The 56402-nt window shown below is 69.9% G+C and carries 53 protein-coding genes and 2 pseudogenes (2 of these 55 cut by a window edge); 22 read left to right on the forward strand and 33 right to left on the reverse strand.

Going from position 1 to position 56402, the window contains the following annotated elements; translation table 11 throughout:
• Positions 1-71, forward strand: partial view of a hypothetical protein gene (locus OG883_RS14545; protein ID WP_266540089.1) — the final stretch only. 112 nt of this gene lie to the left of the window's left edge; the window shows 71 of its 183 coding nt (coding positions 113-183); its start codon lies off the left edge, out of view; it ends in the stop codon at positions 69-71.
• Between the two features lie 495 nt (positions 72-566).
• Positions 567-3962: a hypothetical protein gene (locus tag OG883_RS14550; RefSeq protein WP_266540091.1), complete on the forward strand. Its 3396-nt coding sequence runs from the start codon at positions 567-569 to the stop codon at positions 3960-3962.
• Between the two features lie 6 nt (positions 3963-3968).
• Here the strand turns inward: OG883_RS14550 and OG883_RS14555 are convergent, their stop codons facing one another.
• The 3 genes from OG883_RS14555 to OG883_RS14565 form a co-directional block, all read right to left on the reverse strand.
• Entirely contained in the window at positions 3969-4772 is an 804-nt protein-coding gene (locus OG883_RS14555; RefSeq protein WP_266540093.1) for a hypothetical protein, read from the reverse strand.
• Positions 4773-4903: 131 nt separating this feature from the next.
• Positions 4904-5203 carry a hypothetical protein gene (locus tag OG883_RS14560; RefSeq protein WP_266540095.1) on the reverse strand — a complete coding sequence of 100 codons (300 nt, stop codon included), beginning with the start codon at positions 5201-5203 and terminating at the stop codon, positions 4904-4906.
• Between the two features lie 80 nt (positions 5204-5283).
• Positions 5284-5820: a PadR family transcriptional regulator gene (locus OG883_RS14565; protein WP_266540097.1), complete on the reverse strand. Its 537-nt coding sequence runs from the start codon at positions 5818-5820 to the stop codon at positions 5284-5286.
• Between the two features lie 136 nt (positions 5821-5956).
• Between OG883_RS14565 and OG883_RS14570 the strand changes: the two genes are divergently transcribed.
• Entirely contained in the window at positions 5957-6718 is a 762-nt protein-coding gene (locus OG883_RS14570) for an alpha/beta fold hydrolase (RefSeq protein ID WP_266540099.1), read from the forward strand.
• 72 nt (positions 6719-6790) lie between these two features.
• Here the strand turns inward: OG883_RS14570 and OG883_RS14575 are convergent, their stop codons facing one another.
• Positions 6791-7390: a class I SAM-dependent methyltransferase gene (locus OG883_RS14575; protein WP_266540105.1), complete on the reverse strand. Its 600-nt coding sequence runs from the start codon at positions 7388-7390 to the stop codon at positions 6791-6793.
• 151 nt (positions 7391-7541) lie between these two features.
• On the opposite strand from OG883_RS14575, the gene OG883_RS14580 reads away from it, so the two are divergent.
• From OG883_RS14580 to OG883_RS14600, 5 genes are read left to right on the forward strand one after another with little or no spacing between them, the layout of a single operon-like run.
• A complete protein-coding gene (locus OG883_RS14580) occupies positions 7542-8375 on the forward strand; it encodes an MHYT domain-containing protein (protein WP_266540107.1) in 834 nt (277 codons plus the stop codon).
• 47 nt (positions 8376-8422) lie between these two features.
• Complete coding sequence (locus OG883_RS14585; RefSeq protein WP_266540109.1) at positions 8423-11026, forward strand: nitrate- and nitrite sensing domain-containing protein; 2604 nt, start codon at positions 8423-8425, stop codon at positions 11024-11026.
• Entirely contained in the window at positions 11023-11448 is a 426-nt protein-coding gene (locus tag OG883_RS14590; protein WP_266540111.1) for a roadblock/LC7 domain-containing protein, read from the forward strand. Before OG883_RS14585 ends, OG883_RS14590 begins: the two co-directional genes overlap by 4 nt.
• A gap of 5 nt (positions 11449-11453) precedes the next feature.
• A complete protein-coding gene (locus OG883_RS14595) occupies positions 11454-11846 on the forward strand; it encodes a DUF742 domain-containing protein (protein ID WP_266540113.1) in 393 nt (130 codons plus the stop codon).
• Between the two features lie 35 nt (positions 11847-11881).
• On the forward strand, positions 11882-12148 hold the full coding sequence (locus OG883_RS14600) for a hypothetical protein (protein ID WP_266540115.1): 267 nt from the start codon (positions 11882-11884) through the stop codon (positions 12146-12148).
• A 42-nt stretch (positions 12149-12190) separates the two neighbouring features.
• On the opposite strand, the gene OG883_RS14605 is transcribed toward OG883_RS14600, so the two are convergent.
• Complete coding sequence (locus OG883_RS14605) at positions 12191-12775, reverse strand: GNAT family N-acetyltransferase (RefSeq protein ID WP_266540117.1); 585 nt, start codon at positions 12773-12775, stop codon at positions 12191-12193.
• Positions 12776-13054: 279 nt separating this feature from the next.
• On the opposite strand from OG883_RS14605, the gene OG883_RS14610 reads away from it, so the two are divergent.
• The 3 genes from OG883_RS14610 to OG883_RS14620 all read left to right on the forward strand — a co-directional run bounded on the left by OG883_RS14610 (position 13055) and on the right by OG883_RS14620 (position 15152).
• Positions 13055-13660: an ATP/GTP-binding protein gene (locus OG883_RS14610; RefSeq protein WP_266540119.1), complete on the forward strand. Its 606-nt coding sequence runs from the start codon at positions 13055-13057 to the stop codon at positions 13658-13660.
• Positions 13661-13743: 83 nt separating this feature from the next.
• A complete protein-coding gene (locus OG883_RS14615; RefSeq protein WP_266540121.1) occupies positions 13744-14151 on the forward strand; it encodes a roadblock/LC7 domain-containing protein in 408 nt (135 codons plus the stop codon).
• 119 nt (positions 14152-14270) lie between these two features.
• A complete protein-coding gene (locus OG883_RS14620; RefSeq protein WP_266540123.1) occupies positions 14271-15152 on the forward strand; it encodes a DUF6397 family protein in 882 nt (293 codons plus the stop codon).
• A gap of 7 nt (positions 15153-15159) precedes the next feature.
• Here the strand turns inward: OG883_RS14620 and OG883_RS14625 are convergent, their stop codons facing one another.
• Entirely contained in the window at positions 15160-15669 is a 510-nt protein-coding gene (locus OG883_RS14625; protein WP_266540125.1) for a hypothetical protein, read from the reverse strand.
• A 507-nt stretch (positions 15670-16176) separates the two neighbouring features.
• Between OG883_RS14625 and tdh the strand changes: the two genes are divergently transcribed.
• From tdh to OG883_RS14640, 3 genes are read left to right on the forward strand one after another with little or no spacing between them, the layout of a single operon-like run.
• Positions 16177-17205 (forward strand): L-threonine 3-dehydrogenase, encoded by a 1029-nt coding sequence (tdh, locus tag OG883_RS14630; protein ID WP_266540127.1) that lies wholly within the window; start codon positions 16177-16179, stop codon positions 17203-17205.
• Between the two features lie 30 nt (positions 17206-17235).
• On the forward strand, positions 17236-18423 hold the full coding sequence (locus OG883_RS14635) for a glycine C-acetyltransferase (protein WP_266540129.1): 1188 nt from the start codon (positions 17236-17238) through the stop codon (positions 18421-18423).
• Positions 18420-19334 carry a LysR family transcriptional regulator gene (locus tag OG883_RS14640; protein ID WP_266540131.1) on the forward strand — a complete coding sequence of 305 codons (915 nt, stop codon included), beginning with the start codon at positions 18420-18422 and terminating at the stop codon, positions 19332-19334. Before OG883_RS14635 ends, OG883_RS14640 begins: the two co-directional genes overlap by 4 nt.
• Before the next feature lie 54 nt (positions 19335-19388).
• On the opposite strand, the gene OG883_RS14645 is transcribed toward OG883_RS14640, so the two are convergent.
• The 4 genes from OG883_RS14645 to OG883_RS14660 all read right to left on the reverse strand — a co-directional run bounded on the left by OG883_RS14645 (position 19389) and on the right by OG883_RS14660 (position 23449).
• The gene (locus OG883_RS14645; RefSeq protein WP_266540133.1) at positions 19389-19904 is read right to left on the reverse strand and encodes an SRPBCC family protein; all 516 of its coding nucleotides are present in this window, start codon (positions 19902-19904) and stop codon (positions 19389-19391) included.
• 61 nt (positions 19905-19965) lie between these two features.
• Complete coding sequence (locus tag OG883_RS14650) at positions 19966-21582, reverse strand: cation acetate symporter (protein WP_266540135.1); 1617 nt, start codon at positions 21580-21582, stop codon at positions 19966-19968.
• Positions 21579-21974 (reverse strand): DUF485 domain-containing protein, encoded by a 396-nt coding sequence (locus OG883_RS14655; protein WP_266540137.1) that lies wholly within the window; start codon positions 21972-21974, stop codon positions 21579-21581. Before OG883_RS14655 ends, OG883_RS14650 begins: the two co-directional genes overlap by 4 nt.
• Positions 21975-22525: 551 nt before the next feature.
• Positions 22526-23449 carry a DMT family transporter gene (locus OG883_RS14660; protein WP_266540139.1) on the reverse strand — a complete coding sequence of 308 codons (924 nt, stop codon included), beginning with the start codon at positions 23447-23449 and terminating at the stop codon, positions 22526-22528.
• A gap of 129 nt (positions 23450-23578) precedes the next feature.
• Here OG883_RS14660 and OG883_RS14665 point away from each other — a divergent pair, with 129 nt between their 5' ends.
• Positions 23579-24475, forward strand: coding sequence for a LysR family transcriptional regulator (locus tag OG883_RS14665; protein WP_266540141.1), 897 nt, complete (start codon positions 23579-23581; stop codon positions 24473-24475).
• A gap of 130 nt (positions 24476-24605) precedes the next feature.
• Here the strand turns inward: OG883_RS14665 and OG883_RS14670 are convergent, their stop codons facing one another.
• The 3 genes from OG883_RS14670 to OG883_RS14680 all read right to left on the reverse strand — a co-directional run bounded on the left by OG883_RS14670 (position 24606) and on the right by OG883_RS14680 (position 29174).
• The gene (locus OG883_RS14670) at positions 24606-25886 is read right to left on the reverse strand and encodes a family 16 glycosylhydrolase (protein ID WP_266540143.1); all 1281 of its coding nucleotides are present in this window, start codon (positions 25884-25886) and stop codon (positions 24606-24608) included.
• A gap of 438 nt (positions 25887-26324) precedes the next feature.
• On the reverse strand, positions 26325-28619 hold the full coding sequence (secD, locus tag OG883_RS14675) for a protein translocase subunit SecD (RefSeq protein WP_266540145.1): 2295 nt from the start codon (positions 28617-28619) through the stop codon (positions 26325-26327).
• Between the two features lie 141 nt (positions 28620-28760).
• Positions 28761-29174 (reverse strand): hypothetical protein, encoded by a 414-nt coding sequence (locus OG883_RS14680; RefSeq protein ID WP_266540147.1) that lies wholly within the window; start codon positions 29172-29174, stop codon positions 28761-28763.
• A 402-nt stretch (positions 29175-29576) separates the two neighbouring features.
• On the opposite strand from OG883_RS14680, the gene OG883_RS14685 reads away from it, so the two are divergent.
• The 3 genes from OG883_RS14685 to OG883_RS14695 are packed head-to-tail and all read left to right on the forward strand — an operon-like array spanning position 29577 to position 31991.
• Complete coding sequence (locus OG883_RS14685; protein ID WP_266541542.1) at positions 29577-30344, forward strand: ABC transporter substrate-binding protein; 768 nt, start codon at positions 29577-29579, stop codon at positions 30342-30344.
• On the forward strand, positions 30341-31141 hold the full coding sequence (locus tag OG883_RS14690; RefSeq protein ID WP_266540149.1) for an amino acid ABC transporter permease: 801 nt from the start codon (positions 30341-30343) through the stop codon (positions 31139-31141). Before OG883_RS14685 ends, OG883_RS14690 begins: the two co-directional genes overlap by 4 nt.
• A gap of 7 nt (positions 31142-31148) precedes the next feature.
• Entirely contained in the window at positions 31149-31991 is an 843-nt protein-coding gene (locus OG883_RS14695) for an amino acid ABC transporter ATP-binding protein (RefSeq protein WP_323180902.1), read from the forward strand.
• Positions 31992-32414: 423 nt separating this feature from the next.
• Here OG883_RS14695 and OG883_RS14700 read toward each other — a convergent pair whose 3' ends face one another.
• The 10 genes and pseudogenes from OG883_RS14700 to OG883_RS14740 all read right to left on the reverse strand — a co-directional run bounded on the left by OG883_RS14700 (position 32415) and on the right by OG883_RS14740 (position 39783).
• Positions 32415-32807 carry a VOC family protein gene (locus tag OG883_RS14700; RefSeq protein ID WP_266540151.1) on the reverse strand — a complete coding sequence of 131 codons (393 nt, stop codon included), beginning with the start codon at positions 32805-32807 and terminating at the stop codon, positions 32415-32417.
• 220 nt (positions 32808-33027) lie between these two features.
• Positions 33028-33948 carry a S1 family peptidase gene (locus tag OG883_RS14705; RefSeq protein WP_266540153.1) on the reverse strand — a complete coding sequence of 307 codons (921 nt, stop codon included), beginning with the start codon at positions 33946-33948 and terminating at the stop codon, positions 33028-33030.
• Positions 33949-34681: 733 nt separating this feature from the next.
• A complete protein-coding gene (locus tag OG883_RS14710) occupies positions 34682-35134 on the reverse strand; it encodes a hypothetical protein (RefSeq protein WP_266540155.1) in 453 nt (150 codons plus the stop codon).
• Between the two features lie 2 nt (positions 35135-35136).
• Positions 35137-35604 carry a MarR family winged helix-turn-helix transcriptional regulator gene (locus OG883_RS14715; protein ID WP_266540157.1) on the reverse strand — a complete coding sequence of 156 codons (468 nt, stop codon included), beginning with the start codon at positions 35602-35604 and terminating at the stop codon, positions 35137-35139.
• A 98-nt stretch (positions 35605-35702) separates the two neighbouring features.
• On the reverse strand, positions 35703-36443 hold the full coding sequence (locus OG883_RS14720; RefSeq protein ID WP_266540159.1) for a carbonic anhydrase: 741 nt from the start codon (positions 36441-36443) through the stop codon (positions 35703-35705).
• A gap of 159 nt (positions 36444-36602) precedes the next feature.
• Positions 36603-36758 (reverse strand): annotated as a pseudogene (locus tag OG883_RS47010) (DUF6461 domain-containing protein); the annotation flags it as partial.
• Positions 36759-36804: 46 nt separating this feature from the next.
• Entirely contained in the window at positions 36805-36945 is a 141-nt protein-coding gene (locus tag OG883_RS14725) for a hypothetical protein (RefSeq protein ID WP_266540161.1), read from the reverse strand.
• Between the two features lie 196 nt (positions 36946-37141).
• A complete protein-coding gene (locus OG883_RS14730) occupies positions 37142-38050 on the reverse strand; it encodes a hypothetical protein (protein ID WP_266540163.1) in 909 nt (302 codons plus the stop codon).
• A complete protein-coding gene (locus OG883_RS14735; RefSeq protein WP_266540164.1) occupies positions 38047-39087 on the reverse strand; it encodes an SPFH domain-containing protein in 1041 nt (346 codons plus the stop codon). Before OG883_RS14735 ends, OG883_RS14730 begins: the two co-directional genes overlap by 4 nt.
• Before the next feature lie 279 nt (positions 39088-39366).
• Positions 39367-39783, reverse strand: coding sequence for a VOC family protein (locus tag OG883_RS14740; RefSeq protein ID WP_266540166.1), 417 nt, complete (start codon positions 39781-39783; stop codon positions 39367-39369).
• 78 nt (positions 39784-39861) lie between these two features.
• Here OG883_RS14740 and OG883_RS14745 point away from each other — a divergent pair, with 78 nt between their 5' ends.
• Complete coding sequence (locus OG883_RS14745; RefSeq protein WP_266541548.1) at positions 39862-40452, forward strand: TetR/AcrR family transcriptional regulator; 591 nt, start codon at positions 39862-39864, stop codon at positions 40450-40452.
• A gap of 25 nt (positions 40453-40477) precedes the next feature.
• On the opposite strand, the gene OG883_RS14750 is transcribed toward OG883_RS14745, so the two are convergent.
• The 5 genes and pseudogenes from OG883_RS14750 to OG883_RS14770 form a co-directional block, all read right to left on the reverse strand.
• Positions 40478-42418 carry a transglycosylase domain-containing protein gene (locus tag OG883_RS14750; protein WP_266540168.1) on the reverse strand — a complete coding sequence of 647 codons (1941 nt, stop codon included), beginning with the start codon at positions 42416-42418 and terminating at the stop codon, positions 40478-40480.
• Positions 42419-42487: 69 nt separating this feature from the next.
• Positions 42488-43786, reverse strand: a complete 1299-nt coding sequence (locus OG883_RS14755; protein WP_266540170.1) for a HAMP domain-containing sensor histidine kinase — start codon at positions 43784-43786, stop codon at positions 42488-42490.
• 2 nt (positions 43787-43788) lie between these two features.
• A pseudogene (cseB, locus tag OG883_RS14760) lies at positions 43789-44515 on the reverse strand (two-component system response regulator CseB).
• Positions 44512-45270 carry a hypothetical protein gene (locus tag OG883_RS14765; RefSeq protein ID WP_266540172.1) on the reverse strand — a complete coding sequence of 253 codons (759 nt, stop codon included), beginning with the start codon at positions 45268-45270 and terminating at the stop codon, positions 44512-44514. The pseudogene cseB and the gene OG883_RS14765 overlap by 4 nt, the downstream one beginning before the upstream one ends.
• Before the next feature lie 121 nt (positions 45271-45391).
• Positions 45392-46039 carry a hypothetical protein gene (locus tag OG883_RS14770; RefSeq protein ID WP_266540174.1) on the reverse strand — a complete coding sequence of 216 codons (648 nt, stop codon included), beginning with the start codon at positions 46037-46039 and terminating at the stop codon, positions 45392-45394.
• Positions 46040-46541: 502 nt separating this feature from the next.
• On the opposite strand from OG883_RS14770, the gene OG883_RS14775 reads away from it, so the two are divergent.
• Positions 46542-48170 carry a sigma-70 family RNA polymerase sigma factor gene (locus OG883_RS14775; protein WP_266540176.1) on the forward strand — a complete coding sequence of 543 codons (1629 nt, stop codon included), beginning with the start codon at positions 46542-46544 and terminating at the stop codon, positions 48168-48170.
• Positions 48171-48230: 60 nt separating this feature from the next.
• On the opposite strand, the gene OG883_RS14780 is transcribed toward OG883_RS14775, so the two are convergent.
• The gene (locus OG883_RS14780; RefSeq protein WP_266540178.1) at positions 48231-49043 is read right to left on the reverse strand and encodes an L-histidine N(alpha)-methyltransferase; all 813 of its coding nucleotides are present in this window, start codon (positions 49041-49043) and stop codon (positions 48231-48233) included.
• 97 nt (positions 49044-49140) lie between these two features.
• Between OG883_RS14780 and OG883_RS14785 the strand changes: the two genes are divergently transcribed.
• Positions 49141-50637: a PLP-dependent aminotransferase family protein gene (locus OG883_RS14785; protein ID WP_266540180.1), complete on the forward strand. Its 1497-nt coding sequence runs from the start codon at positions 49141-49143 to the stop codon at positions 50635-50637.
• A gap of 175 nt (positions 50638-50812) precedes the next feature.
• Here OG883_RS14785 and OG883_RS14790 read toward each other — a convergent pair whose 3' ends face one another.
• The 4 genes from OG883_RS14790 to OG883_RS14805 all read right to left on the reverse strand — a co-directional run bounded on the left by OG883_RS14790 (position 50813) and on the right by OG883_RS14805 (position 55644).
• Positions 50813-51832: a DUF2993 domain-containing protein gene (locus tag OG883_RS14790; protein WP_266540182.1), complete on the reverse strand. Its 1020-nt coding sequence runs from the start codon at positions 51830-51832 to the stop codon at positions 50813-50815.
• Positions 51833-52260: 428 nt separating this feature from the next.
• A complete protein-coding gene (locus OG883_RS14795; protein ID WP_266540184.1) occupies positions 52261-53361 on the reverse strand; it encodes a M20 family metallopeptidase in 1101 nt (366 codons plus the stop codon).
• A 306-nt stretch (positions 53362-53667) separates the two neighbouring features.
• Positions 53668-54393 (reverse strand): class E sortase, encoded by a 726-nt coding sequence (locus OG883_RS14800; protein WP_266540186.1) that lies wholly within the window; start codon positions 54391-54393, stop codon positions 53668-53670.
• A 306-nt stretch (positions 54394-54699) separates the two neighbouring features.
• On the reverse strand, positions 54700-55644 hold the full coding sequence (locus OG883_RS14805; protein ID WP_266540188.1) for a nucleoside hydrolase: 945 nt from the start codon (positions 55642-55644) through the stop codon (positions 54700-54702).
• Positions 55645-55902: 258 nt separating this feature from the next.
• Here OG883_RS14805 and OG883_RS14810 point away from each other — a divergent pair, with 258 nt between their 5' ends.
• Positions 55903-56402: the 5' portion of a maleylpyruvate isomerase family mycothiol-dependent enzyme gene (locus OG883_RS14810; RefSeq protein ID WP_266540190.1), read on the forward strand. The gene runs 295 nt beyond the window's last position; 500 of the gene's 795 nt are visible here — the first part of the coding sequence; the start codon lies at positions 55903-55905; the stop codon falls past the right edge of the window.

Below are 56402 nucleotides of genomic sequence, written 5' to 3' on the forward strand. Positions count from 1 at the left end.
CCTATCTGATGCTGGACCCCAGCCAGCGCCGCAGGCTGCGTCGCATCAACCGCAAGGAGATAGGCCGCTGACGGGCTCCGGCTCAGGGCCCTTCACCGTGCCGGCAGAGTCGAGGACGATCACCGGCACGGAGAGGAGCTGCGCGCGACGGGGCGTGCACAAGCCCGGGATCGTGAGCAGCGTCAGGGCGGGCGGAGTGGTACGGCCCGGCGGCACGATCGCCATAGAACTGCCGGACGGGCCGCACCGGCCGGACGGGCCGCACGAACCGCACCGGCCGCTCGAGCGCGTCTGGAGCAGACCTTCAGCGCGGCGCGAGAGAATCGGCCCCATGGCCGCCCGCGGATCTGCCGATCGCACGGTCCGCGGGCGCTGCGCAGGATCAGCTCTCCTCAGGAGTCGCGCGTCAGCTCCACCAGCCTTCCGTAAATCACTTGCCTTCATGATCGGTCCGCTGCGAGTGTGACGCGCATGATGACTGGAAAGGGGGCCTCGCGATCCTTCGGTGATCGCTGATGGCCGCACCCCGCACACCCCGAACCCCGCCCCGGACCCACCCCGAGCCGTTGACTCCGGCGTGGCTGGCGGCCCACTTCGACGCACTGCCCTTCCCCGCCCGCTCCGCTGCCCTCGCGCGGTACGCAAGGACGCTCGCCCCGAACGCCTATGCCGCCCTCAAGGGCGCACTCGACGCCGGTGACACCGACCAGCGTCACACCGCTCTCTTCCTCGCCGTCGCCCGCCGGGACCTCGACACCGTCGCCGCGGCGCTCGGCGATCCGCTGCTGCGCCGCCGTGCGCTCTCCGCCGCGATACGGCTGCCCGTCTCCGAACAGGCCCTGACCGAGCTGGCGTTGAACGACGCCAGCTCGGTACGTCACGCGGCGTACCGCGTGCTCCGGCTCAGCCGCCGCACCGCTCTCGCCGACACCCTGGTCCCGCACGTGCATGCACGCCACGGTGCGCAGGAGGCGGCGCGGCTGCTCATCGCCTGCTCCCCGGCGACTGTCGGGCAGTGGCTCCCCACCTGCGAGCCCCCGCCCGGAACCCTCGCCACGCTCGCCCGCACCGCCCCCCTGGCCGTCGCGGAACACCTCGCCACCGGGCACGAGAGCCGGAGCGCGGCAGAGCGCCGGAAGTATCTGCGTGCCCACAGGCTTCTCGCCGCCGTCGTCGCCGAACGCGACCCGGCCGCCGGGCTGCTCCTGCTGGCACGCACCCCCGGCCTGATCACTCCCCGCGCCGCAGTCGCACTGCTGCGCCGCCCCGCCGACGTACTCGACATCCTGCGCAGGTGCCCGGCCGGTCCGGACGGCACTCCGCGAGAGCTTCTCCGGCTCAGGTCCGGCTCGCTTCCCCGCTCCGTACTGCGCGCCGTCCGCGCCCTGCCGCCGGACGACCTCACCGCCCTGGTCACCCGCTGCCACACCGACCGCACACGCTTCCACCACCCGGGACGCCAGGAAACCGCCCCCGACCCCCTGCTCGTACTGCTGCCGCCCGGCGAACGCCGCCGTACAGCCGAGGCGCGCATCGCCGACCGGACCAGCCTGCGCATCATCCAGCCCGCCCTCGCCGCCCTCGCCGGCGAGGACCGGATCGAGCTGATCACCGCTGCGCTGGAGCGCAGCGGACGCAGCCCACTGAGGCTCAGCCGCTACCTGGCCGTCCTGCCGCTCGACCGGGCGGAACCCCTCCTGCGGGTACAGACCGAACAGCACCGTGCGCACCACCGCATGTTCGCCTGGCCCGCTCTGCTCGCCTGCGCCGAACTGCACGGCGATCCACAGGAGTTCGCCAGGATCGTCGCCTCCTGCGAGCGAGCCTGGCACGACCAGAACGATGTGCGGCGCTTCGCCCTGGAACAAGTGGCCGGTGCCCCGCTCCGGCTGCTCGCCGCCGTGGAGGAACGGGTGCTGCGCGACGCCTCGCTCACCGCAGTCCAGTCGCGCGACAGCACGGCGGACACGCTCGCCGCCCTGGAACGATGGCTGCGCCGCACCACCGAGCACGCGGCGGCGCGCGGCAACGGCGACCGGGCCGCGTACGCCGCCCGACTGCTGTGTGACGTACTCACCGACCCCAGGCGCACCGGCCCGAACAGCGCACTCCGTCTGGACGCCGAAGCCGCCCGGGTCATCTGGTCCGCCGCGGCGGACCAACTGCGGCCGCACGCCGGACACTTCGTGCCACTGGCCGAACTCCTTGCCCCTCATCTCGCCGAACTCCCCGAACTCGACTCCCTCGTACGGCGCACGCTGGAGGACCACGACGATCCGGAACTGGCAGCCCGGGCCGCCTCGGCCTGGACCGCCCCGGCCGGGCCGCGCGAAAGCCGCTGCGCCGAACTGCTGCGGCTCGACCCGTCGTTCGCGGTCGTCCCCACCGTCCTGCGCACCCTCGCGGAACGGCGCACCGATCTGCTCGACGACGTCCTCGCCGCTGCCCGCGACAACGGACTGCGCGGACGCGTCAGGCCGCGGTCCGCACCCTGGGCGCCCCGGGTGCGCCCTGCCGTGACGGGTCGCTGGCTGCCGTTCCAACGCCGTGCCTGGTACGAGCAGTCGGCCGCGGTCGCCGCCGACGAATGGGCGCCGGTACGGACCCGGACCGATGCCGCGGCCGCACTGCGTGACCCGGGGCAGCTCCTTGCCCTCGCCGAACAGGCGCCCCAGCCGGTCTCGGCCGCGGCGCTCGGCGCACTGGGTGGGATCGACGCCATGGAGGACGCCATGCGCGGGCACGTGACGGCGGTGCTGCTGCGGCACGCGGGCACGGGTGGCGCACGCGGCAGGGCGGCCATGGCTTCCGTCCGCCGAGGGCTCGACACCCTGCCGGACCGCGAGGCGATTGCCCTGCTGACATCCCTCCTGCACGACCCGGCCGCCCCCGTCGGCACCCGCAAGGAGGCGGCCCGCGGGCTGGGCATGCTCCCCGGCGACGACGCCTTCGCCGCGCTGGTTGCGGCCTGGGACCTGCCGGAACAGCACCGGGACGTACGGGCAGTGCTGGCCAGGTCCCTGCTGCGCGCGATCGACGCCGACGGCATTGCGCAGCGCCTGTGGGACCACGTCCGGGAACCGGCCGTCAGGGACGTGGTGATCACCACCAGGACCGACGCCGTCCCGAGCAAAGCGGCGCCCGCTTACACCCGGTTCCTCGCCCGTCTGCTGGACGCCTGCGGGGAGGGCGACGAGGAGTCCGCGTACGACGGGGAGACCGCGGTCGCCGTGTCCTACGCCCTGCACGCCTGGTCGGCCGCCGACCCGGAGGCCGGGTACGCCGCGCTCGCCGCGGCGGCCCTCAAACCCCTGCACACACCGCGGGTATGGGAGCCGGCCGTCGCGTATCTGGGATGCCACGGCGGCGACCCGAGGGCGAGGGGCCCGCTCCTCGAGCTCCTGCGCGCGCTGCTGCGGCGGAGGCACGACGAGAAACCGGACATCAGCGCCTGGGCCGTGCGCCGGCTCGACGTCTGTGCCGCCGGGCTCACCACCTACTCCGTCGCGTCGGGCCCCATGCCGCTCGCCGATCCCGTGGTCGGCATCCTGGAGGAGGCAGGGCTGTTCGCCCGCGCCGCCCGGCTCCGATGGGAAGCAGCGATAGCCGCCCTGCGGTGCGGAGATCCGGCACCCGCCCGCTGGGAACGACTGCTGTGCCTGATCGAGGGCGGACCGGATCGGCTGCGCCTGGACGACGACCGCACACTCGCGGACCTCGCGCCCGGCGAGCACGGCCGGACGATGCTGGCGGTGGTCCGCCGTCTGCGCGCACGCGGCACACCGGCCGCGGGCCGGTGTGCCCTCCATCTGGTGCGCCGGATCGGCGGTGCCACCTCGTGGGAGAGCCCTTGGCTCGGCGAAATCGAGGCGCTGCGCACCCATCCGGACCACGACACGGCACTCGCCGCGCTGCTGGCCGGCCCGGTGCCGGGGGCGGGCCGGGTGCAGGACGGCTGTTGAAGCAGGTCAGGCCGGGCGCACGGCTATCGTGTCGAGGGCCTCGAGGAGCTTGGGCAGTGCGAACGCGCGGCCCACCGGCAGCACCTCGCGCGGTTCCTCGTCGAGCAGGACGAAAGCGATGTCGTCGGTCCTGGCGACGAGGGACCAGCCGGGACCGTCGGCGCGCAGCATCCGCGCCCCGCCCGGCGCGAAGCTGGAGCGGACCCGCCCGGGCGGCGGGGGCGACTCCGCATAGGCGCCGGCCTCCTTCAGCGCCCGCCGGACCCCCTGGTGCAGCTCCTGCCGCTCGTCGGCGGGTGTGTCCGGCGTGGCGAACGCCTCGTCGTCGTCGATCTGGTGCCGCCACTCCGCCCACTGGAGCGCGATCTCGTCCGCACCCAGCCGGCGCTGGGCGGGTCCCCAGGCGTCGGTGTCGGGCGGCGCGAGCGGCGGCCGGTCACCCTCCTCGGGCGGCGGATCGTGGGGCGCGGGCACGCCGGGCGCCGCGACCGCGACGGCCACCGGCCAGCCGGGGAGCGCGGCGACCACCGTGCGTTCACCGGGCGACAGGTCGTACTCCATGCCGCAGTCCCAGGAAGCGATCGCGACCGCGACGAGTGAGACATCGTCGATCACGACCGTCCACCGGGCTCCGTCGGAGTCCTGGCCGATCACCAGCCCGTACCCCTCGGCGTACGGCTCCAGGCCGAGCGCCGCGCACGCGGCGGGGAAGTCGTCACCGAGCACGCTCGGGAACTGCGCCGGCGTCATCAGCACCGCGGTGAGCACATACAGCGCGTCGTCGTCGACGGCTTCGCCCGTCCCTGCCACGGCACCCTCCTCCTACCCGTCCGTTCGTTCGTCGGCGCACCTTAACCAGTGAGTAACCCCCTCGTCGAGGGTCCGCGGAACGAAAGTGGTCCGGCCTGTTCCGCGCCGCGGTTCCGGCACCACGCCGAGCGTCAGGCGGCGGGCAGGCCGAGGAGAGCACGCGCCACCGTCTGGGGAGACTCGTCCCGCTCGCGGGCGAGGGCTATGACCGCGCGGCAGGCGAGCTCACTGATCCCGAACGACAGCGCCTCGGGGGACACCCAGGTCGCGGCCTGGTCGATCTGCTCCTGATCGTCCTCCGCACACGCGGACACATAGACCGCGGCGGCCTCGAAGATATTGTGCTGCCGGGCGGCGGGTCGCGAGGGCCGCCGTACGGCCGCGGTCTCATCGGGACGGAACGCGAGGAACTTGCGGATTTTCTTGATCACAGGGACCACCTTCCCCCAGGGGCGGCGGATACCGCCAATCTTTCAAGTCTTCCATTCCTGGGCGGAGTTGGAACGGCCCGTCAGTGCCGGTCTCCCGGCGCGAGGGAGTCGATCGTGGCGTGCAGCCACGCGAGCTCGGCCTCGCTGGTGGCACGGGCGACGGTGAGGATGCCCTTCCGGAACGGATCGCCCAACTCCTCGGCGCTCAGCGGACGTTCACCGTCGTAGAAGAAGCTGGCGGGCTGCTCCAGGAACGTCAGACGCCGCCGCAGTACGGCCGTTTGCGCCGCGCCGTCCTCCAGATGCCGCAGGAACGCGAGCAGGGTGAACCACCTGTTCTCGTCGGTGATTTCCCCCTGCTCGGGCTCCGCGAGCCGACGCAGCAGCTCACGGCGTCCGTCGTCGGTGAGGGTGAGGACATGGCGGGGCGCGGCGACGGAGCCCGGCTGGGTCTCGCGTGCCAGGAGACCGGCCTTCTCGAGCCGCTTGATCGCGGGATAGAGCGTGCTCTCGGCGACCGGTCGCACATGTCCGGTCAGCGCGGTGATGCGTTTGCGCAGTTCATAGCCGTGCAGTGGGGTGCCGTACAGAAAACCGAGGATGGCGAGCTCGAGCATGCCCGCATTCTGCCGCACATACGGGCGTTATACATCATGAGTGAGATACATCGGTGTCGAGGTATGCTCGTCGAATGCCGCGGGGCAACAGGGGGCGGCAGGCACGTGTGAGTTGATGAACATGGGGAGAGCGACAGTGCGACAGGCCCGATTCGACCCGCAGGGCAGTTTCATTCGCTGGACGGAAGCGGCGGGCGAGGGACCTGCGACGGTGTACGTACACGGACTCGGCGCGGCCTCGGCGGCGTACCACGCGCACATAGCGGCGCGGCCGGAACTGACCGGCCGCCGCTCGCTCTTCGTCGATCTGCCCGGACACGGTCTCAGCGACCGGCCCTCCGGCTTCGGCTACTCGCTGGAGGACCACGCGGCCGCGCTCGCTGCCGCACTCGACGAGGCCGGAGTGCGCGGCGGCGAGCTCGTGGGGCACAGCATGGGAGGGGCCGTCGCCATCGTGCTGGCATACCGCCGACCTGATCTGGTGGCACGGCTGACCGTCACGGAGGCCAACCTCGACCCGGACCCGCCGGTGACGGCGGGCAGCAGCGGGATCGCCGGGTACAGCGAGGAGGAGTTCGTCCACGGCGGCGGCTTCGCGCGTGTGCTCGAGCGGGTGGGGCCGATCTGGTCGGCGACCATGCGCCTGGCCGACCCGCTCGGTCTGCACCGCAGTGCGAGGGGGCTGATCCGTGGTACGCACCCCACGATGCGCCGGATGCTGATGGAACTGCCGGTCGACCGTACCTATCTGCAGGGCGCGCGGAGCGGTGAACTCGAGGGCCACGAGGAGCTGGTGTCCGCCGGCGTACGGGTAGTGACCATTCCGGACGCCGGGCACAACATCATGTTCGACAACCCGGCAGCGTTCGGACGGGCGGTCGCGGCGGCTCAGCTCTGAGGGGCAGTCCCGCGGGGGGCGGCCCGAGGGTGTTGTCTGCGGGGTCCTGCCGGGACTTGTGGGTCCTGCGCGTCAGTCCTGACGGACGGCCAGGGCGAGGAAGCGGTCGTCCTCGTCCACGTACGAGGTCATCCGCCACCCCGAACCGGCCAGCAGGGGGCCCAGGCTGGGCTCGGCGCGCAGATCGTCATCGGTGATCTGCCGTCCCTGGCGGGCGGCGAGGGCCGCTCTGCCGATGGGGTGGAAGAGCGCCAGCCGGCCGCCGGGCCGCACCACCCGCGCCAACTCCCGCAGATTCGCGCCCGGCTGCGGCAGATGGGCGATCAGCCCGGCGGCGAACACCGCGTCCAACGTCTCGGCGCGCAGCGGCAGTCGCGCCACATCGGCGAGCAGCAGCACGCCGTGCTCGCCGCGCCCGGCGCGCCGTGCGGCGTCCAGCATTGCGGGTGTCAGGTCGGCCCCGAGCACCGTTCCCCCGGGCCCCACGGCGGACCGCAGCGGCGGCAGGGCGCGGCCGGTGCCGCAGCCTGCGTCGAGCACGGCGTCCCCGGGACGCAGCCCCAGTTCGGCGACGGCTGCGGCGTAGGCCGGGCCGTCGTCGGGAAATCGGGTGTCCCAGTCCGCCGCCCGGGCGGCGAAGAATTCCTGTACATGCGTGTGGTCGTCAGCCATGAGGACATGATCCCTCGGCGACTCGGGCGACCGTACGGTGCACACGTTCGACCGCGGCACGATCGTTCAGAAACATCTCTCTGTCATATTCCATCAGCTTTCGAAATGCGCCCCCAGGGCGCGCCCCCGGCGGGGCTAGCGTCCCTGAGCCATGGGACACCTGGACCACACCGCCTTCGGCTTGCTGACACCCGTACTGTCGTACGCGATGGCCGTCATCGGCGCCGCCCTCGGGCTGCGCTGCACCGTACGTGCACTCGGCGCGAGCGGGCGTTCCCGCCGCAACTGGCTGATCACCGCGGCATCCGCGATCGGCACCGGCATCTGGACGATGCACTTCGTCGCGATGCTGGGCTTCGCCGTGCGCGGCACCGATATCCACTACAACGTGCCGCTGACCGTCCTCAGCCTGCTCGTCGCGATGCTGGTCGTCGGCGCCGGAGTCTTCTGCGTCGGCCACGGCCGCGACCGGATGAGGGCACTGCTGATCGGCGGGCTCAGCACCGGGCTCGGCGTGGCCAGCATGCACTACCTGGGCATGGCTGCCCTGCGCCTGCACGGTTCGGTCCGGTACGACCCGCTGCTCGTCGCGCTCTCCGTCGTCATCGCGGTGGTCGCCGCGACCGCGGCCCTGTGGGCGGCGCTCAACATCAAATCGCCGGTCGCGGTCGCCGTCGCCTCGCTCGTCATGGGGGCGGCGGTCAGCAGCATGCACTACACCGGAATGCTCGCGGTCAGTGTCCAGGTCGTCCCGGGCGGGGGAGAGCTGCCCGGGGCCACGGCGATGCAGTTCATCTTCCCCCTCGCCGTCGGCCTCGGGTCGTACCTCTTCGTCACCTCCGCGTTCGTCGCGCTCTCTCCCACGGCGCACGAACGCGACGCTTACACCTCGGCCGAGCGAACGGCCGACACCGTCCCCGTGACCGCACCCCCGAGCACCGCCACGGCTGCCCACACCCCCGCTACCCCCGCCACCAACGCCTGACCGGCGAGGCCGCCGCACCCCAGCCCCGTATCCGGAACGAGGAGGCCATGCGCATACCCCGCAGGACCCCGGGCGCCGACACCGCGTCCCCGCAGCCACTGCCACCCGCCCCGGCGGCAGCCCGCGGACGACGCGCGCACGCCGGGCCCCCCGCAGTCGAACACACCGGCCAGGAGCCGCGAGCCGAAGCGCCGCAACCGCAGCCCCCGGCCGTCGTACGCGGGCGAGGGCTGCTGGGGCCCAGGACCGTACGCGCGAAGATCATTTGTCTGCTGATGGTGCCCGTCGTCTCGCTGCTCGCCCTCTGGGGCTTCGCCACCGTCACCACTGCCCAGGACGTGGCGCGACTGCGCTCGCTGGAGCGGGTCGACTCACAGGTCCGGGAACCTGTGGCGGCCGCCGTGGCGGCCCTGCAGGCCGAACGGCGCGCAGCGGTACGTCAGGTGGCAGCCCCCTCGGACGAGCGCGCGGCCGCGTTCCAGCAGGAGGTCCGCAGTACCGACGAGACCGTGAAGCGGCTGCGTCTGGACGATGAGCACACGGTCGCCGCGGGCGGCGACATCCCGCGCGGTGTGGCAGGGCGGCTCGAGGACTTCGTCACCCGGACCGAGGAATTGCGCACCCTCCGCGCCGCCGTCGTCGGCCGCAAGGCTGCCTGGGACGACACCTACGAGCAGTACTCCGCCGCCGTCACCGGCGCGTTCGACGTCCTGGGAGCCCTCACCCGGATGCAGGCGGCAGCACCCGGCTCCGACGCCCGGGTCCTCCTGGAGTTCGCCCGGGCCGGCGAGATGCTCGCGCGGGAGGACGCCCTCCTCACTTCGGCGCAGCTCACCAAGTCCCTCGACGCGGTCCGGCAGAGGCTGTTCACCGGAGCCGTCTCGACACGCAGGAGCCTTGCCGAATCGGCCGTCACGGACCTGCGGGGGCCCGAGGCGGCAGCGTGGCGCGAACTCGCCGCTCAGAGCGTCTACCGCCAGTTGCAGACGGCCGAGGACAGGGTGCTTGCCGCGCCCGCAGGACGCAGGGCGGCGGAGGCGGTCCCGGCCGAAGCCTGGGACAAGGCGCATGCCACCGTCCGCGACGATCTGCACGGCATTGAGACGGACGCCCGCCGGAGCGCCGCGGACCGTGCCGACCCCCTCGCGGGCTCCCTCCGCACCGGGGCCGGAGCGGCCGTACTCCTCGGACTCGTCGCCGTCGCCGCCTCCTTGGTCATTTCCGTACGCATCGGCCGTGCGCTCGTCGTCGAACTGATCAGCCTGCGCAACAGCGCACTCGGGATCGCCCGGCACAAGCTGCCGCACGCGATGCGCAGACTGCGTACCGGCGAGACCATCGACATCCAGGCCGAAGCACCGCCCGGACCCCCCGCCGAGGACGAGATCGGCCAAGTCGGCGAGGCGCTCGGAACCGTTCACCGCGCCGCACTCCGCGCCGCCGTCGAGCGGGCCGAACTCGCCGACGGCATCTCCGGCGTCTTCGTCAACCTCGCGCGCCGCAGCCAGATCCTGGTCCACCGCCAGCTCACCCTGCTGGACACGATGGAGCGTCGCGCCGACGACCCCAACGAGCTCGGCGACCTCTTCCGCCTCGACCATCTCACCACCCGAATGCGCCGCCACGCGGAGAGCCTGATCATCCTGTCGGGCGCCGCGCCCGGGCGGGGCTGGCGCGTGCCCGTCCCGCTGACCAACGTCGTACGGGCCGCCGTCTCCGAAATCGAGGACTACGCGCGCGTGGAGGTACGGCAGCTCCCCGAGACCGCCATCGTCGGCGCCGCAGTCGCCGACATCACCCATCTGCTGGCCGAACTCATCGAGAACGCCGCCCAGTTCTCTCCGCCGCACACCAAAGTGCGCGTCAGTGGCGAACCGGTGGGCAACGGATATGTGCTGGAGATCGAGGACCGCGGCCTCGGCATGGGCAAGGACGCCCTCGTCGAAGCCAACCGGCGGCTCGAGGAGTCGGAAGCCCTGGACCTCTTCGACAGCGACCGTCTGGGACTCTTCGTCTCCAGCCGGCTCGCCGCGCGCCACGAGATCAGGGTCCAGCTGCGCACCTCGCCCTACGGTGGCACGACCGCGGTGGTCCTGCTGCCGACCGCGGTGCTGCAAGGCGCACTCTCCGCGGGGGCGGGCTCCCGCGGCGCCCCCCGCCCGGACGAGGAGAAACCGCAGGCCGCGCGGCCCGAACCAGCCCCGCGTACGCAGGGCGCACCAGCCCCGCGTACCCAGGGCGTACCCGTCCCGCGTACCCAGGGCGTACCCGTCCCGCGTACCCAGGGCGTACCCGTCCCGCGTACCCAGGGCACACCCGCCCCGGCCGGGGCACCCCGCCGGGTGCTCGCGGCACAGAGCGAGACCCCCTCTCCGCCGCGCGTCACCGCGCTGCGCCTGCGCGGCGCTCCACCGCAGACCCAGGACGGTGAACTCCCGCGCCGCGTCCGGCAGGCGCACTTCGTCCCGCAGCTGCGCGAAGAGTCCCGGGCCGAAGAGCCGGAAGACCTCGCCGCCGGCCCGGAGGAAACCCCCGAACGTACCCCCGAGCAGGTACGGGACCGGATGACGGCGTACCGCAACGGCTGGACCAGAGGCGGCGGCGCCGCACCCGGCACAGCTGCCGCAGGCAGAGAAGGAGACGAAGCATGATCGAGCACGAGTCAGCCGCAGCCCGCCACCCCTTCGGCGGCGACCTCGACTGGCTGCTGGACGATCTCGTACTGCGGGTCGGCGAAGTCCGGCACGCTGTCGTGCTGTCGGGCGACGGCCTGCCGGTCGGCGCCTCCACCGCACTGACCCGCGAGGACGCCGAGCATCTGGCCGCCGTCGCCTCCGGATTCCACAGCCTCGCCAAGGGCGCGGGACGTCACTTCCACGCCGGGGGCGTACGCCGGACGATGGTCGAGATGGACGACGGCTTCCTGTTCGTGGCAGCGGCAGGCGACGGCTCCTGCCTCGCCGTACTTACTGCCGTCACCGCCGACATCGGCCTGGTTGCCTACGAGATGGCCCGCCTCGTCAAACGTGTCGGCGAGCATCTGCGCACCCCGGCACGCTTCATCACGACGTGACCGCTATGACTGACATGCCCGGCAGTCAGTGGTACGACGCCGAAGCCGGCCCGCTGGTCCGCCCGTACGCGATGACGGGCGGGCGGACCAAGCCCGGCCCCAGCAACGTCCGATTCGACCTCATCGCGCTCGTCGTCGTCGATGCCGAGGCACCCGGCTCCGCCGAGGATTCCCTCTTCGGCCCCGAACACCGGGCCCTGCTCACCCTGTGTCGCTCAGAAACCCAGTCCGTCGCCGAACTCGCCGCCGACGCAGACCTGCCCGTCGGCGTCGTCCGCGTGCTCCTCGGCGACCTGCTCGAGGCGGGCTACGTGAGAGTGAGCCGGCCCGTGCCGCCCGCTCAGCTGCCCGACGAGAAGATCCTCAGGGAGGTGATCGACGGCCTGAGAGCTCTCTAGCGTGAGAAGCTGTGGTGGTGCGCGTCAGGGGAGGCGTGACAAGCCAGGGGTTGATCTCGATGTTCGCGGTACTCGCTCTTCTGCTGATCGCCACGCTCGCGGTGACGGGCATGACGGCGCTCACCACAGGGCGCATGTTGATCCCGTGGCTCCGGCGCAGCGTCACCCGCCCGCGGATGTGGGGAGCGGGCGCACTGCTGCTGGCAGTCGGCCTCACGAAGCACGACGGGGTGCTCATCATCGTCTCCGGGTTCGTGGTGGTGGTCCTGGCGCAGCTGCTCAGGCCGTCGCCCACCGGGTGAGCACGAACCTCGCGGTGCGCCGGTGACCGGGCGGGCGTGTGCTCAGGGCGTCCGTTGCCGGGCTTCCCGCAGCTCCCAGTCGGCCTTGGTGAGGGCGTACTCGACATCGCCGAGTCCGGAGCCTTCGATGACATCTGGCCACTCCTCGAAGAAAGTTCGTACGTAACGCAGGCCGGCCTTTTCCATCACGCGCCGCGAACGCGAATTGACCGTCATCGTGTTCGCGGTCACGCGCTGTACGCCCAGCTCCGTGAATCCCTTGCGGATCAGGGCGAGAGATCCTTCCGTTGCCAGACCGCGGCCCCACGCCGCCCTCCTCAGCCGGTAGCCGAGCTCCACCACGGCACAGCTGTGGTCCTCCAGCGGCCGCAGTACGAACCAGCCCAGAAACTGCCCTGTCCCCCGCTCTTCGGCCGCCCAGAACACACGGTCGCCGATGCACGGACAGTCATGGAGAAAGCGTGGCAGAACCTCGGTGCGGATGGCGTCCCGCGTGGTCGGCCGGCCTCCGTTGATGAAGCGCATGACGTCGGGATCGTTGTCGAGGCCGAGCAGCCGGTCCACGTCCCCCTCGCTCTCGCTGAAACGACGAAGCGCGAGACGGTCGGTCTCCAGAAAGATGGACATGCCCCGATCCTGATTACCGCGGGCTTCGCCCGCCAGCGAATATTCGCTCGTCGCTCGCATGGGTATCGGATTGCGCATCGAAATGGGCATGGAAATGGGCATCGAGTGGGCGAGGAACAGTCACAACGATCTAATAGCGATCCATACCCTCGGACCACGGCCCGAATTGCCATGCTGGCTGCGTACTTTGCTGACCCTCGAGCCTCGAAGACTGTTCTGACCTGTGGGTTTCCCGAACAGGTCGCGCATCGTGAGGCTCACTCTTGAGAGAAGTGATTCATGACCTCCGAGAGCTCCGACAGCACCGGTGGGGAGAACACCGCCCTCGCGCTGAAGATTCTGGTCGCCGGCGGCTTCGGCGTCGGCAAGACCACCCTGGTCGGCGCGGTGAGTGAGATACGTCCCCTGCGCACCGAGGAACCGCTCAGCCAGGCGGGCGCCACGGTCGACGACACCGGGGGCGTGGACCGGAAGACCACGACGACTGTCGCCATGGACTTCGGACGTATCACCATCCGCTCCGGCCTGTCCCTCTACCTCTTCGGCACGCCCGGACAGGACCGCTTCTGGTTCCTGTGGGACGAACTGTCCCAAGGCGCGCTGGGGGCCGTCGTCCTCGCCGACACCCGGCGTCTCGGCGACTGCTTCCCCGCCGTCGACTACTTCGAGCACCGCCGGATCCCCTTCGTCGTCGCGGTCAACTGCTTTGCCGAAACCCGCACCTACGGCGCCCACGAGGTCTCCCGAGCCCTTGATCTCGACCGTGGGACACCGGTTGTGCTGTGTGACGCGCGTGACCGCGATTCGGGAAAGGAGGTGCTCGTACGGCTCGTCGAGTACGCGGGGCGCATGTACACCGCCCGACTGCTCGACTCGGTCGGCTAGCCGCACCTTGCCCTGTCGTCCCTCGTACGAAAGGCTTACGGCAACGGGGTGACGGGGAACGTACGAGCGGGGAGGACCGACCAATGCCGTTGGACAAGGGACTTGACTGGCTGCTGGACGACCTGACCAAGAGGATCGAGCACATACGTCACGCGCTGGTGCTCTCCAACGACGGCCTGGTGACGGGAGCGAGCACCGGTCTGGCACGGGAGGACGCCGAACACCTGGCCGCGGTCTCCTCCGGCCTGCACTCCCTCGCCCGGGGCTCGGGACGCCATTTCCGTGCGGGCAAGGCACGCCAGACCATGGTCGAGTTCGACGAAGCGCTGCTCTTTGTCACGGCGGCGGGTGACGGAAGCTGCCTGTGCGTACTGAGTGCGGCCGAGGCCGATGTCGGTCAGGTCGCCTACGAGATGACGCTGATGGTCAACCGGGTCGGCGAGCACCTGGGTGTCGCGGCCAGGCAGCCGGGCGGCAACTCGGGCTTCTGACCCGGACGGATGCCGGCTCAGGACGGCGTCGTGCGGGTTATCCACAGGCCGGGCGAGATGTGACTGCGGCGGGCTACGGTCGTCACCGAGAGTATTCACACCTCACGGGGGAGACCGTCATGACGGTGAAGGAAGCGGCGGCGCGCAGCCTGGCGTTCGGCCGGGCCGCACAGGCACTGGACCTCAAACGCGGAGAGTTCGATCTCGCGGTCCAGTTGGGGCATGTCCGTACGACGCCGGGGGCGAGCGGCGGACCACCGCGGGTCGCGCAGGAGGAGGTCGACCGTCTGCGCAGCGTGAGGGCGTTCCCGGACGCGCTGCGGGAGCGGGTGCGGACCGTCGGGACGGTGGAAGGCGCGCGGCTCATCTCCATCAGTCCGGCGCGTTTCACCCGGCTCGCCCGCACGGGCCACTTCACACCGATCCGGTTCTATCTGAACCGCTACCGGGCGGTCGTCTGGCTCTACCTGGCTGAGGAACTCAGCGAGTTCGCCACTGACCACCCCGACCTGCTGCGTGGCAGAACACCGCCCGCTCTGCGGGCCGTCCTGGACGCCGGCGAGGACCGGCGTGCGCGCAACTGGCGGGGCCGACGGCTCGGACTGCTGCTGCGAACGACCGAGGACCCGTGGGAGCGCGCGGCAGCGATCGCCTCCGTGCTCGATCCCGTCGCGGTGGCGGAGGTGGCGGCCGATCCGTACGAACGCTCGCATCTGCGGGTCCTGAGGCCCGAACTGGTCCCGGGCCGCCCGGAGTCGCAGGCCGCGCGCGAAGTGGTCGAGCGGCTGCTGCTGGCGGACCACCCGGACGAGATCCTCTGGCACCGGGTGAGCCTGGCCGAGGCGCTCAAGGCGGCGCGTGAACTCCGCCCGGCGCCACGCCCCGCTCCCAGGGCCGACCGCCGCGCACTCGCCCGGCCCGCAACGGTGACTGCGGTGCGCCGGACTCCACGCGGTCTGCTGACCCGCCTTCGCTTCAGAAGGGCGGCTCCCGTGCTGTGACGGGTTGTCAGTGTGCCCCTGGAGCGATCTGACCGGGCGCCAGGGTGGTCGGCCAGAGAGTGAGGGTCTGACCGTCGAGCGAGACGTACTGGTCCGGATGGGCGTCCCGCACGGCCGTCACGTCCTGCGCGTCGAAGTGGCCCGTCAGCAGGACCAGTCCGTTCTCATGGGACGCCGCCGTCCAACTGCCGGCGGGCCAGACAGTGATGACATCGCCGTCGCGGGTCACCTGACGGGCGGGCAGCGCCGTCCGTACGAGTTCCAGGTCCTCGTCGCCGAAGTCGCCGACGAGACGGACCAGTGAACCATGCCGCTTGATGGTCCGGGCGCGGGTGGGCCACGGACCCCGCGGACGGGCGGAGGGCGCAGCGTCGTGGTACCCGGCCGCGTCGTGACCGGCCGCGGCGAAAGGGGAGTGTGAGCCATCGGGAACGGCTTCGTGGTCCGCGCGGGAGGTGACCTGAAGCGTATTCGCACCTGCACTGCTGCGCGGAGAGCTTCGTTGTGACTCAGGCATGGAGGTGCCCCATATCTGCATCTGAAGGGAAGAGTTACGGATCAGCGAGCCGACGTCTCGAAAACCGTAGAGCTTTGCGTTTGCAATCACAAGGGGATTCTGAGGCCGATGGTGTAACAGATGCAGTGACAGAACTTCCGGTGACAGAACTCCCGGTCCTTTGGAGCGGGATGCCGTCCCGCGCGAGCAGCTCCAGGAAGCCTTGCCTGGTGGGGTCCGCGTTGGCCGTGTGACGACACGTTTTCTCTCAAGATCCAGGACGCTTGACAACTGCAACGCGCTTCAGCAACATCCGGCCAAACTGACCCAGGACCGCACGCATGAAGCTCCGCTGTGGGCCCGCTTAAGAAATCCTCGATGGACTCAGGGGTCCCGGCTGGGCAGATTGGTGCAGGTCCACTGACCGGAGCTGTCACAGCCTTCACAGCCCTTCACGGCTTTCACAGCCGTCGCCGGCATCGCAGCTGTGCCCGGTCAGCCCCTTGCCACCAGCCTGGAGCCGCCGCGATGAAGGCACTTGTCAAGCAGCACGCCGAGCCCGGGCTGTGGCTCATGGATGTGCCGGAGCCGGAGACCGGCCCCGGTGATGTGCTGATCAAGGTGCTGCGCACCGGCATCTGCGGCACCGACCTGCACATCAGGTCCTGGGACGGCTGGGCCCAGCAGGCCGTCACCACGCCGCGCGTCCTCGGTCACGAGTTCGTCGGCGAGGTCGCCGCCGTCGGTGCGGACGTCCAGGACATCGCGGTGGGCGACGTGGTGAGCGGCGAGGGCCATCTGGTGTGCGGCAAGTGCCGCAACTGTCTCGCCGGCCGCCGCCATCTGTGCCGCAGCACCATCGGCCTCGGCGTCGGCCGCGACGGAGCCTTCGCGGAGTACGTCGCCCTGCCTGCCTCCAATGTGTGGGTGCACCGTACGAAGGTGGACCTGGACATCGCCGCGATCTTCGACCCGTTCGGCAACGCCGTGCACACCGCCCTCTCCTTCCCGCTGGTCGGCGAGGACGTCCTGATCACCGGCGCCGGCCCGATCGGCATCATGGCCGCCGCCGTCGCCCGGCACGCCGGCGCGCGCAATGTGGTGATCACCGATGTGAGCGAGTCCCGGCTGGCGATCGCCCGCAAGGCCGGCGCCACCCTCGCCCTGAACGTCGCGCAGAGCGACATCGCCGAGGCACAGCGCCGGCTGGGGCTCAAGGAGGGCTTCGACATCGGCCTGGAGATGTCCGGCCGTCCCGAGGCCATGCGCGACATGGTCGACAACATGACGCACGGCGGCCGTATCGCCATGCTCGGACTGCCCGCTCAGGAGTTCGCCGTCGACTGGTCGAAGATCGTCACCTCGATGATCACCATCAAGGGCATCTACGGCCGCGAGATGTTCGAGACCTGGTACGCGATGACCGTCCTGCTCGAGGGCGGGCTCGACCTCACCCCGGTGATCACCGGCTCCTACGGCTATGAGGACTTCGACGCCGCCTTCGACGAGGCCGCCACCGCCCGCAGCGGCAAGATCATCCTCGACTGGACCGTCTGAACCTCCACCTCCCGAACTCAAGGAGCCCTCATGTACGCGTCCGTCCGGGACGACCTCGCCACCACCCTCGACGAGATCCGCGCTGCCGGTCTCTACAAGCCCGAGCGGGTCATCGGCACCCCGCAGAGCGCCTCCGTGTCCGTCGCCTCGGGCGACGTACTCAACTTCTGCGCCAACAACTACCTCGGCCTCGCCGACCACCCCGAGGTCGTTGCCGCCGCCAAGGAAGCGCTGGACCGCTGGGGCTACGGCATGGCCTCCGTCCGCTTCATCTGCGGCACCCAGGAGATCCACAAGGAGCTCGAGCAGCGCCTGTCGGCGTTCCTCGGCCAGGAGGACACGATCCTCTACTCCTCCTGCTTCGACGCCAACGGCGGCGTCTTCGAAACCCTGCTGGGCCCCGAGGACGCGGTCATCTCCGACGCCCTCAACCACGCGAGCATCATCGACGGCATCCGCCTGTCCAAGGCCCGCCGCCACCGGTACGCCAACCGCGACCTCGCCGACCTGGAGCAGCAGCTCAAGGAGGCCGTCGAGGGCGGCGCCCGCCGCCGCCTCATCGTCACCGACGGTGTCTTCTCCATGGACGGCTATGTCGCTCCGCTGGCCGAGATCTGCGACCTCGCGGACCGCTACGACGCGATGGTCATGGTCGACGACTCGCACGCCGTCGGCTTCGTCGGCCCCGGTGGCCGCGGCACCCCCGAGCTGCACGGCGTGATGGACCGCGTCGACATCATCACCGGCACCCTCGGCAAGGCGCTGGGCGGCGCGTCCGGCGGCTATGTGGCGGCCCGCGCCGAGATCGTCGAGCTGCTGCGCCAGCGCTCCCGCCCGTACCTCTTCTCCAACTCCCTCGCCCCGGTGATCGCCGCCGCTTCCCTCAAGGTCCTCGACCTGCTGGAGTCGGCCGACGACCTGCGTGAGCGCCTGAACGCGAACACCGCCCTGTTCCGTACGAAGATGACCGAGGCGGGCTTCGAGATCCTGCCCGGCGACCACGCCATCGCCCCCGTCATGATCGGCGACGCGGCCGAGGCCGGCCGGATGGCGGAACTGCTCCTGGAGCGCGGCGTCTACGTGATCGGCTTCTCGTACCCCGTCGTCCCGATGGGACAGGCGCGGATCCGGGTCCAGCTCTCCGCCGCGCACTCCACCGCCGACGTGGAGCGGGCGGTGGCGGCCTTCGTCGACGCACGAGCGACAATGGCTGGGTGATCGACCCCCGGCGGCTTCGTATTCTGCGGGCCGTGGCGGACCACCGAACGGTGACCGCCGCGGCGTCCGCGCTCTACCTCACCCCCTCGGCCGTCTCCCAGCAGCTCAACGCGCTCGAGCAGGAGACCGGCCACGCCCTGCTGATCCGCAGTGGCAAAGGGGTACGGCTGACGGCGGCGGGCGAGATCCTGCTCGCCCACACCCATGCCGTTCTCGCCCAGCTGGAGCGGGCCGAGGCGGAGCTGGCGGCGTATGCGGGCGGCGCGGCCGGCGAGGTCACGGTCGCCGCCTTCGCCACGGGTATCGCAGAGGTCGTTGCCCCGGCCATCGGGCGCCTCACCACGGAGCACCCGGACATCCGGGTACGGGTACGGGACGCCGAGGGCGACGAGAGCCTGCCGCTGGTGCTCGACGGCGAGGCGGATCTGGCCGTGGCGGTCGAGTACCGGGGCGCACCTCGAGAGGACGACCAGCGGCTGGCGCGCGTGCCGCTCTACGCGGAGCCCTTCGATGCCGTACTGCACGTCGACCACCCCCTCGGGCGGGGCGGACGCGTCGGGCTCGCCGAGCTCGCGGACAGCGACTGGATCGGCCCGTACCCCGGCAATCCCTGTCACGACATGGTGCTGCTGGCCTGTGAGCTCGCCGGATTCCAGCCGCGTCTGGTGCACTCCTCGGACGACTTCCGCGCCGTGGTCGCCCTCGCCGGGGCGGGCGCGGGCGTGGCGCTCGTACCGCGCTCAGCGCTGTGCGGGATGGAGCTGAAGGACGTCGTCGTCCGGCCCGTGACGGGTCCCGCCGCGACCCGCAGGGTATTTGCCGCCGTACGCCGAGGAGCGGAACTGCACCCGCTGATCCGGCCGGTGCTCGACGCACTGGCCGGATCAGCGGGCGGGCTGTCCACCGACTGAGCAGGGAATCAGCAGGAGATCGGCAGGGATCGGCTCCCGCGATCGGGCAAGGGGTCAGTTCCCGGGCTGTGCCGCCGTCTCCATCGCCAGCTTGAGATTGCCCAAGGTGGTGCGGATGTTGCCGCGCTGGAAGTCGGCGAACGTATGCCCGCGGGTGGCCATCCTGTCGAAGGCGTTGGCCACCACGTCGGGCCAGGAGCGCCGATCGTCGGTCCATGTCTCGGTCACCCGGGTCCCGCCCTCGACCGCCTCGAACCGGTACTCCCAGGTGGCGATCCGGCCGGGCAGCACAGGCCGCCGTTTGCCGATGGCACGCACCCGGAAGGCGAAACGTTCACCCGGATCGGCGGCGGTCACCGTGCACCGCGTGGTCCAGCGCAGCGGCCCTCGTTTGTTGTAGCCGTCGAAGACCATGCCCACATAGGCCTGCTCACTGCCGTCGCGCACGGTCGCGCCGCGGTTCTCCGGGCTCCAGCGCCCCATCAGCGCGGGGTTGCTGACCTGCGCGTAGATCGTCGAGGGGGCGGCGTCGATGACGATGCTGTCCCAAACCGAGAGGGTGCGTGCCATGGGGTACGACTCCGATCCGTTGGGCGCCCGCCGCCGGCGGGTCGCCGTCCAGCGGTGATTGTCAGCTCCGGGGGCCTGGGGCATCTGCCAGGATGGCTGCTTCAACTGCATCGTAATCCTGGTCGTGTTGGCGTCGCGCTCGGGTACTCCGGGGGGTGAGGACGGTGCCGAGCCAGCCGGCGAGGAACCCGAGGGGGATGGAGACGAGCCCGGTGGTCGTGTAGGGGAACCAGGTGAAGTCGTCGTCGGGGAAGATGGCTTGGGGCGAGCCGGAGATCAGCGTCGTGCCCGTGATGAGGACCAGGACACTCAGCGTGCCGACGACGAGAGTGCTCAGCAGTCCGGTGCGGGTGTAGCGGCGCCAGAAGAGGCTATAGACGAGCGCGGGAGCGATCGCGGAGGCGCCCAGACAGAAGGACAGGGTGACCATCGCCTGCAGGTTCAAGTGCCGGGAGGCGGCGGCGAGCATGATCGCGGAGAGACCGACCGCGGCCGCGGTGGCGCGGGCCAGCATCATCTCGGAGCTGTCGCGCAGTACCTTCTTGCGCTGCAGACCGTGCGTGATGAGGTCGTGCGCGAGGGAGTTGGCGCAGGCGAGCGTGATACCGGCGACGGAGGCCAGCAGGGTCAGGAAGATCGCCGTGGTCATGGCCGTGAACAGCAGTGTCTCGAAGGTCGAGACTTCCGTGCCCATGATCGCCTGGCTGACCAGGAGGATCGAGGTCTTGCCCTGCGGGTCGGCAAGCGTGATCTGTTCGCGGCCGACGACCGCGGCGGCGCCGAAACCGATCACGGCGCTGAGCATGCCCATGACGACGACGGTGGAGACAGCCCAGGACATCGAGCGGCGTACGGCGGGCGCACTGCGCGAGCTGAACATGCGCATGGTGATGTGGGGGAGGCAGGCCGCACCCAGGACGACGGTCAGCTGCGTGCTGATCATGTCGAGTCCACCGCCGTCGAACTGGAGACCCGGCGCGAGGTAGGCATCACCGGCTCCGCTGCCCCGCGCGGCGGCGTCCAGCAGGGCGGGCAGGCTGAAGTCGAAGCGGTTCAGAACGAGCGCGGCGATGGCGACGGCAGCCGCGAGCAGCACCACGGTCTTGACCAGCTGGATGAAGGCGGTGCCCTTCATACCGCCGATGGCCGCGTAGATGATCATCAACAGGCCGAGCAGCACAATGGAGCCGGTCTTGAAGCCGGCGGCATCGATGCCCAGGACGAAGGCCAGCAGATCGCCCGCGCCCGCGAGCTGGAAGATCAGCAGGGGGAAGAGGGCGACGAGGGTGACGACGCACGCGGTGATACGGACGGCGGCGCTCGGGGTGCGCCGGGTCAGCACGTCGCCCATGGTGAACCGGCCGGCGTTGCGCAGGGGTTCCGCCAGCAGGAACATCAGCAGCACCAGTGAGAGTGCCGTGCTGAGGGCGAGCACGAGCCCGTCCTGGCCGACCAGCGAGATGACGCCGATGGTGCCCAGCACACTGGCGGCGGATATGTAGTCGCCGGCGATGGCGAGGCCGCTCCGCATGGGGGAGAGGGAGCGGTAGCCGGTGTAGAACTCGTCCAGGTCGTCGCGGTCCGGCCCGGTCATCACGCACAGCAGCAGGGTCACGGTGGTCACCGCGATAAAGGCGACGAAGGACATCGTCTGGGCCTCGGAACCGAATTCGGTCATCGGCGTGCTCCTTGCGGGCTCTGGGCGGCCTGGCGGCGGACGGCCTCGGCGAGCGGATCGACCCGGCGGCGTGCGGACCTCTCGTACGCGGCCACGGCCACCAGCGTCACGGGGAGCTGGAGCAGGCCGAGCAGGAGGCCGAAGGTGAGGCCGCGGGTGATCTTGCCGGTCATCAGCCCCGGTGCGTAGGCGGAGAGGAGGAGGAAGAGGACGAAGTAGCCGAGCGCGGTCAGGGTCCCGACGCGGCGCAGCCGGCGGTAGGCACTGCTGAGCGCGGGCACATCGCTGGGGGGAGCGACGGGCGGCTCCGGGGGAGGAGGGGGATCCTGCCAGTAGTGCTGGGACGGTCCGGGCTGCTCGGGATATGAGGGCGGTGGGGAGTAGTACGACATCGCTGCGTTCCTCGTATGCCTCGCGGTCGGCCGGGGCAGGGCATGCCGCGAGACCGGCACACGTTACCCGCGGGTAGGTGAATGCCGGAGCATTGTTGCATGGACTGTCTGGTCGGTCAGTTGTCTCGCGGGGCCGGATCTTTCAGCCCGTTTCGGGCGCCGTCGCCTGGCTGCCGCCGGGGAAGGTGAGGGTCGACGCGGGACGGCATCGCGGCGGGCGCAACCGCCGTGCGCACGGCCGCGCATCTGCGAACCCGCAGCTCGGAGCGTGTACGGGGGCGGAACCTCGGCTCCGTGCCGCAGCCGCAGACGGACCGGCCCTCGTGGCCCAGCCCCCTCGCGCAGTGCCGCCGCGACCACTGACCACCTACGGATGTCACGTTGCGGCGGCGGTGCGAAATCGTGACCCGCGCACACGAGCGGCTCGGTACAGCGACGGCAGGCGTTCAGGTGAGTCCGCCGGGGTGCTGCTCCATGCAGACGCGGAAGGCGACGCACGCGTCCGATGCGGCGCAGGCGCTGTTCTGCCACGCCATCACGCCATCACGCCATCACGCCTCGGTCCGGCGCTCGGTGAGCGCCTTCTCCCTCGCCAGTTCCATGTCGACTGTCTCGAGCGGCGCCGGAGTCCGCTTGCGCCACTGCGTCATGCCGACACCGGCGAGTACGACCACCATCCCCGCGACGATCCGGAAGGTGATCTCTTCGTTGAGCACGATGGCGCCCAGTGCCACCGAGACCACCGGCAGCAGATAGCCGACCGTGGCGGCATTGGTAGCGCCTTCGTCCGCGATGAGTCGGTAGTGGAGCGCGAAGGTGATTCCGGTGCCGAAGATCCCGAGGATGACGACCGCGGTCAGACCGGTCGCATTGACGTTCGCCGACTCCAGATCGCCTGCGGGCAGAGCGAGCGTGCTCAGTCCCGTCGCGGTGACGAGTTGGGCCGCGGAGAGTGCCATGGGGGCGGTCCCCCTGCCGGTGAGCTTGCGTCCCATATAGGCGAAGGCGACGGCGTAGCTCAGCGCGGCACCGAGGATGGTGAGGGCACCCCAACTGGTCAGCCCGCCCTGCTGCCACGGGGCGAAGATCAGCAGCGTGCCCGCGAATCCGAGAAGGAGTCCGCCCAGCCGAACCCGGTGGATCGAGCGCTCCGCGCCGATGGCGAGGCCGATCAGCAGGGACCACAGGGGAGTTGTCGCGTTCAGTACGCCGGCCACTCCGGAGTCGACCGTCTGCTGGCCGATGCTGAACAGGGCGAACGGCAGTGCGTTGCAGAAGAAGGCGGCCACGATGAGGTGACCCCAGATCGCACGGTCCCGGGGGAGACGCTGCCCTGCTGAGAAGCACAGGACGAGGAGAACGAGCGCGCCCAGGGTGCAGCGCGTGACAGTGATCTGGACCGGCGACAGGCCGTTGTTCAGGGCCAGATCGATCCACAGGAAGCCCGATCCCCACAGCAGGGCGAGCACACCCATGCGTATCAACGTTCCACGTCCGCCGCTGAACACGTTTGTCTCCCCTGTCGGTTGCCTCGGGACCACGGTGCCTCAGTCGACTTGGTAAGACCAGTGAAAAGTGCTGCATGGACCGTTAACCTCTACTACATGCTCGACGTGCGACGCATGCAGGTCCTCAGGGCGGTGGTCACCAGTGGCTCGGTCACCGCGGCAGCGGCGAATCTGGGATACACGCCGTCCGCCGTCAGCCAGCAGGTGACGGCGCTGGAGAAGCAGGTCGGAATGGCGCTGCTCGAACGGGTAGGCCGCGGTGTACAGCCAACGGCCGCCGGGCGGCTGCTCACCGAGCACGCTGCCATCATCGGCAAGAACGTTGCCGAGGCGGAAACGGCCCTGGCCGACCTGAGAGACGGTCGTACCGGACGGCTGTCGATCCGGTACTTCGCCACGGCGGGCGCGACCCTGGTCGCGCCCGCCGTGGCACAGCTGCGCCGCGCGCATCCGGGTGTGCAGGTCGATCTGAGACTGATCGACCCCGACGACCCGCTGCCGGAGGTGAAGAAAGGCAGGGCAGACCTGGCAGTCGTGGTCCACCCGCGCGACCGGCCCCGCGACGATGTCCGTCTGGTGCACCTGCTCGACGATCCGTACCGTGCCGTGCTGCCCAAGGGGCACCGGCTCGCCGCCAAACGGGTACTCGAGCTGACCGATCTCGCCGACGAGCCGTGGGTCGGCAACGAGTGGCCGGAGGGTCCCTGCCTTCAGATCGTGCTCGACGCCTGCGCCTCGGCCGGCTTCAGTCCGGACTTCGTGGTCGACAGCGAGGACTACGCCACGGCACAGGGCTTCGTCGCCGCCGGCCTCGGCATCGGCCTGATGCCGGGCATTGTGCTGGGCAGCCGCCATCCCGCCGTCGTCGTACGCAAGGTCCGCAACCCCGAGCCGATCAGAGGGATCTTCGCGGCGGTACGGGAGACTTCGCTGCCCCAGCCCGCGCTGCGCGGGCTGCTCGACGCACTCCGCGACGCGGCGGCGGCGCCGTAGTGGGAAGACCCGCTCTCGGTGTTTCGCGGGGATCGGAGCACTGTTTCTCCAGCGGCGGGTGTCAGCGTGGGCAGGGGTGGGGGCGGGGATGCCGGAACTGCGGGTCGCTCGTTGAACTGCGGTGCGCGGGTCAACCGCGGCCGCTCACTGTCCACTTCTGGTTGGCGGCGCCGGTGCAGGTCCAGATCTGCAGGCGGGTGCCGTTGGCCGAACTGTTGCCGGTGGCGTCGAGGCACTTGTCTGACTGGGGGTTGACGATGTCGTGTGCGGCGGTGACGCTCCAGCGCTGGGCGGGCGATCCGTTGCAGTCCCAGAGCTGGACGGTGGTGCCGTCGGCGGTGCCGCCCGAGGTGACGTCGAGGCACTTGCCGAGGGCCCGGACCGTGCTGTCCGTACCGACGCTCCACTGCTGGGAGCCGGTGCTGTTGCAGTCGTAGAGCTGTACGGGGGTGCCGTTGGCGCTGTTGGCTCCCGCCACATCCACGCACTTGCCGCCCAGACCCGTGATGGGGCCGCCCGTACCCGGCCCGCCGTCGCTCGTGCTGACCCGTACGTGGTCGACGACGAGTTGCTGGGGGAAGACGGTGCTTCCGTCGGGGTCGCCCGGCCAGTGGCCGCCGACCGCGAGATTGAGGATGAGGAAGAAGGGCTTGTTGAACACCCACGTACGGCCGCCGAGATCGGCGGGGGTGCGTCGCTGATAGACCGTGCCGTCCACGGACCAGGTCACCTGGTTCGGGGACCAGTCGACGGCGAAGGTGTGGAAGGCGTCGGCGAAGGCCTGGCCGCCGGGCAGGGTGTAGGCGGCGCCGATACCGCCGGAGCCGGAGTAGCCCGGACCGTGGAGGGTGCCGTGGACGGTGGAGGGTTCGAAGCCGACGTTCTCCATGACATCGATCTCGCCCGAGTTGGGCCAGCCGACCTGGCCGATGTCGTTGCCCAGCATCCAGAAGGCCGGCCACATGCCCTGGCCGCGCGGGACCTTGAGCCTGGCCTCGACATGTCCGTGGGTCTGGGTGAACTTGCCCGCGGTGTTCAGCCGGGCGGAGGTGTACTCGCATCGGCCGTACCAGCACTGGTAGTTGTGCGGGTTCTCCCGGCGGGCGGTGATGACCAGATGGCCCTGGCCGTCGAGAGCGGCGTTGCGGTTGCCGGCCGTGTAGTACTGCCGCTCGTGGTTGTTGACGTTGTCGCCCGTCTCGATCTGCCACTTGCCGGCGTCGACGGCCGAACCCGCCGGGCCTTCGAAGTCGTCGGAGAACGTGATCGCGGCGGAGGCGACGGCGGGCGCGGCGGCGAGCGCGCCGTGCGGTGCGGGTGCGCCGCTCGCGAGGCCGGCGGCGCTCGCGGCAAGCGCCAGGACCGAGACAACGGACACAAACAATCGACGTGATAAGCGCGGGGAGTCCATGACTCTCCCTTCCGGGACGTGAAGAGGAAGGGGGGCACCTGTCATGGCTATGACAGGTGCCATGCAAAGGGGCTGCGAGGATGCGCCGACTGGGGTGGGGGGTGTGAGGGGGGCTTAGTTCACTACGTGATTTAAGAAGTGAACTAAATGACTGTCAAGACCTTGGTGTGGACCAATGCCCTTGGTGCCGACGTCGTTGGTGGGATTTCCGTCGCCGACGCGTGGCGAAAGGGATCCAGGGGGACAAGGCGGCCGGGGCGCGGGTGGCACGATCGCCCGCCGGTGCCTCGATGCCGGCCCACCTGCGCTGTCGGATCGTCTCAAGCAGTGAAGGCAGTGAAGGCAATGACCGGATGCCAATGACCGGATGGCCGGGACCGGGTGGCCGGGACCGATGCGGTTCCGGCCACCCGGTCCCGGCCATGGCCGTACGGATGCCTAGACCACCGCTCCCGAACCGTCCCGGGTCTTGGCGCGGGCGGCCTCAGAGCGCTGTGGCTCCGGATGACGGGCCTGGAGGATCACGGCCAGCGGCATGGCGGTGAACACGGTCGAGGCGACGCCCGCCACCACTCCCGCCAGCAGGGCGATCGAGAAATCGGCGAGCGAGTCGCCGCCGAGCACGGCGAGAGCGACCAGCACGAACAGAGCCCCCATCCCGGTGTTGACGGTACGGGGCAGCGTCTGTGCGACGGCCTGGTCGGCCAGTTCCGGCCATTCCGCGGTCCGGTTCGTACGCCGCAGTTCGCGGAGCCGGTCGAGGACGACGACGGTGTCGTTGACGGAGTAGCCGACGACGGTCAGCAGCGCCGCGAGGAAGACGCTGTCGACGGGTTTACCCAGCCAGGCGAAGAGGCCGACCACAAGAAGGACGTCCTGTGTCATCGCGGCGACCGCGGCGGTGGCGAAGGTCCAGCGGAACCGCACCGTGAGATAGAGGAGTTGCGCGGCGACGGCGACACCCAGCGCGATCAGGGCGTGGGTACGCAGCTCGCTGCCCAGGCTGGGGCCGATCAGTTCATCCCGCTCGACGGTGACCTTCCCGACCGTTTTGTGCAGGGCGTCACGGATCTGCTCCTGCTGCTGGTTGGTCAACTGTCCGGTGCGTACGGTGATGCCCTTCTCGTCCGCCCTCTGGACGACGGCGTGCGGGAAGCCCGCATCGGCGACCGCATCGCGGGCCGTGTCGGCGTCCACCGGTCGCTCGGCGGCGTACTGAACGACTCGTCCGCCGGTGAACTCCACACCGAACTCCATCCCGCGCAGCCCGATTCCGCCGACGGCGAGAAGTAGCAGGCCGGCGCAGACTCCGAGCCACCGGCGCCGGTGCCGCATCAGGCGTGGCCTGCGGCGCGCGAGACGGGCCCGCAGCCGGCCCGTCGTGGCCAGCCCGGTCAGCGCGGGACGGCGGCGAACGGATCGGCGCCGCACCGCCCACTCCGCGAGCACGCGGGTGATCACCATCGCCGAGACCATGGAGGCCAGCACGCCGACGGCGAGCGTCACCCCGAACCCCTTCACGGGCCCCGTGGCGAAGAAGAACAGCAGACCGGCGGCGAGGAGTGTGGTCACGTTCGAGTCGGCGACCGCACTCCAGGCCTTGGCGAAGCCGGTACGCAGCGGGCGGCGCATGTCCGGTGAGCGGGTGGCCGAGCGCGCGTACTCTTCCCGGGCCCGCTCGAAGACGAGAACGTTCGCGTCGACGGCGATACCGATCGCCAGGACGAAGCCGGCCAGGCCGGGGAGGGTGAGCGTGGCGCCGATCGCGACGACGGCGGCGTAGGAGATCAGTCCGTACAGCGCGAGCGCGACGGTGGCCAGCGCTCCCAGGAGCCGGTAGACGGCGATGATGAACACGCCGGTGCAGATGAGCCCGATCACGGCGGCCTGCGCACTGGCCCTGATCGCGTCGGCGCCGAGGCTCGGACCGACGGTGGACTGCTCGACGGCCGTCACCGGCACCGGCAGTGCACCGCCCTTCACCAGAGCCGCGAGCTCACGCGCCTCCGCAGCGCCGAAATCCCCGTTGATCTGCGCGGAGCCGCCGGTGATGCCGGCCCCGCAGGGCACCGACTGCTGCATGCCGGGTGCGGAGACGACCCGGCCGTCGAGGACGATCGCCACCCGGCGGGCGGGATCCGCGGGCGCGGCGCAGGCCGCCTCGCCGGTGATGCGGGCCCACTGTTTCGAGGCGTCGCCACGGAAGGAGAGATCGACTCCCCAGCCGCCCCCCGTCTGCGTATCGAGGACCGCATGGGCGTCCTTGACGCCTTCGCCGGTCAGGGCGGTCGCGCTCAGGCGGAGGAAGCGGCCGGGCGCGTCGGGATCCGGCAGCACCTGCGAGCCGTCCGCCGCCGGGCGGGTCTGCGGCCCGGCGGTTGCGCCGCGCACCGGATGGAAGGTGAGCTGCGCGGTACGGCCGATGGCTTCGGCGGCCTTCCGCGGATCCTGTACGCCGGGCAGTTCGACGACGATGCGCCGCTCCCCGGAACGGGCGAGCGTCGGCTCGGCGACACCGAGCGCGTCGATCCGCTGCCGCAACACCTCCATCGCACGGTCGGTGGCCGCCGCGTCGGCGCGGCCGGTGGGGGAGTCCTGGGTCTGAAGGACGATTCGGGTACCGCCCCGCAGATCAAGCCCGAGTCGGGCAGGGGTGGTCAGGGCGAAGAACAGGGACACGGCGACGACGGCGAGCGCGATCAGCGCACGCCAGGCCGTGGCACGAGAAGACATGACAGCTCCACGGGCAGCACGCAGACGCCGGGCGCCTGCGGACACAGGGACGTACGGGCAGGAGGCGTGCCGCGCCTGCTGCCGGCGCGGCCTGCGGGTATGCCGCGCAGGCCGGGCGGGCGGGGCGGACGCCTGAGAACGTCAGCTGCTCCGGGTGGAGGGTGGTGCGCGAGTACGGCGTGGATCGTACGGATCCCCGGGCGGCGCCCGCTCCTGGCGCGGCTGCGCCGTCTCGCCGCCGTGAACGGGCGGCTGGTACGCGGGCGGTACCGGACCTGCCGGCGCCGGGGGTGCATCGGGCGGCCGCGGGCTGCTCTCGGCGGCCACGATCTCCAGGACGGCGACCGAGGCCGAGGCCGTGGCACGCCGTACCTCGGGCCGCGACTGCGCGGTCCGCTGTGGCCCGTCGAGGCGGGCGGAAGCGACCGGGGCGGCGACCTGACCGCCGGCCGCTGCGGACGGGGTGGCGCCGGTGAGGAGCAGAAACGCGGCCCACACCCCGATCAGCAGGGAGGGCAGGGTGGCCGAGACGAGGAGACGTACGCGCTGCTGCACCCGACTCCCCCGTCTATGGCCTGTTTTGCCCGCTTTTCTTGGCAGTCATCTGTCCGGCCGTCCGTCCGGTGAGCCAAGACTATGCGACGGGGCGAGGGCGTGGGAGAGGTCTCCGGTCGCGTATCCCAGGGCCATCCGGCGCCCGCCCCACGGGACCTGACGATGCTTCAGACCGGCAGCGGCAGGCCCGGCGCATTGAGGCCGTCGCAAGGGCCTGACGCGATGTGGACAGCTCCGTCACGCCGCCGCCCCAGTGGCTTACGATCTCGGACGGGCGTCTGCGTCATGCCGACCGCCCACCCGTACTCATGGAGGTCAACCGTGTTCTGGACGGCCAGTGGACACCGCACCCACCGCAGCATCATCCGTACCCGCGCCACTGCCGGTGCTGTGGCTGCCGGGATGTTCCTCGCCGTCGGTTGTTCCTCCGGCGACGACGGCCCCGGTGAAGCGGCGGGCGGCGTCCCCGTGGTCGCGAAAGGCAGCCTGACCACCTGCACCCACCTGCCCTATCCGCCGTTCCAGTTCGAGCGGGACGGCAAGGTCGTCGGCTTCGACGTGGCCCTGATCGATCTGGTGGCGAAGAACCTCAAGGTCGAACAGAAGATCCTCGACACACCGTTCGAGAACTTCAAGACCGGCGCGTTCCTCAATTCCGGCGAGTGTGATCTGGCCGCCGCAGGCATGACGATCACCGCGGAGCGCAAGAAGAACGTGGACTTCTCCGTCCCGTACTTCGACGCCACCCAGGCGCTGCTCGCGACCAAGAAGAGCGGCGTGACCACCCTGGCGGAGATCAAGTCCCAGAAGAAGAAACTGGGCGCCCAGGCGGAGACCACCGGCGAGAGCTACGCCAAGGAGCAGGGCTTCAACCCGGTGGCGTTCGAAAGCTCCGACGCGGTGCTCAACGGACTGCGTACCGGCCAGGTCGACGCCGTCGTCATCGACTACCCGGTTGTCCAGGGCTGGCTCAAGGACAAGGCCAACGCCGCCGAATTCGCCCTCGGCCAGAACATCGACACCGGTGAGCAGTACGGCTTCTCGGTGAAGAAGGGCAACGCCAAGCTGCTTGCGGCGGTCAACAAGGCGATCACGGACGCCCGGGCGGACGGCACGTACGACAAGCTGTACAAGCAGTGGATCGGCCCGCTTCCCAAGGCCAACTCGTGACCTCTCGGCTCACCAGGCGGCAGCGGCGCCGCGTCTGGCAGGGTATTCAGTACGCACTGTTCGTTGCGGTGCTGATCCTCGTCGGCTTCCTCGCCGACTGGGACCGGCTGCAGAACCAGTTCGCGCAGAAAGACCTCGCCAAAGAGCTCTTCCCGGCCATTATCACCACGGCGCTGCGCAACACCGTGGTGTACACCCTCTCCGGGTTCATCTTCGGCCTGGTGCTGGGGCTGATCATCGCGCTGATGCGGCTGTCGTCGGTTGCCCCCTACCGGTGGGTCGCGAGCATCTACATCGAGATCTTCCGCGGCCTGCCTGCCCTGCTGATCTTCATTTTCGTCGGTGTCGCCATTCCACTGGCGTTCCCCGGCACACAGATCCCCGGCGGCACCTACGGAAAGGTCGCCCTCGGTCTCGGTCTGGTCGCCGCGGCCTATATGGCCGAGACGATCAGGGCCGGCATCCAGGCGGTACCCAAGGGGCAGATGGAGGCCGCCCGCTCGCTGGGCTTCTCGCACGCCCGCGCGATGGTGTCGGTGATCATCCCGCAGGCGTTCCGTATCGTCATCCCGCCGCTCACCAATGAACTGGTGCTGCTGTTCAAGGACTCCTCGCTGGTGCTCTTCCTCGGCGTCACTCTCGAGGAACGCGAGCTGACCAAGTTCGGCAGGGACCTGGCCAGCCAGACCGCCAACTCCACCCCGATCCTCGTTGCCGGGCTCTGCTATCTGCTCGTGACGGTGCCGCTGAGTTTCGTGGTGCGCCGCCTCGAGGCCCGCGCCGACAAGGCGAAGTGAGGACGAGATGTCAGAGAAAACGGAGACGGTGGGACCCATGGGCGCGGGCACGGACGGCCCGGAGATCGAGATCCGGGGCCTGCACAAGTCGTTCGGGGACAACGAGGTCCTGCGGGGCATCGATCTGGAGATCGCCCGGGGCGAGGTGGTGTGTGTCATCGGGCCCTCCGGCTCGGGCAAGTCGACGCTGCTGCGCTGTGTGAACCTGCTGGAGGAACCCACCCAGGGCCAGGTCTTTGTCGGCGGCACTGAGGTCACCGACCTCGACGTCGACATCGACGCGGTACGCCGCCGTATCGGCATGGTCTTCCAGCAGTTCAACCTGTTCCCGCATGTGAGCGTGACCGAGAACCTCACGCTGCCCCAGCGTCGTGTGCTGCGCCGGAACAAGGCACGTGCGGCGGCGGTGGCCAAGGAGAATCTGGAGCGGGTGGGGCTGGCCGACAAGGCGGACGCCTACCCCGCACAGCTGTCCGGCGGGCAGCAGCAACGGGTGGCCATCGCGCGGGCGCTGGTCATGGGACCGGAAGTGATGCTCTTCGACGAGCCGACCTCCGCGCTCGACCCGGAGCTGGTCGGTGAAGTCCTGGCGGTGATGCGGGTGCTGGCCGCGGAGGGTATGACGATGATGGTCGTCACCCATGAGATGAGCTTCGCCAGGGAGGTTGCCGACCGGGTCGTGTTCATGGACGGCGGAGTGATCGTCGAGCAGGGTCCGGCGGCACAGGTCGTGGGCGATCCGCAGCACGAGCGGACCAGGAACTTCCTCAACCGCATCCTGGACCCGGCTGCGGCGGAACAGCCTGGCCAGGGGCCGGAGCCCGACACGGACGCGGACCAGGAAAAGTGAGGAGTCCGGCCGGACGAACTGTTTGACGAACCGCCCGGAGGGCGGTGGGTCCCACGTCGGCGTCGCGGTGTACTGGGCAGTAGACCACCGTGGACATGGAGGCGCCGCATCATGGGACAGCCGTGGACACACCCACCGGACGGCCCTCCCACCTCATGGTCCCGTCCTTGAGGAACTGAGGCGGGACCATGAGGTGGTCTCCGAGAACCAGCGCTGACTGGAAGGCTCCTCGGTGGCCTCGAGCCGGATCCGGCCTGGTGGCGGGCACGGGCACGCGCCCGGATCCGGGGGAGGCGCAACGCGTACGGGCTGAGCCGGACGGCCCCGCCGCCCCCCTGAGTCGCACTTCGTGTACGAGGAGAAGCGGCTCGTCGCGGCCGTCAACTCGCTGAAGATCCCGGCCGGAGAGGTCGAAGGAGTTCGTCAGTCGCTCACCGGCGGACTGGGGGTCTGTGCGCCCGTCGGCGGCTCGTGCAGGCCGAAGGGTGAGCCCTGGTCGTCGTGGCAGAGGGTGAAGCGGCCGAACCGGGCGACGGACTCGGCGTCGCCGCCGGGGTCGAAGTCGTCGACCGTACCGCCCAGCTCGCGTACGCGGTCCATCGCCGTCTTCATGTCGTCGACCTTGAAGAACAGATACGGGCTCGCACCGGAGTCGCCGCCGTGCACGCCGCCCGGGACGTTGGGGGTGCGGATCGCGAACCCGCCGCCCTCGGTCGGACCCGGCTCGAAGGTCCAGCCGAACAGGCCGCTGTAGAACGTGCGGGCCTGGTCGGCGTCGCCCGCGCCCAGTTCGAAGAAGGAGATCTCACCGGCCATCGCGGGCTCCCGCCATCCGTACGGAGACTGTCGGTGCCACGGTACGCCGGGCCCGGTGCGCCTGCACCCGCCTCCGGCCGGAGGTGCGGCGGAACTGGTCGCCCCGCGGCTGGACCGGCTGTCGAACACCGCGGGGAGCCCGTAGCGCCGGTCCACCGGGCGCCGCACGGCAGAGGCCGGCGGCCCGCCCGAAGGCGGACCGCCGGCCGTGATCCGTGCGTCAGAAAACGCTCACCCCGTAGGCGCTGAGCGCCTCGGTCACGGGCTGGAAGAACGTGGTGCCGCCGGAGGAGCAGTTGCCGCTGCCGCCGGAGGTCAGACCGAGAGCGGTGCTGCCGGAGAACAGGGCGCCACCACTGTCGCCGGGCTCGGCGCAGACGTTGGTCTGGATCATGCCGTAGACGACATCGCCGCCGCCGTAGTTCACCGTCGCGTTGAGGCCGGTGACTGTTCCGCCGTGGAGGCCGGTGGTGCTGCCGCTGCGCTGAACGGACTGACCGACGGAGGCGTTGCCGGCGCCCGTGATGTCACGGTACGAGCCGTTGTAGAGGTAGACCCGGCCGTCCGCGGCGGAGGCGTTGGAGTGCCGGATGATGCCGTAGTCGTTGGTCGGGAAGCTCGAACCGGCCGTGGAACCCAGCACCGTGGTCTGGGCGGAGTTGGTGTACCAGGTGCTGCCGATGTTGGTGCAGTGGCCGGCGGTGAGGGCGTAGTACGTACTTCCGCTGCGGACGTTGAAGCCGAGTGAGCAGCGTCCGCCGCCGGTGTAGATGGCCTGTCCGCCCGCGATGAGCTTGTTGAACGTGCCAGAGGTGCGCTCGATCTCAAGGGACCCGGCCCGTGCGCCCGCAGCCTTTTTGATCTTGGCTATCTCGGCGGCCGAGACAGTGTCGTCCGCCGTGACGACGAGCTTGCCCGACGCCTTGTCCGTGTACCAGGCGGTACCGGGCACGTCGGCCCTGAGCACGGCATCGTCGGCCTGGGCGAGTTGGGCGGTGGTGGCGCGTACGCCGTCGCCGCCCGATTCGGCCACGGCGGTGGGGGCGGCAAGCGCGGAAACGGTGAGCAGAGTGGATGCGACGGCGATCAGCCGTGCACGTCTCGCGACACCGACGCGGGGGGAGAAGCGCTTGATGTTCACTACATCCTCCGATGGGGGGATCCGGGGCCCGCTGGGTGGACGGGTCCTCAGCGCGCGGATGTCCGGACCGTGGTGGCTCGACCACGGTCATGATCCTGACAATCCGTGCGGTAGGAATCCTGGGCTCCGGATCGTTGTGCGGCAAGATCGCCTTTCGGCCGCTCTACGCGCGTCAGCCGGGACGAGTGTCGCGCGGAAGCTTGGAGGAGGGCGTGCGTAAAGAGGGGTGGAGGTGAAGGATGTTTGCTGATGCATTCTCAACTGACGTGAAAGTCAGCTGCGAAGGGACCTCGCCCCCGGGAAGAGGGGATCCAGCAACCGGAATGCCGCTTGCCGTTTGTGCTGCTCAAGGTTGATGGGAGATGCCGACGGGTCATCCGGCGCGACAAGGAACTCCCGTGCGTCCCCTTGCCGGTGTGCACCCCAGGTGTCGAGTTGCCGTGATGGCTCCCGCACATGCAAGGCCCGGCATCGGCCCGCCCCGGCTGAACCACCGCCCCGCGCAATCCCGTTCCGCGTCGCTCGGTGAATGCGGCCGACCGCCCGCCGCACGGCGTTATGCGTCAATCACCAGGGTTCGCCCACACGGATCGCGTGTCCGGTTCTCGTCATCGGCTTTCGTGTTCTGACAGCCAGTACGGCCGGGATGGGTTCACCTCCCTCGGCGAACCGTTCGAGTGTCGGGCCCACGGTGCCCAGTGCGCGTGCACAGCACCCGCCTTGGGTGTGACCGTCACGAGGACGGGGCGACCGCCAGCTCGGCATTGGCCCGGGCCGTAACAGCGGTCAGCACACGGCCCGCCGCTGCCAGGTCCTCGGCCGAGAGACCGCCGTACAGTCGCGCGGTGATCTCCTTGACGGTCGTACGGATCTGGTGATTGAGCGCCTCGCCCGCGTCGGTGACCCCGGCGCGGGGCTGCTCGCCGGGCAGGGTCTCCAGCAGCTCGGCGTCGGTCAGCTCGGTGATCGTCGCCCGCGCGGCTGATGCGTCGATCTTCAGGGTGCTGGTCATCCGGTCGATGAGCCGGTCGTGGTCGATCGCCCCGCCGCTGTCGGCGGCGGCGTTGAGCGCCACCGACTGGTGGAACGTGGTGCCGGAACCGGCCAGCACGCGCTCCAGGACGGCTCGCGTGGCGTAGTGGGCCTGGCCGATGACCTGGCCGTTGACGGTCGGTGTGGTGGGCATGGCTACTCCTTGGACGAAGAATCGAGTGGGACGTCGAGAAGGATGGCCAGCTCGCGGGCGAACACCTCGGTACGGGGGCCGTCGAGGCCTCCCAGTGGCGCCAGAAGCTGGTCGAGGAGCTGTTGTACGACGGCGATCGCTCGTCGGGTGACCTCACGTCCGTGGGCGGTGAGCGAGAGCTGGACCGCTCGTGTGTCGGCGGGGTCGGGGGTGCGCTCGAGGAGGCCGGCGGCTTCCAGTGCGCGGGCGAGCTTCGAGACGTAGAGCGGTTCGAGGCCGGTGTGGTCGGCGAGTTGGCGCTGGCTGGGACGCGTTCCGGAACGCTGCATGCCGAGCAGCGACGCCAGCAGTGAGTACTGCGCATGGGTCAGCCCCAGTGGCGCGACCGCCCGGTCGACGGCCACTCGCCACTTCGTCGACAGGCGCCAGACCAGGAAGCCGGGCGTGGGGCCCGTGGATGCTGTACTCATGACAGTTAGAGTACATGGAGATTATATCCATGGCTACTATCTGCGCGCCACACACCTCGGACGGCAGCCGTCCGAGGTGATGGCCGGGAGGGTGCGGGTCAGTCGATCGCGTGGACGAGCTGGTTGTGGAGTTCGTAGCGGGCGCCGACAACGGCCAGGTCGCCGGTGGCGATCCTGGTCGCGAGGTCGGGCTCCGTGGCGAGGCGACGGCGGACGAGTCCGACGTTGCGGCTGATGCTGGAGTCGATACGGGCGTTGCCGTGCTGGCTGTGGTCTATGGCCGGCCGTATCTGCTCAGCCAAATACTGTATGTGCGAGGGCAGTTGCTCACCCGTCTCGTCCGCGTGAACGGCCGCGGTCACGGCGCCGCAGGACTGGTGCCCGAGAACGAGGATCAGGGGTATGTCCAGTTCCAGGACGCCGTACGCGACGCTGCCGAGGACGGCCTCGTCCAGGACCTGGCCGGCCGACCGTACCGTCAGCAGATCGCCGAGCCCCTGGTCGAAGACCAGCTCCGGCGGCACGCGGGAGTCGACACACCCCAGGATGACGGCGAAGGGGTCCTGACCCGAGACCATGGCGCGGCGTACGGACGGGCTCTCGTCCGGGTGTTGCTGACGGTACGTCCGCCAGCGCCGATTGCCTGCGGCCAGTTCGTGCATCGCCTGAGAAGGGGTGGTCGGCCGGGCGCCGGTCCGCGCCGTGCGGGGTGCGGCTGCGGCCGGTGCCGAGCCGAGCCCGAGACCGCTGGTGGCCACTGCGCTGCCTGCGAGCGCCGCGCGGAGCAGTGCACGACGTCCCGTACCGGGACGGAGGTCATCCTGTCGCTTCAATATCACGGAGGGAACGTAGCTGTCGCACTCGACAGGGTGTTCATATTTTGCACGTTGCTTTACATGTCGTTGAACGAAACCTGAGAAATGGCGATCGCGGTTCAACCATATGAATGCAAAGGTGAGTTGACCGGCCGTCACTGCCGGGGGAAGCGCCGCCGTTCCGCAGGCGAACTTCGCGCCGTCCAGCAGCTGGGGCGTGAGCCGTATGCCCGTGAGCCGCTCCGCGAAGGCGAACGCCGCCTCTGTCGTGGGACCGATGTCCCGGTCTTCGTCCTCGCTGAGGTCGAAACCGGGCCCGCTCCGTCGTGCTCCTCCCACACTTCGTACGACGCCTCGATCAGCGTGTGAACCCCCGATACGGAGCTCACCCGACGGGCTCCCATCCGCGCCGGCAGCCCATCGCTCGTGAACCCTTCGAGAGGGTGCGGCAGTACGCCTCGGTCAGGTGCGCACAGTGGTCGTCCAGCCAGTCGTAGTCGGCGGCGGTTGCGTTCGTCCGAGACATGAGGACATCGTGGCAGCCGCCACTGACAATGCGTGCGGCTCGCTCGTACGGGTCGCCTCACAACAACAGCCCCCCTCGGCACTGCCCCGGAGCGTCGTCGTGCCCGGGCGCCGGACCGGCCAGAGCGCGATTCGGTCAGTGGCGCGCGATCGCGCGCCGACCGGCTCGGCCCAGAGCCGCGGTGGGTTACGCGTACTCAACCGAGCAGGTGAAGTGATGTGTCCGACATGCCGATGCGGACCGTCTGGCCCCAGGTGAGTTCCAGCGCATCGCTCTCGATTCCGTCGCCGAAGGCCACCAACCGGTCGGACTCGACAACGAGTCGGAGCCTGTCGGACCGTGTCAGCATCCCTTCCACCAGCGACGTGCCAGTGGTGGGGGAGGGCCAGGCCTCGCGTACGAACCAGATGAGCCGGGGATCGGCGGGGCCCGGCAGGGGCAAGGCGCTGCCGCGCTCCTGCCACAGGGAGCGCAGCCAGCCGGTGGCGCCGGTGCCGGTGCCGACCAGGACCCCTGAGGAGGCCTGGAGTTCAGCCCGTTCTGCGCGGGCGCCTTCGGAGCCGGGGCTCAGCCGGTAGCGAGAGGTCTGGTGGTCGGGCCGGCCGAGGTAGATCTCATTGAGGGCGAGCAGCCTCTCTCCGTCGTCGGCGACCGCCTCCACCATGGTGAGCTCCTCCACGGTGGCCCGCGGTGAGACGGCGGCCCCGAGCAGCAGGGCGGCGTCCTCCGCCCGGTGGCGTACCAGGATGCCGGGGTTGCGCCCGGGGTCGGTGTCGATGCCCACGACCGGCTGGCCCGACAGGTACTTGGCGGTGTTGGCGACGAGCCCGTCCTGGCCCACGACGATCACCACGTCCTCCGGGGCGAAGAGAAAACGGTCGAGATCCGCACGTTCCACCCGGGTCTGCCGCCACTGCAGCGGAACCGTAGCCGCCACCTCGGCGAGGGTGCGCCGCGTGCGGTGGTGCCGCTCCGCCACCTCCTTGATGCTGCGGCCGCGCGAGGAGAGGAAGAAGTCGGCCTGGCCGTGCGTGCCGTGCCGGGCGAGCAACTCCTCGTACTCGGTGGTGCGGTGCACCAGCACCGCCCGGGGTGCGAGGCTCACGTCCGCTCCGAGCCGGCCGGGGTCGCCGAACCGGCCCGTCCACCGGGTCCTCCGAGTGTGGTGAGCAGTGTGGTGAGGATGTCGGGGGAGAGGGTGAGGCTGTCGATCCGGGGCACGTTCTCGGCGAGCCGGGCGATGGCCAGTGCGTGCAGCGTCGCGGAGTCCACGTCGTCGTGCACTTGCAGCCAGGCGGCCTGGGCATGCGCCCGGGCCGCGCCGACCTCACGGGCCGCTTCGGCCTCGGCCCGGGCCAGCCGCACCGTGCGCCGGGCCTCCGCCTCGGCCCGGACGGCGTCGGCGGCCGCGCGCTCCTCGGCCTCGCGCCGGGCGTTGGTGCCGTGCTGGTCGACCAACTGCTCCTCGCGCCGCGCCAGTTCGATCCGGCTGGCCAGTTCGTTCTCCGCGATGGTCCGCTCGCGTTCCACCGCGACGGCCCGCCGCTCGTACGTCGCCCGGTCCGCCTCCTGCTGGATCTGCTCGCGCGCGGGAGTACGCAGCGCCCGCTCCACCTCAGGCTCGGGGCGGATGGCGACCGCACGTACGGCCACCACGGCGATGCCGGTGGCGGAGAGCCGGGGCTCCGCGCCCAGCCCGTCGGAGATCCGTTCCCGCACCGATGCGACCCCGTCCACGAGTGCGGCCGACAGCGGGGTGCGGGCGAGGACGTCGAGGGCGTGCTGCTGCGCGGTCTCGGTGAGCAGGGTGGAGAGCTGCTCGAGCGGCGTACCGCGCCAGATGCCAGTGTCCGGATCGACGGAGAAGTCCAGCCGGGCCGCGGCGGTGGCGGGCTCACTGATCCGGTACGTCACCGTCGCCTGCACGGTGACGTCCTGGAAGTCGGACGTACGGGCGTGGAACGCCATGGTCAGTTCCCGGTCGTCGACCGGAACTTCGGAGAGTGCGGCGGTCAGCGCGCGGAACCAGAAGCTCAGTCCGGGCCCGTCATGGACGAGCTGTCCGCGCTTGTAGTGGCGGATGTGGGCGGTGGGCGCGGAACGGAGGTGGCGCCATCCCCAGCGCCTGATGATGTCAGCCATGACAGTCTCCCCCTTGTCGTCATTATGACGATAGTCAGTATGACGATAGAGGGAGACCCCGTTAACGTCAATGCGACGAGATCCGGGGCCGTTGGGGGAAATCGCCGGGTCATCCCGGAGTGCGGGCCGACTCGCGACCCGCGGTCGCCGCTCCGGTGTGAATACTCGTACCGCGTCCGGGGTGGCAGACGGAAGGAAAGCGGTCATGCTCACGAATTCGAGTTCACGGACCCGGCCGGCAATATCTTCTCGGTGCTCCAGCTGGACTGACGCCCACTCTCACGGATCGATGTACTGATCCGCGTACGACGTGTCGGGCGCGATGGGTGTGATCACGTCGATCAGGACGCCGTTCGGGTCTGCCACGATGAAGTGCCTCTGCCCGAAGTCCTCGCTGCGCAGCTCCAGTTCGGGCCGAAGTCCCCTCCGGACCACGAGGCGCTCCCACTCCGCGTCGACGTCCTCCACCTCGAAGTTGAGCAGCAGTCCCTGTGCGGGGGTGCGGTACGCCTCGGGCAGGGTCGGGTGGCTGTGATCGAGCAGGGCGAGTTCGTACGGCAGTGCTCCCGGCCGCCGCAGACTCACGTACCAGTCGGCCTCGAATGTCGGCTCGAACCCCAGCAGCCCGGTGTAGAAGTCCCGGGACTCCTGAAGTCTTGAGGTGCAGATGACCGGATAGAAGCTGGTCAGCATCATGGCGAACTCCCTCGCATACCGTTGGTATGTCAAGTAATCTATTGGCATACCAACGGTATGTCAACGGATGGGAGCGCGATGACGAACGGCGGCAGGGCTCAGCAGCGGGAACAGACCAGGCGCACCCTTCTGGACGAGAGCAGACGCCTGTTCGCGACCAGGGGCTACGGCGCAGTGGGACTGTCGGAGATCGTCCGCGCCGCCGGGGTCACCAAGGGCGCGCTCTACCACCACTTCGACAGCAAGGCCGCTCTGTTCCGGGCCGTCCTGGAAGAGGTACAGCAGCAGGTCGCCGAGACGGTGGCCGCGACCGCCGAGGCGCAGGACGATCCATGGATGCAGTTCACCGCCGGGTGTCAGGCGTTCCTCACCGCCAGTACCGACCCGGACGTCCAGCGCATCATGCTCGTCGACGGGCCCGCCGTACTGGGCTGGAGCGAATGGCGTGCGCTCGACGAGGCCGCCTCGGCCCGCCACCTGGCCGACGTGCTCACGGCCCTGATCGAGGCGGGAACGATCACCCGGCAGCCGGTCGCGCCGCTGACGCATCTGCTGTCGGGCGCGATGAACGAGGCGGCCCTGTGGCTGGCAGGGTCGCAGGAACCGGAAGACCTGACCGACACCAGGGCCGCCCTGTCGCAGATGCTGGAGGCGCTGCGCGCCGGATGACCCGCCCGACACGCACAGCCCGGGGTCACGGCACCTCGCTGCTGCCCGCCACCTCGTCGCCGGTCCCTTCCCCGTCCGAGGACTCGGTCGGGGGCGGGGGCGGGGTCGGGGCCGGGGATGAGGCCGACGACTCGTCCTGCAGCACCTCCTGGGTGTACATGTTCCAGATTCTGGCGGCAAAGCCGTCGCCGATGTTGTCCAGGGCGACCTGTTTCCGGGTCTTGGTGTCCTCGCCGAAGAAGCCGATCGACGTGACCAGTTCCGGGGTCCCTCCGACGAACCAGTGGGCCTTCCTGTCGTCCGAGGGACCCGTTGCGCGCGCGGCGATCCGCCCGTTCCTGCCCACCGCCACGGGGCCGGCGGTGCTGAATCCGCCCGTTCGCGGGTCGACGGCATCGCTGAGCGACTTGGTGACGATGTCGGCGGTCCCTGGATCGATCACCTGACCGCCGACCGCTCCCTGCAGCTGCGTGCGAAAGTCGTCGCGCTGCGCGGACTTCACGATCGAGGGAGTGACCTTCTTCCCCTCGTTGTTGAGGGTGGCATGGACACCGACCATCTCCAGCGGACTGGTGCCCATCAGGCCCAGCGACGTCGCCCGCGGCGCGTTGAAGCCGCTCGCGGTGGGGTCCATTCCGAGATCCGCGGCGGTTTCCCTGATCTGCTTCAGGCCGACGTCGAAGTTGTTCTCCCGCTGAGCCTCCAGCGTGGCCGCGAGGACGACCGGCTCGAAGGTGGGGCCGGCCTGGTAGTCGGAACGTGTCGCGTTGTTGAGGTAGTGCTTGAAGTAGTCGCGACCGCCGTACAGCGCCACGATGCTGCCGTTCCTCGGATCGACCGAGACCGCCCCGGCCTGCTGGTTACTGTCCTCGGCGCCGAGCCCCAACCCGATCGCGCGCTCCAGCGCCTGCTGCTTGTCCGGCTCGATGTTGAGCGTGATCCGCCAGCCGCCGCCCGCCAGTTCCTGCTCGCTGATGCCCGAGGCAGTCAGCTCCCGCCGGGCAGCGTCCACCAGATAACCGGCCTGCCCGCCGAGTCCCGCCGCGGGCTTGGGTTCCACCGGCTCGGGGAAGCGCATCGGCTGCCGCTGGCCCTTGTCCAGCCAGCCCACGTCGACCATGTTGTCCAGCACATAGCCCCACCGCTCCTGCACCAGCCGCTTGCCGGCCGGGGACGCGACCGTCCAGTCGTACTGGCTGGGCGCCTGCAGCAGCGCCGCGAGGTACGCGCCCTCCTCGACGGTCAGGTCCTCGACATCCTTGTCGTAGTACGCGCGGGCCGCGGCCTGGATTCCGTACGCCTGCCTGCCGTAATAGCTGCTGTTCAGGTATCCGGCGAGGATGTCGTCCTTGGTGTTGTGCCGGTCGACCTTCAAGGAGATGACCAGCTCCTTCACCTTCCGGCTGACGGTCTGTTCCTGGCTGAGGTAGTAGTTCTTGACGTACTGCTGGGTGATGGTCGAGCCACCCTGCTTGCCCTGGCCCGTCACGGTGTTGACGATGCCGCGGGCGGTGCCGGTCAGGGAGACGCCGGAGTCGCTGTAGAAGTCCTTGTTCTCCGCCGCGACGAACGCGTGCCGCACACCCTCGGGCACCTTGCTCAGCGGGACGGTCTCACGGTTGATCTCCCCGGTGCGGGCGATGCGGGTGCCGTCGCTGTAGACGTAGACGTTGCTCTGCGCCTTCGCCAGAGCATTTGCCCGGGGGATGTCGATGACGAGGTAGAGAACGGTGAAGCCTCCGACCAGCAGTACGAACAGGCAGACGACACCGACGAGCGCTTTCCTCCAGGTGAAGAAGCGGCGGAGGCCGGTTCGCCGCCGGCGCTCACGGTGCATCTTCCGGTCCGGCTTCTTGCTGCGGTCTTCGTCCTCGGCCTCTCTCGCCTCTCTGGGCGTGCCGACAGCGCTGATCCAGCTCGCTTTCTGCCGCTCCGTCGTCCGGTCCGGACTCCACCAGGTACGCATGACGCCATCCTCAGCGCCGAAGATCTTCGTAAACCCAAAGGGAGACATCGGCTGTGACTCGGAGATGTATCAGCTGTGTATCGGCTCCCGCTCCGGCGCGGGAGCGACGGGCAGCTTGAGCGTGGCCAGCGCGCCCCCGTCGGGGGCGTTGGCGAACTCCAGTACGGCACCGATGACTTCAGCCTGTCCCAGCGCGATGGTGAGCCCCAGCCCATGGCCCGTACCGCGCTCGCGTGCACCGGTGCGGAACCGCTGCGGTCCGTCCTTGAGGAGGGACTCCGGGAAGCCCGGGCCACGGTCCCGTACGGTCACGGTCCTGCCGTCCACCCCGACCGCCACCGTCACCGTGACCGGAGGGCGGCCGTGCCGGTGCGCGTTTCCGACCAGATTGGTGATGATGCGTTCCAGCCTGCGCGGGTCGGTCCAGACCGTCGCGGTCCCGTCCGCTGGCTGTCCGTGCCTGTCGCGCCCGGCGGGTACGGCGGGCGCGTCCCCGGCAACGAGCTGTGCCGACAGGCCGGTACGGGCGAGGATCTCCTCCACCAGAGGACCCAGAGGGCAGGGAGCCAGATCCGCCTCCTCCGCCCCGGCGTCCAGCCGGGAGATCTCCAGCAGTTCCCCGACCAGGGTGCTGAGCACGCGTACGCGATCACGTACATACCCGGCCGCCTCACTCTCCGGCAGCAGCTCGGCGGAGGTGACCAACCCCATGAGCGGCGTGCGGAGTTCGTGGGCCACATCGGCGGTGAAGCGCTGTTCGCGGCGCAGGCGCTCCTGGAGAGCGGCCGCCATCGTGTCCACTGCCATGGAGATGTCGGCGATTTCGTCGTGAGGGCGTGACTCGGCCGAGATCCGGGCATCCAGATCCCCGGCCGCGATGCGCCGCGCGGTACCGGCGGCGGTCCGCAGGCGGCGGCTCATCCGCCCTGCGGTCAGCACACCCACCGGCAGAACCACCGCGGTGGTGAGCACACCGGCCAGGACGATGCTTCCGTCGAGCGCGCTGATGTCCCGCATCGTGGTGCTCATGTCGACGCGTACGGACAGGACTCGCCCGTCGGCAGGTCTCGCGGCCCACATCGCGGGCCCTGCCGATCCGGCAGTGAACTCGGTTCCCTGACGCCCGTTCGCCACCAGCTCGCGAAGGCCTCCGGGCAGACCCGGCGCGTCCAGAGCGGCGCCCGAACCCTGGACCGCGCCGGTGCGGGCGTAGGTGACAGCGGCCCGGTCGAGCGTGGTGCGGGCGGCGTCGCGTGCCTGCGACAGCTCGCGATCCCGCGAGGCTTCGTGCACCAGAACGCCGACGGCCGCGGCGACGGCGCACGTGGCCGCGGCCACCAGGGCGGCGATCCGCCATCTCAACGCCATGATCAGCGCCGCAGCTTGTAGCCGAAGCCCCGGACCGTCTCGATCCGTTCGGCGCCTATCTTCGCCCGCAGGCGCTGCACATGGAGGTCGACCACACCGGGTGTCGCCGTGCCAGGCGTGGTCCCATACCCGGCTGAGCAGAGTCCGCCGCTCCAGTACGACACCGGGCGAGGCGGCGAATTCAAGAAGCATCCGCAACTCGGTCGGCGTCAGGGCGAGTTCCCGTCCCCCGCGCCGTACCTCCATCCCACGGGTGTCGATCGTCAGATCACCGAAGGCCAGTGGGTGCTCGCTGTCCGCCGCCTCGGGCGCCGCGCCGACGGCAGGGGGGAACGAGGCACGGCGCAGCAGCGAGCGGATGCGGGCGACGAGCACCGCGCTCTCGCACGGCTTGACGACATAGTCGTCGGCGCCCGCCTCCAGCCCCGACACGACATCGAGTGAGTCGCCGCGTGCCGACATCATCAGAATCGGCGCCAGGCTCAGTTCGCGGACCCTGCGGCACAGCCCGATCCCGTCCAGCTCGGGGAGCATGACGTCCAGCAGCAGCAGATCCGGACTCGTTTCGCGGAAGATCTCCAGACCGGTCAGGCCGTCGCCCGCCGTGGACACGGTGAAGCCGTAGCGCTCGAGCAGCATGCGGACGGTGTTACGGATCACCTCGTCGTCCTCGACGAGCAGCAGATGCGCCTCGGCCGTGGAGGGGGCTGGGGGAAAGGCGGTCGTCATCCGGTCGTCCTCGTCCTTGTCGGCGAGGTCCTTGGCTGCGGGCTGGTGGGCGAGGCCGTCGGCCCGTCCGCGGGTGGCGTGGTCACGCCCGGGGTCGGTGAGGGGTCGTCCTCGTCCTGGCGGACGCCGGCGGTCATCACCGTGCCGTTCCACCGGTAGTGGGTGGTGAACCGGCCGTCGTCACCGGTCGATGTGAGCACCAGGTCGTGGCCGAAGGTCTCGCCGGTGAGGCCGAGACGACCCCAACTGATGAGCACTGGACGCACCGTGCTGCCCGAGGCCCGGTAGACCTGGATCAACGTCAGCCCGGCCGACGCCTCGTCCACCGCGACGATCAGCTCGTCCCGGCCGTCACCGGTCAGGTCGCGGTAGACCGGTTTCCGCAGGCCGCAGCGGGGACCGGGGCAGGCCTCCACCGCGACCCGTACGAGCTTGGGCACATTGGGATCCTGCGCCAGCAGCGTCTGCGCCGACACTTCCCTCAGCCCGCCCGCGGGCACCAAGACGCCCTCGACGGCCGGATACTGCGTGAACGTGGGGGTGGGATCGCCTGCCAGAGGCGGGGCGGGCGGGGCGTACTCGGGCCACAACGGCGACGCGCTGGTCGGCGGGGACAGGCTTGGCGCGATGCCCCCGTCCCGCGGCCCGGTGTCCGACGCGCAGGCGGTCGGCCCTGCCATGGCCGCGCCGACGGCCAGCGCGACCAGGAGAGGCCGCCCGCGGCGAGGGGGTCTGGTGTGGAGGGAGCGGAACATAGGCACATCAGAGTACCGGCGGGCGTACGAGGCTCCGCGGCGCGGGGCGGGTACGGACCGCGAGGCCTGACCGGCCGGTGCCGGGGCGGCCCGTGCCACGCCCCGGCACCGGCGCGGTGGTTCAGGGTTTGGGCGGCTGTGCGGCCTGTCCCAGCGTGAGGGTGATGGTGTTGCCCTCTCCGGGGATCACCAGATTGATGAGCGGTGTGGCCAGCAGGCAGTGCTTGAATCTGGGGATCGTGTATGTGCCGGAGAGCTTGCCGCCCCGGAGCGGGTTGAAGCCCGGCTCGGAGGCGAGGTTCAACACGGCAGGCACCTCGGTCTGGCACGCGTTGCCGACCGGGGTGGGGATTCCGGCAACTTTCAGATTCTTGAGCCGCAGTGTCAGTTTGGTGGTGCTCTTGATGGCTCCGGTCTTGAGATCGATGGTGCCGGTTGTCGGCTCCGTCTCGATGAACTCGGTGGTCACGCTGACCGGGATGGCGCCGATCATCTTGAACGACCCCGGCGCGGGTGGCAGTTTGGTGTTCGCGGTCAGCGTCCCCACCTTGAGGTCCGTCTGTGCTTCCAGGACGCCGGGCCCCAACGTGAGACTCGACCCCGTCCCTTCGAGGAAGGTGGTGCCGGTCAGCGGGTAGTCGAGGCGGACCGGCACCGCGTGCGCCGTACCTGCGGTGGCGGACACCAGGCCCAGCCCCGCGGCGAGGGCAATGCCCGCGCGGAAAATGGCTCTTCGGTCTCCGGACGGGGCGGATTTCAGACGCTTCATCTCAGCTCCAGGAAATCGACGGTGCGCGGGCGGACACGCTGGCGATCGGGTGAACGCAGAAGTGTGCGGGAACGAATCCGGGGGCAGGGAAATCATCTGCCGGGAATTGGCCGGAGAGTTTCGCGAACTCTGCGGCCTGAAGTGCGGGAGAGACGCTACGCACGGGTAACCCGGCAGGCAATAGCGTTGCCCGACATTCCAGGAGGAGGCCTCCCCGTGCCTGTTTTCTTGTCGCCGGTGCAGTAGACCGCTCCGGTTTCTTGTCCCTGAGTGAGCGCCCCTCGTCCATGGCGCACGGGTTCGGACAAACCCGAACCGAGCGCAGAGCCCAACGGCGCCGCCCGCCGGCGTTCGGGCCGTCCGTCCTGCGATCGGTCATCACTGTGCCGACGGACGCTCACCGGCAGCCCGTTTTTCGTTTTCTGTTATCGGCTCGGCCGCACCAGCATCTCCCACTTGGGGAGGCGTCAAGGCCGCAGTCATGAGAGAGAGTGGACAGAGCGTGAGCAGTGAACTCGAGGCAGCGGTGATCGTGGCGGCACAGGCCGGGGACCAGCAGGCCCAGGACCGACTCGTCGCCGAGTCTCTGCCCCTGGTGCACAACATCGTCGGCCGGGCACTGCACGGTCACGCGGACGTGGACGATGTGGCGCAGGAGAGCATGCTCCGTGTGCTGAGCAGCCTTGACGGGCTGCGCGAGCCGGGCAGTTTCCGGTCCTGGCTGGTGACCATCACGATGAATCAGGTACGCGGTCACCGGCGGCAGGACCAGGCCGTACCGGTCGACGGCGGACTGGAGGACGCCTACGACGTCGCCGATCCCCGCGCCGACTTCGTCGATCTGACCATCATGCGTCTCGGACTGTCGGGGCAGCGCCGTGAGGTCGCGGAAGCCACCCGCTGGCTCGACGACGAGGACCATGAGGTGCTGTCCCTGTGGTGGCTGGAGGCCACCGATGAGCTCACCCGTGCGGAGGTCGCCGCCGCGCTGGGACTCTCCCCTCAGCACACGGCCGTCCGGATCCAGCGGATGAAGGCCCAGCTGGAGACGGGCCGGGTGGTGGTGCGCGCACTGTCGGCGGACCATCGCTGTGTCCTGCTCGAGCTGCTCGTCGAACAGTGGGACGGCATGCCCTCCGCGCCGTGGCGCAAGCGCATCGCCCTGCACGCCCGCGACTGCACGGTCTGCTCCGGATCCTCGGCCGGCCTGGTACCGGCGGAACGGCTCCTCGTCGGTCTGGCGCTGGTGCCGCTGGCGACCGCCTTCGCCCCCTCCGGGGCTCCGGACTTCGTCGACGTGTCCGCCGGCCACGAGATGTCCCCCGGCGGCGGACGCGCGGAGACCCGGGACGCGCTGCGTCGTAGTCGCCGTGCACGTCGCCGACGTGCCGCCACCGTGGCCGCCACTGTCGCGGCGCTGGTCACGGCGGGCGGCGCCGTCCACCTCTTCACGGGTGAACCGGAGGAAGACGTGATGCAGCCGTCGGTCGCCGCGGCAGCCGGAGCGGTGCTTCCGCTGACGGTCGTGACGGACTCCGCGTCGCTGTCTGCGAGCCCTTCACCGTCTCGAAGCAGCGAGAGCCCGAAGCCTTCGCCGACCCACTCGCCCTCGGCCCACTCGCCCTCGGCCCACTTGCCCTCGACGCTGTCGCCCTCGACGCGGCCGCCCGAGCCGAGCAAGCCGGCCCCCCGCGCCTCCGCCGCCAAGCCCGCTCCCGCCCCGGCGCCCGAGGCCGGTGGCGACAGGGCTGCCTTCGTCCACCAGGTCACCCAACTGGTCAACGCCGAGCGGGCAAAGCGGGGCTGCGCCCCCGTGAGCGCCAATGGGCGGCTCGTCGCGGCGGCTCAGCGCCACTCCGAGGACATGGCGGCCAGGCACTACTTCTCCCACACCAGCCCCGGCGGCACGGACCCGGGCGACCGTATCGATGCCGCCGGCTACCCATGGCGTACGTACGGCGAGAACATCGCCAGGGGCCACCAGAGCCCTGCCGACGTGATGAACGGGTGGATGAACAGCCCCGGCCACCGGGCCAACATTCTCAACTGCGCTTTCAGGGAGATCGGCATCGGCGTCCACGACGCCTCGGGCGGGCCGTGGTGGACGCAGGCGTTCGGAGCGAGGAGCTGACGGGACCGGATGCGCGCGGGCATCACGGCTCCTCACCACCCATCACGGCTCATCGGCACACTACGGGTTCACGGCCCGGGCCTTGAAGAACGTGTAGTGGAAGGTCCCGTCGTCCTCTGCCGTCCGGCTCAGATCGGCCATCCCCCAGTCCCAGTCGGCCGGGGTGGTGAGTCCCGCGGCCAGTGCGTCCTCCCGGACAGATTCGATCATGGCGATGAACGTGTTGCGGGTGAACCCCTCGACGAGTGAAGGCCGGGTCCGGTCGGCGTAGACCGTACGCGGGCGGACCACGACATCGGCGTATCCGGCACGGGCCAGCAGCGGCTGCAACTGCCGGCCGATCAGCGCGTTGCCGCCGGCTGCCGACTGCAACCGGATCTGCTGGTCGATCACCGCGCGGGCGCCGGCGCTGTCGGGGTGGAAGAACGCAGACCCGTGGTCTCCCTCGATCACGGTGATGGTGCCCCCCGGCCGCAGTACGCGACGCAGGCCGGCCAGCGCCTGCTGGGGGTCCGCCAGATGCTCGAGGACGAAGCACACAAAAAGGTGATCGAAGGCGGCGTCGCCGTACGGCAGATCGAACAGGTCGGCGCGACACCACTCCACCGTCGCCGTGGGGGCGTCGGCCGCGACGCGGGCGCGAGCCTGGGCGAGGGAGTCCTCGGACACGTCGACAGCGGTGAGGTACGCCTCCGGACCGGCCGTGACCAGGTGAACCGTCTGAGCACCGACCCCGCAGCCGACCTCCAACACCCGGCTGCCGGCGGGGTACACGGATCCCGTATGCAGCAACGCCGCCAGGGTGTCCGCCTGATCACCCAACCGGCGGGCCTCGTGCTCCGAATAGCCGTGCACATAGCCGACTGCTGTCACCGCGGGTCCCCGTCCGTGCTGTGCTCGCTCGGGCGGCGTTGGGGTCCGTTGAGTCGTTTCCGTATCCATGCCTGGAGCCTGTCGCCACAATGGCCTGATGCACAGGTCCAATGGGAATGCCTCCGGCAGGTCCATAACTGTCGGTTCCGACTTCCTTCAGCTCAACGCCGACCATGCACCGATGGGTGGACTCTCCGCATGGCTGGCTCGCCAACTCCGCCTCGCGATCTCGGACGGCCGTCTGCCGGTCGGGAGCAGGCTGCCGGCCACGCGGGTGCTCGCCGGTGAACTGCAGGTATCTCGTGGAGTGGTCACCGAGGCCTACCAGCGTCTGACCGAGGACGGGCACGTCGTGGGGCGCGGGCGAGGCGGCACCATCGTCGTTGCCGCTCCGGTGGCACCACCGCCACCGCCACCGCTACCGCCACCGGCGCAAGCGGACCGGCCGACGGCGCACGCTGTGTTCGGCGCCCCGCCCGATGCGGAGGTCTTCGACCGGCTCCGAACCTTGCCGGCTCGTATCGACCTCTCGCCCGGCGTACCCGATCTGGGCGCATTTCCGCGAACAGCATGGCTGCGCGCCGAACGCCAGGTGCTGAGCGGCCTGTCGGCCTCCCACTTCGGCTACGGCGATCCCCGGGGAACACCCGCACTGCGTCTCGCCGTAGCCAATTGGCTGGCCCGCAGCCGTGGCATCAGGGCCGACCCGAGCGAGGTGCTCATCGTCGCCGGCACCGCCCAGGCACTCGGACTGCTCGCCCAGGTCCTCCGTCATGACGGCATCCGCGAGGTGGCGGTCGAGGATCCGGGATCGCTCGGGGCCCGTCAGCATCTGCGTCACTGGCAGATGGACACCCCACCGGTCCCGGTCGACCCCGAAGGAATTCGTGTCGATGCGTTGCGTGCGACGAACGCTCCGGCCGTTCTGGTCACCCCGGCCCATCAATTCCCGACCGGGGTGGTGCTCGGCGGCGAAAGACGCCGCGCACTGATGCGGTGGGCCGGGGAGGGCGGACTCGTCATCGAGGACGACTACGACTCCGAGCACCGCTACGACCGTCCGCCGGTGCCTGCACTGCGGTCGATGTTCGCGGAGCGGGTCTGCTACGCCGGGAGCGTGTCCAAACTCCTCGCGCCCGCCCTGAGAACCGGCTGGGTCCTCGCACCCCCGAAGTACCAGGACGCCCTCGTGGACGCCAAACGGTTCGCCGACCTCGGCAACGCCGCGCTGCCGCAACTGGTCCTGGCCCAGCTGATGGAGTCGGGCGCAATGGAACGCCAGCTGCGCCTGCTCCGCGGACGCCACCGCCGACGCAGGGACGCCATGATCGAGGCGATCAGAACCCACCTTCCTGGCGCGGTCGTACACGGAGCCGCGGCGGGCCTGCACCTGATGATCACCTTCGAGGACGACTTCCCCGACACGGACCTCGCGGCCGCGTCGCTCGAGCGCGGCGTGAAGGTGCAGCCGCTGTCGTGGCACAGTCGGCGCACCGATCGGCCAGGACTGGTCCTGGGCTACGCCGCAAGCACGGCGACCGACATCGGCGAAGGTGTGGCAATCCTCGGCAGCGTCTTGCGACGTCTGTGCTGATGGGCGGTCACCTCAGCTGGCCGCAGAGGCAGTTCGCCAAAAGAGTCGAGGAGATCACTCGGTTGGATTCTCCGACCCTGAGGAACTGGGGTCGGGCCAAGCACCACCGGCCCTTCCCGTGCGGGTGTCCGCGGACCGGACTCGTACCGGAAGGGCCGCCTCGCAGCTCGTTCCGTCAGGAACCGCCGGAAGTGCCCTTCCCGACGCGCAGACCGGAGCCCACCACACGGGCCCTGACGCCGTCGCGCTCCACGGTGATGTCCCGCAGCCGCAACTCCCTCAGTGAGTCGGGCAGTTCGAACGACAGCGACAGCCGTTCCGAGAGCTCCGGAGGCTTGAGCGCGAGCAGGCCCTCGACCAGGCCGGGGTCGATACCCGCCTTGCGCAGCAGCTGCGGATGCTCAAGGACCACATCGATGAGGTTGACCTTCATCAGACGCTCGATGAACTTGGGTGCGTTGGTGAGCCGGTGGAGCTCTTCCTCGCTCCGCAGCGCCCGGTCCACCTGCGACTCGGGCACTCCCAGCCGGTCGACCACCGCGGGCACCGACAGCAGCGCCTTCAGGCGGGCCGCTTCGCGGCTGATCCGCTCGGCCGTCTCACGGTGCAGCCGCAGGCCGGCGTGGTCCGGGTCCTTGCCCGGCCGATAGGTCGCCACACGGGGAATGTCGAGCTGCATGCCGTCCAGTGTGGTGGTGAGCGCCCGTCCGTTGTCGCGCCGGATGTGCGCCTGTGCCCGTACGCGCAGATCCTGACCGGCCACGGTGAGTTCACCGTTCACGCGGACCGCGTTCGAGCCGCTTCCGGTGAACCGGAGTTGTGAGGCGCCCAGCTCGCGGTTCAAGTCGTCGAAGGAGAGCAGGACTTCGCCGTCCATCGTGCCGATGACGGCACCCTTGATCGAGGTAGGGGCGTCGCCGACGATACGTATGTCCTTGGCGGTGGCGCGGACTTCGGCCAGCGAGACACGGTCGGCGGAGACGTCCGGCACGGTGACGTCGACCCGGTCGATCCGCTCAGCGAGCAGCTGGGTGAGGAACGGGAAGCCATGGATGTCGACGTCGGGCCTGGTGGCGAGCCCGAGCGACTGCTGGAGCTTGTCCGCCGCCTTGTTCTGCGCGTACGCCTCGGCCAGGCGGTCGGCGAGCAGCACGCAGACGGTGCACAGGAGGACCGCGACGGTGAGCTTCACCATTGCGGGCAACGCGGCGAACCGGCTCTTGCCGCGGTGGTTGGGCGGTGTCCAGTCATCGTCGTCAGGATCCGAGGTGAGCCCGAGCTCGAGCGGGTCCCGCGGATCGTAGATGCTGAAATCTGGTTCAGGGTCTGCCAGTTGAGCGAGTTCGTCGTATGGATTTCGTGGAGGCGCGGATATGCGTGTGGGGGGTCGCATCGCCTCATCCCACCACGAGGGCCACCCTCACATGCAAGTCCTACCGTGCGTACGTAGTGGTTTGAGCCGAATATCTCATCTCTCGGCGCTTCACCCAGGCGGTGGTCCAGCAGTGGAGGTGACCGGATTCACTGTGGCTCTCTGCCGGCTCCAGGTTCGTTCGCCGGCTGCCCTCGGAAGACGTTGGCGGCGAAGGCGGTCAGCCGGTACCCGTCCACATTCTCGTTCTCCTACGTGTTCTGAATCGCGTTCACCAGTCCAGCAACAAGGTTCGCCCGCTCGGCCATGAATTCGACCACCAGGTACTCGTGGTCGGCGTGGGCACCACCCCCGACTGCTCCAAGGCCGTCAAGTGTTGGCACTCCCAGTGCGGCGGTGAAGTTGCCGTCGCTTCCGCCGCCGACCGCCGTGCCTTCGAGGTCAGGAAGCAGCTGCTTTGCCACCACAAAGAGCCCGGCCGACGCCGACTCGGGCATCGGGGGTCGGCTGATGGCTCCCTGGACCGCGATTTCCGCCTCATCGAGATGCGGAGCCAGTGCTGCGAAAGCAGATTCGATTCGTTCCTTCTCGCCGGCCGACTCGACCCGGACGTCGACGATGACGGTCGCCTCTGCGGGAACGACGTTGTCCAGGGTTCCTGCGGACGCGACGGTCGGGGTAACAGTCGTGCCCATATCGGGTCGGCCGAGCGCTGCGATGTCCAGTACCTGGTGTGACGCTTCGATCAGGGCGTTGACCCCGGCTGCGGGCTCGAGGCCCGCGTGCGACGCCCGGCCCGCGATGGAGACTTGGAACGTGCCGCAGCCTTTACGGCCGGTCTTCAGGGCTCCGCCATCAGCGGCGCCCTCGAGCACAAGTACAGCGCCGCAAGCAAGGGCTCGATCTTCGATGAGAGCTCGAGAGGAGCGGGAGCCGACCTCTTCGTCGGCGGTCACCAGGATCTCGACGCCTGACCGGTCATCGAGCGTTGCCAGGCCATGAACCGCCTGTACCAAACCGCCGAGCATGTCAAAGACCCCGGGGCCGGTCGCATGCCCGTCTTCGACCATGAACGGGCGGCGTTCAAGGGTGCCGAGCGGAAACACCGTGTCATGGTGACCGAGGATCAGTACTTTGGGATCGCCACCGGCCGACCAGTGGACGTGCGGCCCGGCTCCGCTCTCCACGAGGATGGCCTGCCCGCCGAGGCGGCTCTCGATGACAGCGGCGACAGCTTTGGCCGATGCCGTCAAGGCGTCGAGATCGCGCGATGGGGACTCGATTTCGACGAGTGTCCTGAGGTCCTCAATCATCGCGTCAACACTCACACGGACGGTCTTGTGCATCGTCATGTTGCAAGGGTACGTACCTTCCCGAGCAGGTCTGGAAGGTGGCACCCAAGCAGGCCGCCAGGCCGCGCTGCCCGTACCTGCGTGCAGTCGGGGGCCGGCCGGCATCACACCCGGCTCGCCGCCTCGCGCTGCGCGGCCCTCTCCCCGACGGTGACCGAAGGGCGCGTCCGGCGCCTCAGGAGGATGCGCACAGTGGGATCAGCTTCCGCTCATGCGCCGCCCCGGGCCCGTCGCCCCGTTCGCTCTCCTTCGCGGTCGAACCCGACGTCGAGGGGCCACTCGGTCAGGGGCATACCGTCTGCGGCTTCACTCCGAAGCCGCGGACGGGACCAGCACGCCGACCTTGTCGATGCGGTGCTCGGGGTTGCTCTTGTCGTCGCGCCAGTAGTTTCCGGCTGCGTTGTCCTCCGGGGTCGCACAGGTGGAGAGCGTGATCATCGCCTTCGTGGGGCGCTTGCCGGGGGAGCCCGGGACCGCCGCCCGTTGCTCGGCGAGCGAGCGCTCGGAGCGGAAGGAGGTCTGCCTGGTCTCGGTGATCTTGTACGTGTAGACCTTGCCGCCCGACGTGACGAGGACCGCGTCGCCCACGTCGAGGGACGGGAGGTTGCGCAGGGGGCCGCCGGCGGAGAGGCGGTGGGCCGTGACGAGGTAGTTGCCGACCTCGCCGGGCCCGACACCGCCATGGTCGCCGTACGGGCTGGCGGCCACACCGCGGTCCTGGATCCGCGTACCGGGCCAGTCATCGGTCGTCCCCTCGTAGGGGATCACGCGCAGGCCTTTGAGGCCGATCGACGGGATGCTCAGTGAGGCGGTCCGGGTGCGCGTGCCGGCCCTGCGCTGGGCCGGCTCCGTGGAGGCGGGGGCGGGAGCCGGCTCGAGGACCGTCGACGCCGGAGCCTGGGCCGCCGAGGGCGTGGCCGGCGCGTCGCCGTCACCACCGGTGGAGCAGCCGAGAAGCACGATGAGCGCGCCTGCCAGTGCGACGGGAAGAGCTCGTGAAATGGCTCTTGAAGTGGCTCGTGAAGTGGACATGGCACCCTGGATCGTTGGCGGGCACAGGGCCACAGCACATCGACAGTGGCCGCCTCAGGGGCGACAACAACGGGGGGAGGCCGACTGTTCCCCGCTCCGGGCAGTGCTCGGTGACCGAGGCCGTGCAGTGACGCCCGATGGGAGCTCTGACCTGCAGGTACGGGAACACCGGGGATGTGCCACTGCTCGCCTCATGGACTTGTCGCTTCTTGAGCGGTCCTGTCCCCCCGGATGTGTGTTCCGGCGGTGTGGTGTCCACCGCTCCGGCCTGCCCCTGGCCGGCCCCTCGCTCACGCGAACCGCAGCTCAGGCCGTACGTTTTCCGAGCTCTTCGACGGCCGAGATCACCCGGTCCCAGAAAAGTTCGCGTTCCAGGGTCACTGCGACTCGCGCGTTCACGGGCCGGCCGAGGTACTGGTGCAGGTCCACCACTGTCGCCCCACGCGTGTGCTGTCCGTGCAGTTCGACCGCCACGCTCGCGTCGACACAGTGCACGATGGCCGGGTCGATGACCCGGGCGACCGCGACAGGATCATGGAGCGGCGGCGATGCGAAGCCCCACAGCCGCCGGTAGGTGGATGCGAAGAACGTCATCAACTGGGCGCACGTCCGCCCGAGTTCGGTGCCGAGTCCTTCGAGGCGGGCCAGGACTTCGGGCGTGGCGAGTGCCTGGTGGGTGACGTTGAGCCCGCACATGGTGACCGGAACTCCGCTGCGGAAGACGATGTCCGCGGCTTCGGGGTCGACGTAGATGTTGAATTCGGCGGCCGGGGTCCTGTTGCCGCGTCCGGTGGAGCCGCCCATGAGCACGATCTCGCGGATGTGTGCGGCACTGTCGGGGTACCGGGTCAGCAGCAGGGCGATGTTGGTCAGCGGCGCTGTCGGGATGAGAGTGACGGGTTCCGGATGTTCGGTCAGGATCCGGTACATCAGATCCACCGCGTGCTCGGGGACCGTATCCACTGTGGGTTGTGCGAACTGCGGCCCGTCCAGGCCGGAGTCCCCGTGGACGTCGTCCGCCACGAGCAGGGGCTGGACGAGCGGCTGTGCGCATCCGGCCGCGATCGGAACTCCCGTGATTCCCGCGACGGTGCAGACCCGGCGCGCGTTCAGGGTGGTCTTCTCGACCGTCTGATTGCCGGCGACCGTCGTGATGGCGAGCAGGTCGATCGCCGGATCTCCCGCCGCGAGCATGATGGCGAGGGGATCGTCGTGCCCGGGATCGCAGTCAATGATGATCGGGACAGGCACGGTGCTCCTCGGCGTCCGGGACGGCAATGCCTTCAGTGTGCCTCTGCGACGTGCCGGGAGGGGAGAGGCCGCCGGGAGCGTGCACTCAGCTGCGCGTCACCGGCGTTCCCCCGCGCGCTGTCCGGCTTGCGTACCGGCGACCGGTTCACGGCGACCGGACCGGTCCCGTGCCGTCCGAGCGCGGCCGGGCCGGCGGTCCAGAAGGCGTCGTCGACGGGTACGTATCACGTCGGACAAGTCGGTGGCAGAGTGAGGCACATGGACTACGTGCCCCAGTTCCATCGGGAGATCCTGGCGTTCGAGGCCGCGGTCCGTCGGGCGGCCCAATCCGACAGTGCGCCCATGGTCCCCTCCTGCCCCGAGTGGTCGGTGTCCGATCTGGCCGCGCACCTGGGCGGGGTGCACCGTTTCGTGAGCCGCATCATCGAGGACCGGCTCCTGGAGCCGCCGGACACCACCGATCTCACCCTGTTCGCGCTCCCCGCAGACCTCCAGGGCTGGCCGGTACCGGCGAACGCACCGAATCGTGGACCGGTGCCGGTGTGCCTGACCGACTGGTTCGCGGACGGGGCCCGTGCGCTGGCGTCACTGTTCAGAGACTGCGATCCGGGCGAGAGGGTGTGGACGTGGTCGCGGGAGCAGACCACAGGGTTCTGGTTGCGCATGCAGACCATCGAGGCTGCCGTGCACCGCTGGGACGCAGAGAACGCGGTCGGAGCGGCCCAGCCGGTCGAGGCTGAACTCGCAGCGGATGCCGT

The organism is Streptomyces sp. NBC_01142 (genome assembly GCF_026341125.1).
GTDB lineage: Bacteria > Actinomycetota > Actinomycetes > Streptomycetales > Streptomycetaceae > Streptomyces.

Coding starts and splice junctions, on each gene's coding strand:
- OG883_RS14565 (WP_266540097.1), bottom strand. CDS start 5,820: ATGCTCGAGCTCGCCATCCTCGGTTTTCTGTACGGCACCCCACTGCAC.
- OG883_RS14575 (WP_266540105.1), bottom strand. CDS start 7,390: ATGGCTGACGACCACACGCATGTACAGGAATTCTTCGCCGCCCGGGCG.
- OG883_RS14580 (WP_266540107.1), top strand. CDS start 7,542: ATGGGACACCTGGACCACACCGCCTTCGGCTTGCTGACACCCGTACTG.
- OG883_RS14585 (WP_266540109.1), top strand. CDS start 8,423: ATGCGCATACCCCGCAGGACCCCGGGCGCCGACACCGCGTCCCCGCAG.
- OG883_RS14590 (WP_266540111.1), top strand. CDS start 11,023: ATGATCGAGCACGAGTCAGCCGCAGCCCGCCACCCCTTCGGCGGCGAC.
- OG883_RS14595 (WP_266540113.1), top strand. CDS start 11,454: ATGACTGACATGCCCGGCAGTCAGTGGTACGACGCCGAAGCCGGCCCG.
- OG883_RS14605 (WP_266540117.1), bottom strand. CDS start 12,775: ATGTCCATCTTTCTGGAGACCGACCGTCTCGCGCTTCGTCGTTTCAGC.
- OG883_RS14610 (WP_266540119.1), top strand. CDS start 13,055: ATGACCTCCGAGAGCTCCGACAGCACCGGTGGGGAGAACACCGCCCTC.
- OG883_RS14615 (WP_266540121.1), top strand. CDS start 13,744: ATGCCGTTGGACAAGGGACTTGACTGGCTGCTGGACGACCTGACCAAG.
- OG883_RS14620 (WP_266540123.1), top strand. CDS start 14,271: ATGACGGTGAAGGAAGCGGCGGCGCGCAGCCTGGCGTTCGGCCGGGCC.
- OG883_RS14625 (WP_266540125.1), bottom strand. CDS start 15,669: ATGCCTGAGTCACAACGAAGCTCTCCGCGCAGCAGTGCAGGTGCGAAT.
- tdh (WP_266540127.1), top strand. CDS start 16,177: ATGAAGGCACTTGTCAAGCAGCACGCCGAGCCCGGGCTGTGGCTCATG.
- OG883_RS14635 (WP_266540129.1), top strand. CDS start 17,236: ATGTACGCGTCCGTCCGGGACGACCTCGCCACCACCCTCGACGAGATC.
- OG883_RS14645 (WP_266540133.1), bottom strand. CDS start 19,904: ATGGCACGCACCCTCTCGGTTTGGGACAGCATCGTCATCGACGCCGCC.
- OG883_RS14650 (WP_266540135.1), bottom strand. CDS start 21,582: ATGACCGAATTCGGTTCCGAGGCCCAGACGATGTCCTTCGTCGCCTTT.
- OG883_RS14655 (WP_266540137.1), bottom strand. CDS start 21,974: ATGTCGTACTACTCCCCACCGCCCTCATATCCCGAGCAGCCCGGACCG.
- OG883_RS14660 (WP_266540139.1), bottom strand. CDS start 23,449: ATGGGTGTGCTCGCCCTGCTGTGGGGATCGGGCTTCCTGTGGATCGAT.
- OG883_RS14665 (WP_266540141.1), top strand. CDS start 23,579: ATGCTCGACGTGCGACGCATGCAGGTCCTCAGGGCGGTGGTCACCAGT.
- OG883_RS14670 (WP_266540143.1), bottom strand. CDS start 25,886: ATGGACTCCCCGCGCTTATCACGTCGATTGTTTGTGTCCGTTGTCTCG.
- secD (WP_266540145.1), bottom strand. CDS start 28,619: ATGTCTTCTCGTGCCACGGCCTGGCGTGCGCTGATCGCGCTCGCCGTC.
- OG883_RS14685 (WP_266541542.1), top strand. CDS start 29,577: ATGTTCCTCGCCGTCGGTTGTTCCTCCGGCGACGACGGCCCCGGTGAA.
- OG883_RS14695 (WP_323180902.1), top strand. CDS start 31,149: ATGTCAGAGAAAACGGAGACGGTGGGACCCATGGGCGCGGGCACGGAC.
- OG883_RS14700 (WP_266540151.1), bottom strand. CDS start 32,807: ATGGCCGGTGAGATCTCCTTCTTCGAACTGGGCGCGGGCGACGCCGAC.
- OG883_RS14710 (WP_266540155.1), bottom strand. CDS start 35,134: ATGCCCACCACACCGACCGTCAACGGCCAGGTCATCGGCCAGGCCCAC.
- OG883_RS14715 (WP_266540157.1), bottom strand. CDS start 35,604: ATGAGTACAGCATCCACGGGCCCCACGCCCGGCTTCCTGGTCTGGCGC.
- OG883_RS14725 (WP_266540161.1), bottom strand. CDS start 36,945: ATGTCTCGGACGAACGCAACCGCCGCCGACTACGACTGGCTGGACGAC.
- OG883_RS14735 (WP_266540164.1), bottom strand. CDS start 39,087: ATGGCTGACATCATCAGGCGCTGGGGATGGCGCCACCTCCGTTCCGCG.
- OG883_RS14740 (WP_266540166.1), bottom strand. CDS start 39,783: ATGATGCTGACCAGCTTCTATCCGGTCATCTGCACCTCAAGACTTCAG.
- OG883_RS14745 (WP_266541548.1), top strand. CDS start 39,862: ATGACGAACGGCGGCAGGGCTCAGCAGCGGGAACAGACCAGGCGCACC.
- OG883_RS14750 (WP_266540168.1), bottom strand. CDS start 42,418: ATGCGTACCTGGTGGAGTCCGGACCGGACGACGGAGCGGCAGAAAGCG.
- OG883_RS14755 (WP_266540170.1), bottom strand. CDS start 43,786: ATGGCGTTGAGATGGCGGATCGCCGCCCTGGTGGCCGCGGCCACGTGC.
- OG883_RS14765 (WP_266540172.1), bottom strand. CDS start 45,270: ATGTTCCGCTCCCTCCACACCAGACCCCCTCGCCGCGGGCGGCCTCTC.
- OG883_RS14770 (WP_266540174.1), bottom strand. CDS start 46,039: ATGAAGCGTCTGAAATCCGCCCCGTCCGGAGACCGAAGAGCCATTTTC.
- OG883_RS14785 (WP_266540180.1), top strand. CDS start 49,141: ATGCACAGGTCCAATGGGAATGCCTCCGGCAGGTCCATAACTGTCGGT.
- OG883_RS14790 (WP_266540182.1), bottom strand. CDS start 51,832: ATGGTGAAGCTCACCGTCGCGGTCCTCCTGTGCACCGTCTGCGTGCTG.
- OG883_RS14795 (WP_266540184.1), bottom strand. CDS start 53,361: ATGACGATGCACAAGACCGTCCGTGTGAGTGTTGACGCGATGATTGAG.
- OG883_RS14800 (WP_266540186.1), bottom strand. CDS start 54,393: ATGTCCACTTCACGAGCCACTTCAAGAGCCATTTCACGAGCTCTTCCC.